The following is a 57,671-nucleotide window of genomic DNA, read 5'->3' as shown; positions in this document are numbered from 1 at the left end:
GGAGGAGGGACCGGACGCGGTGCGCGTCTTTCTCACGCCGATCCAGGCCCGCGAGTTCGCGCTGCGATCCGAACGGGTCATCGCAGCCGGACGTGCACCATGCCCGCTCTGCGGACAGCCCCTGGCACAGGAAGGGCATATCTGCATCAGGACCAACGGGTACCGGCGCGATGCAACTTTCGGTTCGGCGGCCGAACTCGGAGAAGAGCTTTGACCGATGGCCGCCCCCCGTTCGAGGGGCGTCACATCATGGAAACCGGTGAACTCATCGTGGTCGGACGCATCGTGTCCGCGAGCAATACGACACTCGTGTGCGATGCGACCACCCCCAGTGCATCCGACGCCGAGACGGCGCCTGCTCCGGTGCGGTGTGTCTACAAGCCGGTTCGAGGCGAAGTTCCGCTGTGGGACTTTCCGGAGGGGACACTGGCCGGACGGGAAGTCGCGTCGTATGAGATCTCCGACGCCCTGGGATGGGGCGTGGTTCCGACGACAGTCCTGCGTGACGGTCCGCTCGGACCTGGCATGGTGCAACGCTGGATAGACACTCCGGAACGACATGGCGAACACGGCGACCGAGTGGGTCTGATCGACATTTGCCAGCCCGACAGGATCCCGTCGGGCTGGATTCCGATTCTACGGGCGTACGACGGCGACGGGGAAGAAGTCGCGCTGGTGCACGCGGATGACCCCAGGCTCTCGCGCATGGCGGTTCTCGACGTCATCCTCAACAATGCGGACCGCAAGGGCGGACACGCACTGGAAGGGCTCGACGGGTACGTCTACGGAGTCGATCACGGCATCTGCCTACATAGTGAAGACAAGCTGCGCACCGTGCTGTGGGGTTGGGCCGGAACAACCGTCGATGATGCGTTGATGGCCGACATCGTGTCCTTCGTGGACTCGTTCGCCGCCGACGTCGAGCCTCGATTGAGAGGCCACATCACCGAGCAGGAGATCGAAGCGCTGCTCGGCCGAGCCTGTGCGTTGATCGCGATGCCGGTGATGCCCGAGCCTCGATCGAGCCGGCCGATACCGTGGCCTGCGTTCTGAAGTCTCCCTGCTTCGCTGCGAATCCCCTCGGATAGGCTCGTCTGCATGCATTCTTGGTCCGAGACAGCCGTACCGTCCATTCCAGGCCAGGGACCCCCGCTTCGGTTGTACGACACCGCTGATCGACAGGTGCGGCCTGTCACACCGGGCGCCGAGGCGAAGATGTACGTCTGCGGCATCACCCCCTACGACGCCACCCATCTCGGTCACGCTGCCACCTATCTGACTTTCGACCTGGTGAACCGTCTCTGGCGCGACGCTGGGCACGAGGTGCACTACGTGCAGAACGTCACCGATGTCGACGACCCGCTCTTCGAACGCGCGGACCGCGACGGTGAGAACTGGATGGACCTGGGCACCCGCGAGATAGCACTGTTCCGCGAGGACATGGAAGCTCTCCGGGTACTTCCGCCGCGCGACTACATCGGCGCCATCGAATCGATCGGCGAGGTGATCGAGTTGGTGGACAAGCTCGTGGCCTCGGGGGCCGCATACACCGTGGATGACGCCGAGTTCCCGGATATCTACTTCCGAGCCGATGCCAATCCGGAGTTCGGCTACGAATCAGGGTACGACCGCGCGACGATGGACAAGTACTTCGCCGAGCGTGGGGGAGACCCCGACCGGGTCGGAAAGAGGGATCCGCTGGACGCGCTTCTCTGGCGCGCCGAACGGACCGGCGAGCCCTCGTGGCCGTCGCCGTTCGGTCCAGGGCGTCCTGGCTGGCACGTCGAGTGTGCGGCGATCGCGCTCAACCGCATCGGAACCGGATTCGACATCCAGGGTGGCGGCAGCGATCTGATCTTTCCCCATCACGAATTCTCGGCCGCGCACGCCGAAGCTGTCTCCGGTGGAGGACGTTTCGCACGCCACTACGTGCACACCGGCATGATCGGTCTGGACGGTGAAAAGATGTCCAAGAGTCGGGGGAACCTCGTGTTCGTCTCCACGTTGCGCGCCGAGGGCGTCGATCCGGCGGCCGTTCGGCTCGGTCTGATCGCCGGCCACTACCGCCAGGACCGGGCGTGGACCGACGAAGTTCTCGGCCGGGCCCACACTCGCCTGAAGCTCTGGCGTGACGCTGCGGCGCTCGAATCCGCGGTCAGCGCCGACGATGTCGTCATGCGTCTGCGGCAGCATCTCGCCGACGACCTGGACACCGCGAAGGCGCTCGACGCGCTCGATGCGTGGGCGAGCTTCGCGGTCGAACGAGGCGGCTCGGACGTCTCTGCGCCGGGTGCATTCGCCGACGCCGTCGACGCCCTGCTGGGAATACCGCTGCGCTGACAGCTCTTCAGCGTAGGTCGGCCAGCAGGTCGGAAACGAGCCGTTCTTCCATGACGGCCTTCGACGACTCGCGCATCGCGGCCGCGAGCGCAGGATCCCATGCGCTCGCGGTCGGTTTGCCTTTGAGCGGCTCGGAATTACGTACGTCGAGGGCCCGCGAGTACGAGTCGCTGTCCATCCGCCACGGTTGCGCGCCGTAGCGAGAGACCGCACGGGAGGTCATGTTCAGACCGGGCCAGTCGAAGTCGTTTCGCCAGTGCAGCACTGTTTCCGGCGCCAGCCCGGCGAGCAGCTTGTGCACGGCGGCGGACGGTTGCCCGTCGGTGCACACCAGGGGAGCGCACTCGGGGCCGAGGGTCCGTGCCGCCGCCGCCACCACCGCTACGTTCTCGCAGACGAAGACTCGATCGCCGAGATTGGTCAGCGGGCCCCGCGCGATCATGTCGAGGGTGAGCGTGAACGGGATGCCCAGCTGGGCGGCGTCATCGAGCCAGCGCCCGATCACATGGTTCTCGCGGACGCGGTAGTTCAACACGACCACTCGGCTCGACAGTGCGTCCACCGACACTCCGGCGGTTTCCCAGAGCAGGCGGATCCCGACCGGATCGACGGGGAGGGGGACGCCTTCGCGAAGAGAGAGCGCGTCGAGCACCAACTTCGGTGCACCCCCCGAGGACAGTGCCTTGGTATCGCCGCAGGCCAATTCTGCGAGCTCGGTGAGCGAGAGTCCGTCGACGGGCAGTTGCGCGAGAACACGAGCTGCCACTCGAAGAGCGTCGACCGCGACGCGGCCGCCGAGAGTTCCGTCCTGATTGAGAAGCGAGGACAACCAGCGGTCGGCCCAGTCCTCGTTCGATGCGGTGTCGAGAATCCCGCGCGCGTCGGCGAGCGCCGCGGCCTTGACCTCGGCCTTCTGCGCTGCGATGCGCTTCTTGTCGACGAGCGGGGCCTGGGCGGACAGAGTCTCGACCAGTCCGAGACCACCATTGGCGGGGTGCGCAAGCCAGCGGTCAAGTTCCCCCAGGTCCAGGCGACTCGTCTGCGCACGGCTGTGAAGTTTGGTGGTCGACTTGTTTATCGCGCTGAGCAGACGCCATAGTTCGGGAGCCCGCGACAACTGGACGGAGATCTTGCCGTCCGCTGTCAACCAGTTCGACTCCAAGGATTTGCGAGCCGCACTCAGCAGCACCTCGAGCTCGGGACTGCCCCGCCAATCGATACTTCCCCGCCGGTCGGAGCCGGCCGGCACTTCGGATTCTCGGTCATCCGACAAATTCCAGCCCACCCTCCGCATGTGTCGGAATTCGTCTGGTCAACGGTGAACCCAGCGCTGCCGCAAGATCCGTGCCGTCGTGCTCGGCGAACAACTCACCGTTCTCCCATACGAGCAGAGCCGCGCTGACGGTGTTCTCGGCCGTGGAATGCGCGAGATCGTAGTGCGCGCACCCCGGCACGTCGGTGTAGGTGATCCACAGGTCGTACCCGGTCATGAACAAGTCGAGGTCGAACTGCACGCTCAACCCCAACAGTTCGCCTCGACCGTTGTCGTCGACACCCGCAAATGCTTCGTCGAGCGCGAGAAGGCGGGGCGCGTGCGGGTCCGCGGAGGAGAGCATCACGTGGGCGGCGGCGAACAATGGCAGGTGCAGCGAGACGGATTGCTCGCCGCCGGAGAGCGCGCTGTGCCGCGCCACGGTGAGCCGGTCCTCGGTGCCGTCACCGCGAATCAGGGTGAAGGAGAACACCCGCCAACGACGGTAGTCGAGCGTGGTCGCGAGAATCTCGGGGTACGAGCGTTCGGGATGGGCCGCGCGTGCGATGCGGATCTCCGAGGCGAAATGTGCGCGCATCGCAGCCAAGTCGTCGGCCCCCAGCGCCGAGGCGTCCCTGTCCAGCAGCTTCGATACCGCACGTGCACCCTCGTCGAGGTTGTCCGCGAGCACCCAGTGCACCCCGATGGTGTTGCCCGAGGACATTCTTCGCTGCTTCATCTCGGCCGCCATTTGCGCGATCAGCTCGCGAGCGTCGACGGTCCGTTCGTGGATCTGCTGGGCCAGGCCGGTCAACAGGGCATCTTCGAGGATTCGACGCTCGTGCTCGGTCAGCAGGGTCTCCTGGTTGGACCGTGCGTTCTCGATCCGGTCGGCGAACTCACCGACGGAGGAATAGCCCTGTTCGTCCTGGACGCGCACGACGGTCAGCCCGTCGGGGGAATCCCAGTGCAGGCGGTAGTCCTGACCCGAGGACGCGAGTTGGGCGTCGAACTCCTGCAAAGCACCTGTCAGAGCGGTCCGGGTGCTCTTGCGGTAGGAATCGCTTGCCTTCACCGTTTCGGTTGCGGTATCGAGCGCGGCATGCAGCCGGTGCACCACCTGCGGCAGCACTGCGATCTCGGAATCGGGTGAGGATGCGTGCGCGATGCCGTAGAGGATTTGGTCGACGGTGAGCCAGGCGGACTCGCTCGACGGCCACGCGTAGGCCTCTGTCACTCCGAGGATCCCGAGCAAGTCCTTGCGGGCGTAGGGCGCAAGTCGGCCGGCGTCGTCGAGGGTTTCGGTCAGCGCGGCCCGCAGCGCCTCCTGGGCCGTGTTGCAGCCTCCCTCAGCTTTTCCGATAGCCTCACCGGCCTCCTTGTCGGTCTTTCGCGCAGCACGTTGTTCTACCTTGCAGGCCTCGATCTTCTCGCGTGCCCGTTCCAGATCCACGCTGATCTGATCGGCGGTGGAACCGAGTTTCTCGGTCAGGATGTCCAACCGCTGAACCTGCTGCAGATGGTTCTCCTCGGCGATGGCAGCTTCCTCGGCGAGTTCCTCCGCCAGGCCTGTGGCCTCCTCGAGGCGATTGTCGGCCTCCCGGGCCCGCTCGCTCTCTCTGACGTGTTCGCCGCGCCGACGCAATACCAGCTCACCCTGATTTCCGAAATGCCGAATGGCCGCGGCCAGGGAGTCGATGTCCCGCGCAGTGTGCGGAGTGCGGTGTGCAACTGCCGTGCTACGCAGCCGTTTCTCCTTCGCAGAGAGATCGGCGATCGACTGATCGAGCTCGAGGTCGGCGGCCGTCGCCGCTGCTGCCGACGTGCGGAGGGCACCGGCAGCCTCGGTCACCGACTTCTGCGCCCGCACGATCCCGGATACCTTCGGCAGCGCCTTGGCGGCAACGGTGAGGCCGCGCAGCAGTTCCTTCGCGGATCGTTCCTCGCTTCGGGCAGCGTCCAATGCAGCTGCCGCCGAATCGATCGCGGTGTTCAGCTCAGCGATGCGTGCGGCCCGGCGCCGGGCACGCGCCGTGGCTCCGATGTACTCGGCGTCGGATTTCTGGTGACGGCCCTGCTGCACGCCCTGCCAGAACCGGCCGTCGAGACCGATCGAGGTGCTCGCGTTCTCGTCGTGCTCGAGCGAGATCGAGGCCAGCACCGCGCGGATGACCGGTTCGGGGACCTCGGTTCCCGGTTCGGCTTCGAGCACGTCTGCGAGTGTGCGACCGCTGGGCCTCGTCGCCTCCGGCAACGGTACGAGATATTGCTCCGATTCCTCGGAATCCGGCCCATCCGCTGCCGAAATCCAGCCGTCGAGAAGGTTCGCCGCATGCAGAGCCGCTTCGATACCGGCCGCATCGACGGGGTCGATGCCGTCGGAGAATCGCACCAGCCGCCACAGGGGGGCGCCGACTCTGCCCTCCCGCTCGGCCGTCCTCGCAGCGAACGGAGGGGGTGCATCGTCGTGCTCGGCGCCGATGCGGTCCCTCTCCGAGCGCATCGAGGAAAGCTCGTCGGTCAACGCGACCACCGTGTTCGAGGCCTGCATGCGGGATGCGCGGACATTCTCGAGCCCGTCCGCGGACGCGTCGGCGAGCACGGCATCGAGACTGGGCGCATCGTCCTCACCGATCCGGGCAACGGCCGCATCCAGATCCTCGTATGCCGCGACGGTGATGCCAGCGGTGGCGTAGAGCCCCGAGTTCTCCGTCCACCAGGCACGCAGAGCTGAGGCGTACTGGGCCCGTGCCAGCTCGACCGAAGCCTCGGCCTCGGCAACCGCCGCCCGTGCGGACTCGTGCAGCCCACGTGCACGCGCAGCGCTCGTGTCGGCTCGAGTCCGTTCTGCCGCTGCCTTCTCGACGGTGCTCAGCGCCTCGCGGACCGCGCGAACATCGCCGTCGCGCTCCTCGGCGTGACCGCGCAGCGCCGTACTGAACTGGTCGGTGCGCGCCGAGGCGGGCACCGGTGCCCAGACGATACCGGCGTCCTCAGCTGCGATCTGGAGTTCGTCCTCGGCCCGGGTCAATGCGGCAGCGCAGTCGCGCAGTGCTGCGCTCGCACGGGCCGCCTCGGTGGAACGTTGTTCGAGGTCCGACTGCGCTTTGCGAGCACGCTCGGACTGCTGGGCGGCCGACACCTTGAGCTTGGCAGCGGACTCGGCGAGATCGTCGAGTTGTTGCTTGCCCTCGTATGCGCTCGAACGCTGCAACGTCTCACGATCGGCGATAGCTTGGTCCAGTGCCCGTTCGGCCTCGTCGAATCGGTGCTCGGCGGCCACGCGCTCGGCCAATCTGCGTTCTTTCAGCGCCGCAGCGGCGAAGTGCGCCGTGGTTGCGTGAGTGACGGCCTCGAGTCTGCGCGCAACCTGGTCGACATCCGAACGCGCCTGCACTCGCAAATACTTGGAGTAGACGCCGACAAAATTCCTGGCGGCGCGATCTGCCTGGGTCAGGCCTTCCAGGGCGCGACCGACCTCCTCCATGTCGCTGAACGAGCGCGCCGCCTCGAGCACGAGCTGATCGTCCAGCGGGCGCAGACCGTCGGTGAGCGCCTGCGAAAGCCCCTTCGGGTCCAGGTTTTTCGCCAGCTGCGGTCGCCGCAGCGTCAGGATGAGATTGATCAGCTGGTCGTATCGTTGGGCTCCCAATCCGAACATGCGCGCATCGATCGCGGCCCGGTAGTCCACCGGTCGGTCCGTGATGGCGTCGGTGCCCAGCTGCTCGGCGAGTTGCTTCTTCGTCAGCGGCCGGTCATCGGGTCCGAGAAGCGAGAAATCGACTCCCACACGGCCGTCGGCGACGAAGTACCAGCGTGTCACCTTGTCGTTCTGACGGCTCGCGCGCATGCCGATGCCGACGGTGACCGACTCCGGATCGTGGCGTGATCCTCGACCGAACTCCATCCAGACGTACGAGTGCGCGCTCTCCTGACCGCGGTAGAGCAGATTGGACTTCATCGTCCGCTCCTCACCGGCGAACGGATTGAGCCGGCGAGGTTCGATTCGCCCATCCAGGACGAACGGGAACAACACTTCCAGCGCCTTGGTCTTACCGGACCCGTTCGGTCCCCGGAGTACCAGTCGTCCGTCGGCGAACGAGAATTCCTGATCTCGGTAGTCCCACAGGTTGATGATTCCGGCTCGCGTGGGACGGAAGCGGCGGGCGTGTGCCGTCATGCAGTGGCCTCGTTTTCTGTGCTGTCGCCGGTGAACAGGGAGTCCTGGGGTGCCCGATCTCGAATACTGACCATCACGTCGCGGTACCGCGCGATCACCGGAAGCACGATGACTCCTCCGGAAACGATGTGCACGAGGCGAAGTCGATGCAGCATGTCCACCGCGCGTGCACGTAACCCGTCGGGATCGGCCTGCCACTGCGCGGCGAACGTACGACCGAAACGCTCGACCAGGGCGCCGACGGTGTCCACGAGCCAGCTCTGCTCGATGAACGGGTACGTCTGTTCACGCCGGTTGCTTTCGAACGCGGCCGCCGTCGTCGTCGACACTGCGGACTCGGCGAGGTCGTCGAAGACGCCTCCGCCGGGAATGGCGTCGTCGAGGAGTGCAAGCAGGGCGGAGTCGTCGCCGATCGGATGACGGACCAGCGCGGGCGCATCCGGATCGACGACGCGGTCCGATATCTCTCCTGCCAGGAGCAAAGCGACCTGCGCAATCGTGCCGGTACCGGGAAAGCGTATGTCGGACAGTCGTCCCGAGGTGTCGATCAACGCGACGCCCTCGGCGCGACGCTCCGAGACGAGGCCGGTGAGAAGCTCGACCTCCGCAACGGTTCGCGGCGCGGCGAGGGCAGTGCGCCCATCGGGGTCCAGATCGTCGAAGTAGACCACGGGATGCTCGACGAGAGCTCGGCGTACGCGCCGCAGGACCTCTTTCGGGTCCTCCGGACCGCGTGCCTCGTCGTCCGCACCGGCCGGGGCCTCGAACCCCGCGAGCAGACCAGCGGCCGAGCGCAGATGTTGCACGGCGCGCGGGGGCCGGAACAGCGCCAATACGACGGGCCGCTCGATGTCGTAGAGCGCCTCACCTGCGGCAGGATTGTGGGCCCACCCGCCGGCGTCACCGTCGGCGAGGGAGATCGCCCCCCGGGCGGCGAGCCAACCGACTGCATCGACGAACGCGTCGCGATCGGATGCACGATCGGCTTCGAGCTCGACTCCGTCGACCTGGCCGGCCTCGGCTGCGACGTGGTCGGCCAGCTCGGACAGTGTGATCTGATTGCCCGCTCGCCCGAGAGCAGCGAGCGAGAGTGCCAGGTAGGCGTATCGACGCCGGTCGAACACACGGTCCGTGGCAGTGCGCGCGGGCTGGCTGGCATCCAGGCTGTCGAGAACGGGAAACAGGCGGGCGGTGGTTTCGGTGACCTCGAGGCGATAGCCGAACAGCTCGAGAAGATCCTCGCGTAGTTCCGTCGCCCAACGCCGCAGGAGTGGGAGCGCGATCCGATCCGGGTACGACGGCGTGACGAGGTGGTTGGCCAGCGCCACTCTCGCTGCGCGCTGATAGGAATCCAGTGCCAGGGTGGGGATCTCGCGTGCTCTCATCGCGCCACCACCTCCGCGACGTCGAGCTGCAGCCGATCCAGGTGCAGCCGCCCGCGCATGGTCTGCACCACCGTCGAGATCGGGCTTTCGCTCAGGGTCAGTCGGACACCGCTGTCGGAGCCGGTTCCGCTGGCGGTGCGTCCGCTCACTCGCACGCGCGCAGTCAGTGCGGCGTTGAGCAGGCTCAGCAGCACCTCGGTTTCTTCCTCGTTCAGAACGCGCTCGTACACCCCGGTCGCTGCCAGTGATTGTGCCGCGGCGCTGCGGGTCCGCTGTGCCTCGAGTTGCTGCTCGCGGAGCCGCCGGACTCCGCCGTCGTTTCGTTGCAGGCGGCCGGGCATGCCCGGGGTCGGGGTGCGTCCCGTCTCGGCCAACGTCCGTGAGATCTCGACGGGCGGCGCCTCCCACCATGTTCTCGACGAGGGCACGATGTCCGCGTCGGGATGGACCATCGACAGGTGACGCGGACGCCCCAAGCCGAACACGGCATGAAAGAGCGCGTGCGCGCTGTCCTCCGACGAGGTGTTGGCGAACCACCCGGCGAGGTGCCGGAGCTGGCTTTCCCGGCTCACACCGCCCTTGCGTGTCTCGGTCACACGCCGGAGCAGCGACAGTACGGCCGCGATCGCGCTCATCGTGCCCTCGCGCAGGCGATCGGACTCGCTCGTTTCGGCCTCGGCAGCGACGAACCAGTGCGAGAGACCGGACCAGCGGGCCTGCCAGTCGGCACGCCGTTCCTCGACGCTCAGGAACACCCGTTCGTCGCTGACGGCGGCCCGCTCGATCAACTCGGTGATCCCGGTCGACTCGACGAGTGCGATTGCGTCCGCGAGTTTGGGTGCGTACCTGCTGAGATCGGAACTGAACTCGCGCATGTGCGTGAGCAGGGCGTCCTTGTGAACGAGGAACGATTCGGGGGTGATCTCCGTGGTCCGAACCAGATCCCCGAGGACCAGGTAGAAATGTGCGGCGCGGGTCGCCATTTCCGACAAGGTGGAGTCCAGCCGACTGAGCTTGCGGAAGATCCGGTCGCCGTCACCCTGACGGTTCGCCTCGGCCAGCTCGTGCATGTCGGCGAGAAGTTCGGGGAGTACGAGGCGCGAGAGCGAGGCGTCGTCGAGCCGTGCACCGAGGACGTCCTCGACCGCGCGGAACGCCGCGTACCCGGCCTGGCTGAACTGGTAGACGAAATGGCGATTTCGGTACTCGGCAAGGGTGGCGGCCCGCGAGCCGTCGTAGCTGCGTTCGAGGAGATCCCACGAGTGGAGTTGTTCGAGCAGGGGAGCGGTGTCGGCGGCGCTCAACTGCCCTTCGGGAGGTGCGTGGCGGGCTAGGGTGTCCGCGACGTCCGCCGCGTGCAGCAGCACCACGTAGTTGGCACGGGCTACGTCGAAGGCTCGCAGCACCCACAGGTACTCGGTGCGCTTTTCCGCAACGGTGAACGCGAACAGCTTGAGGCGATCTTCCTGCAGGAACACGGCCGCGGGCCCGAGTTGCGGGTCGTCACCTGATTCGCTCACTGGAACAGGGTAGGCGTTGGCGCTGTACGAGCGAAAACGTGCGGCTACAGCTGCACGGTGACTTTCCCGTCGACCACGGCCGCCGGATACGTTCGGACCGACCCGATCCCGCTCGGACAGGAACCGTCGTCGAGAGAGAACGTGTACTGATGCAGCGGACACACCACCACCGAGCCGTCTATCTGCCCGTCGGCCAGGGGCCCGCCCTTGTGCGGACACACGGCATCCATGGCGCGGACTGTGCCGTCTCCCAGTAGGAACACGGCCAGCTGTTTGCCGTCCACGACGTATGTGCGTCCCTCGCCGGGAGTGAGTTCCTCGAGGGCCCCGACTGGGACCGCATCGACCGGGATGCTCATCGGACCGGCACCCGCGGTAGCGGCAGCAACGGCAGCGACGGCGTGAACTGGGCCGGCGACTTCGGTTCCGCTCGGTCCTGCCATGGGTCTCGATATCCGTCCACCGACGTTTGCATGCGCTGCGCCAGTCCTTCGGCAATGCCGTCCGCGTCGTCGATCAATGTCCGTTGCAGCGTTTCCAGGCCCACCCGCGGTACCCAGGCATAGGTGCGTTCGAGCCAGCCTGCGGTTTCGCGGTAGTGCTGGATGAAAAGCCCCGCGACGCGGAGAACTTCCTCGGCGCCGACTACCGTCGCCAGCAGATCGCCCTTGCGCACGTGTGCACCTGCCGCGCCGCCGACGTAGATCTCCCACCGGTCGTCGCCGACGGAGACCACTCCCAGGTCCTTGCACAGGGCCTCGGAACAATTGCGAGGACAACCCGCCACGGCTAGCTTGAGCTTCGCAGGCGTCTCGAGTCCCTGAAAGCGTTCCTCCATGGCAATGCCCAGCGCGGTCGAATCGCCGAGACCGAACCTGCAGAAATCGCTGCCGACACAAGTCTTGACGGTTCTCATGCTCTTGCCGTACGCGAAACCCGAAGGCATATCCAGATCGCCCCACACCTTGGGTAGGTCTTCCTTCTTGATCCCGAGCAGATCGATCCGCTGGCCGCCGGTGACCTTGACCAACGGGACCCCGTATTTATCGGCCACATCGGCGATTCGGCGCAGTTGATCCGGTGTGGTTACCCCGCCCTTCATCTGGGGGACAACCGAGAACGTACCGTCGCGCTGAATGTTCGCGTGCACGCGGTCGTTGATGAACAGTGCGCCCCGCTCGTCCACCCAATCGGGCCCCCACACGGTGCGTAGCAGCGACGCGAGCGGCATCTTCGACGGCGCGTCCTCGCGCCCGTCGGTTGCCAGTTCGGCGAAGACCTGCGAGACCGACCGCAGATCTCGCTCACGGACGACGGCGATGAGCTCTGGTTTGGTCAGCGGGATGCAGGGCACGTACCAGTCGGCGGCCGGATCGGATTCGACGGCGCCCCCGGCTGCGCACGCCAGGATATCGGCGACGAGCCCCTTGCAGGAACCGCAACCCTTGCCGGCACGCGTCGCCGCGGCGATATCGCCCATCGACTTCGCGCCGGCATGCACACACGCCACGATCGCGCCCTTGGTGACACCGTTGCAGTTGCAAACCTGCACGTCATCGGCAAGTTCGGCCGCACTCGTGGCAGCGGAGGGTGTGCCCATGTCGAAGAGCATGCTGATGCGTTCCTCCGGCAGTGGCACCTTCTCGTCGAACGCTTGGGTCAGGAAGTTCGCTTTGCCGATATCGCCGAGCAGTGTCGCCCCGATGAGTTTGCCGTCTCGAACGACAACACTCTTGTACGTGCCGCTGCGAGGTTCGTAGAACTGGACGAACTCGTCGTCCTCGCGTTCGGGGCCCTGGACTCCCATTGCGGCGACGTCGACCCCGGCAACCTTGAGCTTCGTGGTCGACCGCGAACCGTGGTACGCAGCGGCCGGGTTGCTACCGGTCAGATGGTCGGCCAGGACCGCAGCCTGCTCCCAAAGCGGGGCGACGAGCCCGTAGACCTCGCCGCGGTGCTGGCAGCACTCCCCGACAGCGTAGATGGATCCTTCGTCCTCGCAACGCAACTGATCGTCGACGACGATGCCTCGCTCGATCACCAGGCCACCGCCGCGGGCGAACTCGACGTTGGGTCGGATGCCCGCGGTCACAACGATCATGTCGGCGGCGAGCCAGGTGCCGTCGTTGAATTCGACGCCGGCCACACTTCCGGACTCGGTGCGTCGCACGGCGGTCGTCCGTTTCGACGTGTGCACCCCCACCCCGAGCGAGGTGATCTTGTTCCGTAGCAGGCGTCCGCCGCGCTCGTCGAGCTGCTGATTCATCAGGTGTCCGGGGGAGTGGACGACGTCGACTTTCATGCCCTGAGTCCGCAGACCGTAGGCGGCCTCGAGTCCGAGCAGCCCCCCTCCGATGACCACCGCGGCCAGTTCGTCCTGGGCGCCCGCCATCTGCAGCATGCCGTTGGTGTCCGCGATGGTGCGGAAACCGAACACCCCGCGCGCAAGCCGCCCGTCCGGCTCGCGTAGTCCGTCCATGTTGGGAAAGAAGGTGTTGCTGCCGGTCGCGATGACGAGCACGTCGTACTCCACGACGCGCCCACTCTCGCATCGAACGGACTTGGCGAAACGATCGAGGGAGATTGCGCGATCGCCGACGTAGAGGGTGATGCCGTTCTCGCGATACCAGCTCATGGGGTTGAGCAGCAGTTCCTCATCGTCTACGCCGGTCTCGCCAGCAAGGACGTGCGAGAGCATGATCCGGTTGTAGTTACCGTAGGGCTCGTCACCGATCATCGTGATCTCGAAGGTGTCGTCGGCATCTCTGCCGGCACTGCGCGCGAGAATCTCCTCGACCGTGCGGGCGCCGGCCATGCCGTTGCCGACGACGAGCAGCCGCTGCATCAGATCAACACCAGGCCGAAGTCGACGACGACTTCACCGGACGTGCCTTCGGGGGCCGCGATCACCAGTTCGAGCACAGAATCCGGATCGACATCCTCGACGACACGCAGCGGAACGTTGACGCCATCCCTGGCCCCCATCGGGAACATCCGCATCGGCAGACCGTCCCGCAGAAGCGTCACGACGATCAACTCGTCGCTCGAATTGCCGCCGCGAAAGTACAGGGGCTGTGCAATCGACCCCGAGGGGACGACGAAGCTGGTCGAAACATCGATCGCCTCGGGCTTGCTCAACCCGTGTCCGGTGAACGGAAAGACGCCCTGCAGAAAACGCGGTGTGCTGGCCATGAACACAGGTTGGTCTCTGCCGGTGACACCGGCACTGCGTCCGCGTTAAGGCCGCATCAGCAAGTTCTCACCACGACCCAGCCGTGGCTGTGCGTTCGAACAGTCACAGGCCGAAGTTCCCAGGTCCACGGCGTCGCAGGTATCGCTCGAACTCTGCCGCGATGGCGTCGCCGTCGATCTTGGAGATCGCCTCGGAGATGTCCGTCTCGGCATCGCCCCGCTCCTCGAGGGTTCGGACGTAGTCGCTGATCTCGTCGTCCTCTTTCGTCATCTCGGTGACGGCCTCCTCCCATTCCTCGGCTTGGGCGGGCAGTTCGCCGAGCGGTACCTCGATGTCGAGAACCTCCTCCACCCGCTGCAACAGCGCGACCGTCGCCTTCGGGTTCGGTGGCTGCGAGACGTAATGTGGGACCGCCGCCCAGAACGAGACCGCAGGTACGCCGGCTTTGACGCATTCGTCCTGCAAAACGCCGGTGATACCCGTCGGCCCCTCGTACCGGGTCTGTTCGAGGTTGAAGCGTTCGGCTGCTTCGACGCTGTACGCGCTGCCCGTGACCGGCACGGGCCGGGTGTGCGGTGTGTCGGCCAGGAGCGCGCCGAGGATGACAACGGTGTCCACACCCAACTGCTCGATGAACTCGAGGAGATCGTCGCAGAAGCTGCGCCACCGCATGTTCGGTTCGATGCCACGCAGCAACACCACATCGCGCTTGCTCCCGGGGGGAGAGCACACCGACAACCGGGTCGCAGGCCACTGGATCTCACGGGTGACCCCGTCGACCTGCCGGATCGTGGGCCTGTTGACCTGGTAGTCGTAGTAATCCTCCGAGTCCAACTCGGCAAGGGGGCTGGCATCCCACGTCAGCTCGAGGTGCTCGACGGCGCCGCTCGCTGCGTCGCCCGCGTCGTTCCATCCCTCGAACGCGGCCACCAAGATCGGGTCGCGAAGGGAGGGGAACTCCACTTCGTCCTCGGCGAAATCGTCTTCGGGGTCGAACTCGGCATCCGGCGAGATCGGTGTTGCGTTCGACACAGCGGAGGACACCGCGTTGAGCAGTGTTTCCGCAGCGCTGGTGGACTCACCGGGTGCTGTGTCGTCTTTGTCGGCGGAGAAATTGCCGTCTCGGTTTCGGGGACTCACCACGACAGCCTACGACCAGCCCGGCCGCGCGTGGTGACAGCTCGAGTGCCTGTCATGAGCACAGCTCGGTGCCCACTACTCTGTAGGGATGCCTGCGCTACACAAGACCAGTCTGCTGGATGCGATGAAAACGCGCGTCGTCATCGGCGACGGGGCCATGGGCACAATGTTGCAGGATGCGCATCTGACGTTGGAGGACTTCCTCGGACTCGAGGGCTGCAACGAGATCCTCAACGACACCCGCCCCGACGTGCTGCGCGAGATTCACCGCGCGTACTTCGCCGCAGGCGCCGACGCCGTCGAGACGAACACCTTCGGGTGCAACCTGCCCAACCTCGCGGACTACGACATCGCGGACCGCATCCGCGAACTTGCGGAGAAAGGCACGCGCCTCGCCCGCGACACTGCCGATGAAATGGGTCCCGGACGCGACGGCATGGAGCGGTTCGTCCTCGGGTCGATGGGGCCGGGCACGAAACTGCCGACCCTCGGGCATGCTCCGTTCGCGATTCTGCGCGACGCGTACACCGAAGCGGCTCTCGGCATGATCGATGGCGGCGCCGACGCCATCCTCGTCGAGACGTGCCAGGACTTGCTGCAGGTCAAGGCCGCGATCATCGGAAGCCAGCATGCGATGGACCGACTTGGCGTCCGCATTCCGATCATCACCCACGTCACGGTCGAGACGACGGGCGCGATGCTCGTCGGCAGTGAGATCGGCGCGGCGCTGACGGCGCTCGAACCCCTCGGCATCGACATGATCGGGCTCAACTGCGCGACCGGGCCGGCAGAGATGAGCGAGCACCTCCGGCACCTGTCGAAGCACTCGAGGCTGCCGGTTTCCGTGATGCCCAACGCAGGCCTGCCGACTCTCGGGCCGAAAGGCGCCCTCTATCCGCTGACGGCACCCGAGCTGGCTACTGCGCTCGGCACCTTTGTCACCGAATACGGTCTCTCGCTCGTCGGCGGCTGCTGCGGTACCACCCCCGAGCACATCGCGCAGGTCGCCGATCTCGTGCACGGGCTGCAGAAGGCCGAACGGGTCCCGGCTCCCGAGCCCGGGGTGTCGTCGATTTACACCGCCGTCCCGTTCGAGCAGGACGCCAGCATCCTGATGATCGGTGAGCGCACCAACTCCAACGGTTCCAAAGCGTTCCGCGATGCAATGCTGTCCGAGGACTACGAAAAATGCCTCGACATCGCCAAGGACCAGATCCGCGACGGCGCGCACATGCTGGATCTGAACGTGGACTACGTCGGACGTGACGGCGCCGCCGATATGGCAGCGCTGGCATCGCGCTTGGCTACGGCATCGACCCTGCCGATCATGCTCGACTCCACCGAGCCTGCTGTTCTCGAAGCAGGCCTCGAACACCTCGGTGGGCGCAGCGCGGTCAACTCCGTCAACTACGAGGACGGTGACGGCCCGGATTCGCGGTTCCAGAAGATCATGCAGCTCGTGAAAGAGCACGGCGCCGCCGTCGTCGCACTGACCATCGACGAGGAAGGTCAGGCTCGCACCGCAGAGTGGAAAGTCCGTGTCGCCGACAGGTTGATCGAGGACATCACCACGAACTGGGGCCTGCGGCACGAGGACATCATCGTCGACACCCTGACCTTTCCCATCTCGACCGGTCAGGAGGAGGTTCGCCGGGACGGCATCGAGACCATCGAGGCGATCCGGCAGCTCAAGGCCAAGTATCCGAAGGTCCACACCACCCTCGGACTGTCGAACATCTCGTTCGGCCTCAATCCCGCTGCACGCCAGGTGCTGAACTCGGTGTTCCTGCACGAATGCACGCAGGCCGGTCTCGATACCGCCATCGTGCACGCGTCGAAGATCCTGCCGATGAACAAGATTCCCGACGAGCAACGCGAAACGGCACTCGATCTGGTCTACAACCGCCGCAGTGAGGGCTACGACCCGCTGCAGAAGCTGATGCAGCTCTTCGAGGGTGTGTCCGCTGCCTCTGCTCGCGAATCCCGTGCCGAGGAGCTGGGCCGCCTACCGCTGTTCGAGCGCCTCGAACGGCGCATCGTCGATGGTGAACGCAACGGTCTCGACGCAGACCTGGACGCCGCGATGGACGAGAAGCCGCCGCTGGAGATCATCAACGAGACCCTGCTTTCGGGCATGAAGACCGTGGGTGAATTGTTCGGCTCGGGTCAGATGCAGCTGCCGTTCGTGCTGGCCTCGGCTGAGGTGATGAAAGCCGCAGTGGCTCATCTCGAGCCCCACATGGAGGCGACGGACGACGACGGCAAGGGCCGGATCGTGCTGGGCACCGTCAAGGGCGACGTCCACGACATCGGCAAGAACCTGGTCGACATCATCTTGAGCAACAACGGCTACGAGGTTGTCAATCTCGGTATCAAGCAACCGATTTCGACGATCCTCGAGGCCGCACTGGACAAGCGTGCCGACGTCATCGGAATGTCCGGGTTGCTGGTCAAGTCCACGGTCGTCATGAAGGACAACCTGATCGAGCTCAACAACAAGGGAGTGGCGGAACAGTTCCCGGTGTTGCTGGGCGGTGCAGCACTGACGCGCTCGTACGTAGAGAACGATCTGCAGGAGGTCTACCAGGGCGACGTGCACTATGCACGGGATGCTTTCGAGGGTCTGCGTCTGATGGACACGATCATGACCACCAAGCGCGGTGGCGGTCCGGCACCCGACAGCCCCGAGGCACTCGAGGCGAAGGCGAAGGCCGCCGAGCGCAAAGCGCGCCACGAACGGTCACGGCGGATTGCCGAGCAGCGGAAGGCGACTGCGGAACCCGTCGTCGTACCCGAACGATCCGATGTGGCCACCGATATCGAAACTCCCGTTCCGCCGTTCTGGGGTACCCGCATCGTCAAAGGTGTGTCCCTGGCCGAGTATTCGGGCCTGCTCGACGAGCGGGCACTATTCCTCGGGCAGTGGGGACTGCGCGGAGTCCGCAAGGGCGAGGGTGCAACGTACGAGGACCTCGTCGAATCCGAGGGCAAGCCGCGGCTGCGGTATTGGCTCGACCGACTCAGCACCGATGGCATTCTCGCTCACGCCGCACTGGTCTACGGCTACTTCCCCGCAGTATCGGAAGGCGACGACGTGGTGGTCCTCGACCAACCGAATCCCGATGCCGCGGAGAAGTTTCGCTTCACGTTTCCCCGACAGCAGCGTGACCGTTTTCTGTGCATAGCCGATTTCATCCGCTCGCGTGATGCAGCTCGCGAGAGCGGCCAGGTCGACGTACTGCCGATGAACCTGGTGACCATGGGCCAACCGATCGCGGATTTCGCGAACGAGCTGTTCGCGGCGGATTCCTACCGCGACTACCTCGAAGTGCACGGAATCGGTGTGCAGCTCACCGAGGCGCTCGCCGAGTACTGGCACCGGCGGGTACGCGAGGAGCTGAAGCTCTCGGGCGGGCACAGCGTCGCCGAGAACGATCCCAAGGAGGCCGAGGGCTTTTTCAAGCTCGAATATCGCGGCGCGCGTTACTCCTTCGGATACGGAGCCTGCCCGGATCTCGAGGACCGCATCAAACTCGCAGCCCTGCTCGAACCGGAACGGATCGGTGTCAAACTGTCGGAGGAGCTCCAGCTCCACCCAGAGCAGTCGACCGACGCATTCGTGCTCCACCACCCGGAAGCCAAGTACTTCAATGTATGAGAACAACGATTTCCTCGGTGTCCTGTTCGACATGGACGGCACACTGCTCGACTCGGAGAAGATCTGGGACGTGGCAGTCGCCGAGCTCTCGCTGGAACTGGGCCGTGAGCTCACCGCAGAGGTGCGCGAAAGCACACTCGGCAACTCGATGCACGGCGCGCTACGCAAGGTCTTCGCCCACACCGGCACCGACGCCACCGACAGCGCTCTGCAGGACAGCCGTAACTGGTTGACCGAACGCGTTGCGGAGCTTTTCTCGCAAGGCATTCCGTGGCGACCCGGTGCGAAGGACACTCTGGCGCTCGCTCGCGAGATGGGTCTGAAGACCGCGCTTGTGACGAACACCGAACGCGGACTCGTCGAGAATGCGCTCGAGACCATCGGCCGCGAGTACTTCGACTTCACCGTCAGTGGAGACGAGGTCGACGAGGGAAAGCCGCACCCGGCACCGTATCTACGAGGGGCGTCGCTGCTCGGTCTGGATCCGGCCACGTGCTTGGCCATCGAGGATTCGCCGACGGGATCGCTCTCGGCTTACCGGGCCGGATGCTCGGTGTTGCTCGTGCCCTCCGAGGTCGCTGTGAGCCCTGGTCCTGGCTATGTCATTCGCGAGACTCTGCTGGGCGTCACCGCCGGCGACCTCCGATCCGCCTGGTGCGATGCGCAGGTATCGGCGTCCTCATGAAAGAATCACAGACCGTGAAGACCTTCGATTCCCTGTTTGCCGAGCTCACCGACCGCGCCGATTCTCGTCCCGAGGGCTCGGGCACGGTCGCTGCGTTGGACGCCGGCGTGCATTTTCAGGGTAAGAAGATCATCGAGGAGGCGGGTGAGGTGTGGATCGCCGCCGAGCACGAGAGCGACGAGGCTCTCGCGGAGGAGATCTCACAGCTGCTGTACTGGGTCCAGGTGTTGATGGTCGGGCGAGGTCTGACGCCCAAGGATGTTTACCGACATCTGTGAGCATGTCTTCCACCGCACTGCTCTCCACTATGACCGAAGGATCACGCAATGTTGCGCGTAGCTGTTCCCAACAAAGGTGCCCTGTCCGAATCCGCCGCCGAGATTCTCAGCGAAGCGGGCTATCGACGCCGTAGTGACTCCAAGGATCTGACGGTGCTCGATCCGGCCAACGGTGTCGAGTTCTTCTTCCTCCGCCCCAAGGACATTGCGATCTACGTCGGCTCCGGTGAACTCGACCTGGGTATCACCGGCCGAGATCTCGCGCTCGACTCGGGGGCGCCGGTCGACGAGATCCTGTCCCTCGGGTTCGGGCGGTCGACGTTTCGGTACGCTGCGCCCGCCGGTAAGGAGTGGTCACCGGATGATCTCGGTGGCCTGCGCATTGCCACGTCGTACCCGAACCTCGTCAAAGCCGACCTCGCGGCGCGAGGACTCGAGGCGACCGTCATCCGCCTCGATGGCGCAGTCGAGATCTCCATTCAACTCGGTGTCGCCGACGCCATCGCGGATGTGGTCGAATCCGGGCGTTCGCTGCGTCAGAACAATCTGGTCGCCTTCGGCGAATCGCTGTGCGATTCGGAAGGAGTTTTGATCGAACGCGCGGGCGGCAACAGCACCGACAAGACCCGCAAACAACTGATCGCACGGGTACAGGGCGTGGTGTTCGCTCAGCAGTACCTGATGCTCGACTACGACTGCCCGAAATCCATTCTCGACGAGGCCGTCAAGATCACTCCGGGTATCGAATCGCCGACGCTCTCGCCGATGGCGGACGAGAACTGGCTCGCCGTGCGCGCGATGGTCTCTCGCAAGGTCCACAACACTGTGATGGACGAGCTGGCCGAACTCGGAGCCAAGGCCATTCTTGCCTCGGACATCAGGTCGTGCCGAGCGTTCTGAAAGCTGTTCAGGGTCTGGGCCGCACCAGCACCGTCTGAGCGATCCGTCCCACCGGTCCGTGCTCGTCGTGAAGAACGCCTGCAGACATGGCGAATCCGTCGGGCCCGGTGGAGGTCTCAGCCGAGATTCCCACCCATTCGCTCTCCGGAACCCGGAAGATGTGGACAGTGAGATCGGTGTTGAGGAACGTCCATTCGTCGAGGTCGAGCTTCGCGCCGATCCCGTTGGCGATGTCCGCGACGGCGAACAGTCGTTCCAACGGCGTCATGGTCTCGCCGAGAACCAAAGCGGTACTCGCTCGAGCCCAGACCTGTCCAGGTCCGGGGCCGCCGAGTTTTCCAAGGGCGCGTATCTCGACGTTGTCCAGGTAGCCGGATTTCCACGTCCCCTCCCAGACGTGTTGCGAGGCCTCCGACACCGGCGCCAGGGGTGGATCGGCCGCGTAGGCGACCTGCGCGGTGTCGACCGTGGACAGTCGCCAGGCGGTTGCTCGGGCGACCGCCCGGTCAGCTGTGTTCCCGGAGTGCTCCCAGAGTTCGGCGATCACCAGTTCGATGTTCCTACCCGGCCGCTCCACCCAGGATCTGACCTCGATTTCGGCTATCGGTACCGGGCCGAGTAGCTCGACCACGACACGGGAGACACGAACGTCTGCCCGTGCGCCGACTCGTTCGAGCGCGCGCAGCAGCAACGCCGACGGGGGAGCTCCGTGCTGCATGGTCGGCGCCCATAGGCTGACGGTCCGCTCGGTGGTCGCGAACACCTCGTTTCCCGCTGCATTGCGGCCGAGCGGGACGAAGAAGGCGTCATGCTCCGTTTGCCCGGTCACGACGCGGACTCCGAAACGAGCAAATTCGCCGCATCGACGGTTGTGGGCCATCCTGGATACGCTGGGGGAGTGCCACCGAACTCCGGGCACAGTGCCTGGTGATCGCACCAGTTGCAGAGCTTTCCGCGTTTGGGACGAAAATCGCCGGACTCGCCGGCGGCGAGAATCGCCCGCCAGATCGCCGAGAGCATCCGCTCGAAACGAACCAATTCGCCTTCGTCGGGCTTGTAGGTGAGCGACTGCTTGTCCGCCAGGTACATCAGTTTGAGCTGAGCCGGGACGACACCTCGCATCCGCATGACCACCAAGGCATAGAACTTCATCTGGAAGAGCGCCTTCGCCTCGGTGAACTCACGCGGCGACTTGCCGGTCTTGTAGTCGACGACACGCAGCATGCCGTTGGACGCCACGTCGATTCGATCGATGAAACCGCGCAGCGGAGTGCCGTCGGCCAGTTCGATTTCCACCCGCTGCTCGCAGGACTCCGGATCGAATCGGGTCGGATCTTCCATCTCGTAATACCCTGTGACGAGGCTGCGGGCCTGCTCGAGCAGGGTCGCCAGCTCCTTCCCGGAGATCAGCTCGGCCAACTGCGGTGATTCGGTAATAACCTTGTCCCACGCCGGCTCGATCAACTCGACGGCGCTGTCGCAGTCTCGCTTCGAGCTCGGTATCGCGTACAGCGCTTCGAGGGCAGCATGCACCACGGTTCCCTTGACCTGAGCAGTGGTCGACCGTTCCGGAATACGATCGATCGCACGAAATCGATACAGCAACGGGCACTGCTTGAAGTCGTTCGCGCGCGACGGTGACAACGCTGGTCTGCTGCGACGAACAGGTGGATCCGACACATCCGTAATACTCACATCACGCAGACTAAGCCCGTGGTCCGACGAAATCGTTCAGGCCAGTAGTGTGAGCGAATCGAGTCGATCGTCCGCCCTGGACCGACTGCACCGGTTCAGCAAGCGAAAGAGGTAGTCGACTGTGTCCTCGGACAGTGTGTTCTCGGTCAGCGAGACGTCGGACGAAAGTCCCGTCGACAGCACCGGGCCCACACCCGAGATCGCAAGCACCGAACCTGCTCGCAGCGGACCTTTCCGGGTGGGGGACCGCGTACAGCTCACCGACGGCAAAGGCCGGCACTACACCGTCGTACTGGAGGCGGGCAAAGAGTTTCACACCCACCGCGGCGGCATCACCCATGACGCGCTCATCGGTACCGACGAGGGCAGTGTGGTCACTTCGGTCAACGGGACGCCGTACCTGGCGCTTCGGCCGCTGTTGACGGACTACGTATTGTCCATGCCCCGCGGTGCGCAGGTCATCTATCCCAAGGACGCTGCCCAGATCGTGCACGAGGGTGACATCTTTCCTGGCGCCAGGGTTCTCGAGGCAGGAGCCGGCTCCGGTGCACTGACGTGCTCGCTACTTCGGGCCGTGGGTTCGGAAGGTGCGGTGATCTCCTACGAGATCCGTCAGGATCACGCCGACTACGCCGTGAAGAACGTCGAGACCTTCTTCGGCGCGCGACCGGACAACTGGTCTCTCACCGTCGCGGATATCGACGCTTTCGGCAGTGATCGCCCCGGCGAGAGAGTCGATCGGGTCATCCTCGACATGCTGTCCCCCTGGGACGCACTGCCCGCAGTCGCGGATGCTCTGGTGCCCGGCGGCGTTCTCATCGTGTACGTCGCGACGGTCACCCAGCTCTCACGCGTCGTGGAAGCGCTGCGCGCACAGGAGTGCTGGACCGAACCGAGATCCTGGGAATCGATCGTGCGCGGCTGGCACGTCGTCGGACTGGCGGTGCGTCCCGAGCATCGGATGCAGGGCCACACCGCGTTCCTCGTCAGCGCTCGCAAGCTCGCTGCAGGCACGGTCACTCCGAAACCTCAACGCAGATCGGGCAAGGGCTGAACGTCGGCCGTGCGCAGACCGGTCAGACGCAGGGTGCCTGACCCATCGCGAGGAGCTGGCACGTGCTCGCCTCCGACAACTTCCAGTCTCCGTCGATCAGTACCCATGTGTTCGGCGTGGGAGCGGCCGTACCCCGCGGGGTTGCGATCGTCACCGGTGCGCTCACGGTTTCACCCGCGACGGTCGGCCCGGCCACCTCGAACGTGATCTCCCCGTAGTTCGCCAGCGCTGCAGTCATGGTCTCGAAGTTGGCCAGGCGCGCTTGCCCGTTCTCTACAGCGGCGACCTTGGTCGCGGCATCGACATCGGGAGCGACGAGCAGTACCAACGATCGGGTGAGCTCGTCCGTCGTCGGCGCGGCCCTCACCGCTGCTTCGGACGTGGTCACGGCGGCAGAGTCCGAACTGTGATCTGCGTGATCGGATTCATCGCTCGAGCCGCATCCAACAAGGAGGACAGCAGCTGCTGCGGCGGTCGCAAACACTGACGAAATGCGCATACTCACTGGTGAAGCCTCTTTCCTGCAGAGCGCGAAACCACTCGGGTCAGGTGAGGCTAACATGACCGCACGCGGGTTTGGATCCGATGAAGACATGAACACCCGCTCGCCGGTGGACGTGTCCACACGCACTTTTGCCGCTGTGCCGGTAGCGTTGATAGATCGGACTGGGAGGAGTCGCTCATGAGCTCAACAGACAATCCGGAATCGGCTGCGGCCAGGGCGGAACTCGAAGAGTTGCGCACCGAGGCTGCGTCCTTACGGCGCCAACTCGGTCAACTCGGCGAATCGCCGGAGCACATTCGCGAACTGGAATCTCGTATCGACTCGCTGTCGGTGCGTAACTCCAAGTTGATGGACACGCTCAAGGAAGCGCGTCAGCAACTGATCGCGCTTCGCGAAGAAGTCGACCGTCTGGGGCAGCCGCCCAGCGGCTACGGCATCTTGATGTCGATTCATGAGGACGACACGGTGGACGTCTTCACATCTGGGCGCAAGATGCGTCTGACGTGCTCACCCAACGTCGAGGCCGTCGAACTCGCGCCCGGACAGACGGTTCGTCTCAACGAGGCGCTGACCATCGTCGAAGCTGGATCGTTCGAGCAGGTCGGCGAGATCAGCACCCTGCGTGAACTTCTCGGTGACGGCACTCGGGCTCTGGTCGTCGGGCACGCCGACGAGGAGCGCGTCGTCTGGCTCGCCAAGCCACTCTACGAGATGGCCACCGAGGAACCCTCGGACGACCCGGACGAGCCGTCGCGCAGGCTGCGGCCAGGTGACTCGCTGCTGGTCGACACCAAGGCCGGATACGCCTTCGAGCGTGTCCCGAAGGCCGAGGTCGAAGATCTCGTGCTCGAAGAGGTGCCCGATGTGGGGTACGAGGACATCGGTGGTCTCGGACGGCAGATCGAGCAGATTCGCGATGCCGTGGAGTTGCCCTTCCTGCACAAGGACCTCTTCCGCGAATACTCGTTGCGGCCCCCCAAGGGCGTCCTGCTGTACGGCCCTCCTGGCTGCGGCAAGACGTTGATCGCCAAGGCAGTCGCCAACTCGCTCGCGAAGAAGATCGCCGAGGCGCGCGGCCAGGATGCCAAGGAAGCCAAGTCCTTCTTCCTCAATATCAAGGGCCCCGAACTGCTCAACAAGTTCGTCGGCGAGACCGAGCGTCATATCAGGATGATCTTCCAACGCGCCCGGGAGAAGGCGTCGGAAGGCACCCCGGTCATCGTGTTCTTCGACGAGATGGATTCCATCTTCCGCACTCGCGGATCGGGTGTGTCCTCGGACGTGGAGACCACAGTCGTTCCGCAGTTGCTCGCGGAGATCGACGGTGTGGAAGGCCTCGAGAACGTCATCGTGATCGGTGCCTCCAACCGGGAGGACATGATCGACCCGGCCATTCTTCGTCCCGGCCGCTTGGACGTCAAGATCAAGATCGAGCGCCCGGATGCGGAGTCCGCTCAGGACATCTTCTCGAAGTACCTGACGGATTCGTTGCCGGTCAATGCCGACGACCTCGCCGAGTTCGGTGGCGATCGGGCTTCGTGCATTCGGGCCATGATCGAGCGCGTTGTGGACCGCATGTATGCCGAGAGCGAGGACAATCGATTCCTCGAGGTCACCTACGCCAACGGCGACAAGGAAGTGCTGTACTTCAAGGACTTCAACTCGGGTGCGATGATCCAGAACATCGTCGACAGGTCCAAGAAGTACGCGATCAAGTCGGTGCTCGAGTCCGGCACCCCGGGCCTTCGAGTGCAGCATCTGTTCGATTCGATCGTGGACGAGTTCGCAGAGAACGAGGATCTGCCCAACACGACCAACCCCGACGACTGGGCTCGTATCTCCGGCAAGAAGGGTGAGCGCATCGTGTACATCCGAACTCTGGTGACGGGAAAGAACGCCAGCGCGTCCCGCGCCATCGACACCGAGGCGAACACCGGTCAGTACCTCTAGCACGGAGTACCTCTAGGACTGACTGCTCGCGCGAAAGGCTACGCAGCGCTGCGCACCTGCCCCCACGCACACGCCACATTGGGCCGGTGCGCAGCGCTGCGCGTGGTACTTGCTTCTCGCTGCCCTGTCCTCGGTGCGGACCGCATCCTTTCGATCACTTAGGCTCGCGGTATGGAGCGCATCATCGGTATCGAGGTCGAGTACGGAATATCGTCCCCGACCGAACCGTCGGCCAATCCGATCCTCACGTCCACGCAGGCGGTGCTGGCGTACGCCGCTGCCGCCGGTGTGCCTAGGGCCAAGCGCACTCGTTGGGACTACGAGGTCGAGTCGCCGCTGCGCGACGCCCGCGGATTCGACCTGGGGCGCTTCAGCGGTCCAGCGCCGGTGATCGACGCCGACGAGGTCGGCGCGGCCAATATGATTCTCACCAACGGCGCGCGACTCTATGTCGATCATGCCCATCCCGAATACTCCGCGCCCGAGGTGCGGGATCCACTCGACGCTGTGATCTGGGACAAGGCCGGCGAGCGCGTCATGGAGGCCGCGGCGCGCCATGCGTCCAGCGTGCCCGGTGCGCCCCGACTGCAGTTGTACAAGAACAACGTCGACGGCAAGGGGGCCTCGTACGGCACCCACGAGAACTACTTGATGTCCCGCGCGACGCCTTTCTCGGCAGTCATCGCGGGCCTGTCGCCGTTCTTCGCTTCTCGACAAGTGATCACCGGATCAGGCCGTGTCGGTATCGGGCAGTCCGGGGACGAAGCAGGCTTTCAGTTGTCTCAGCGTGCCGACTACATCGAGGTCGAGGTCGGTCTCGAGACGACACTCAAGCGCGGGATCATCAATACACGCGACGAACCCCACGCCGATGCGGACAAGTACCGGCGTTTGCACTGCATCATCGGTGATGCGAATCTTGCGGAGATGGCCACATATCTCAAGGTGGGAACCACCGCATTGGTGCTGGACATCATCGAAGCCGGCGTGGATCTGTCCGACCTGCAGTTGGCTCGTCCGGTGACGGCCGTGCACCAGATCAGCCACGACCCCACGCTCCGGCAGACGGTTGCGCTGACCGACGGCCGCGAGATGACTGCCCTGGCGCTGCAACGGATCTACCATCAGCGCGTCGCGAAGTTCGTCGCCAGCGAAGGCAACGAAGACCCGCGGGTCGCCGATATTCTCGACAAGTGGGCCATGGTGCTCGATCTGCTCGAGCGAGACCCGATGGAGTGCGCGAACATTCTCGACTGGCCGGCGAAACTGCGGTTGCTCGAGGGCTTCCGGCAGCGGGAGGGACTGGGTTGGTCGGCGCCCCGGCTACACCTGGTTGATCTGCAGTACTCGGACGTCAGACTCGACAAGGGCCTGTACAACCGGTTGGTGGCCCGCGGGTCCATGGAACGCCTTGTCACCGAGCAGCAGGTACTCGACGCCGTCGGGACACCTCCGTCGGATACTCGGGCCTACTTCCGCGGCGAAGTGCTTCGCAAGTTCGGGGCCGATATCGCGGCAGCGAGCTGGGATTCGGTGATCTTCGATCTCGGCGGCGATTCGCTCGTACGGATACCGACCCTCGAGCCGTTGCGCGGCAGCAAAGCTCATGTCGGCAAGCTGTTGGAGTCTGCGGAGACAGCCGCGGAACTGGTCGATCAGCTGACCTCCTGAACGATGGTGGTGACTTGTCACCCTTATGGGGGTGCCAATCGGTAGGGTGAAGGTCCGAGTAGGTACTGCGAACACGTAAGGAGGTCGGCGACTATGGCTCGAGAGCAGACACGACGCTCTGGCGGTGGCGACGGCGACGACGAGGTTTCCGGCGAGGCCGGCGGCGGTCAGGAACGGCGCGAGAAGCTGGCGGAAGAGACCGACGACCTCCTCGACGAGATCGACGACGTGCTCGAGGAGAATGCGGAAGACTTCGTGCGTGCCTACGTTCAGAAGGGCGGCCAGTGACGGTAGAGCGCACGCCGAACGCGACGATGGGGGGGCTGTTGCCGACATTCGGGTCGCACCATTCTTCGTTCACCGACCATCTGCGCGACCATGCCCCGCACCTCCTACCTGAGAATCGAATGGCGCAGTCCTCGGCGAACCTGTCCGATGCCGCTCCGCACGGCACCACCATCGTGGCGGTGACGTATGCGGGCGGGGTGCTGATCGCGGGCGATCGTCGTGCCACCCAGGGAAACCTGATCGCCAACCGTGACATGCAGAAGGTGTTCGTCACCGACGAGTACTCCGCTGCTGGTATTGCGGGCACGGCCGGCATCGCGATCGAGCTGGTGCGACTGTTTGCGGTCGAATTGGAGCATTACGAGAAGATCGAAGGCGTGCCGCTGACGTTCAACGGCAAGGCCAACAAGCTCTCGTCGATGGTTCGCAGCAACCTGGGCGCGGCGATGCAGGGCCTCGCTGCGGTACCTCTTCTCGTCGGGTTCGACCTCGATATCGCGGATTCGGAGCGTGGCGGGCGGATCGTCTCCTACGACATCGTCGGCGGTCGCTACGAGGAGCGTTCGGGGTATCACGCCGTGGGCTCGGGGTCTCTGTTCGCGAAGTCGGCGCTCAAGAAGCTGTACCAACCCGGTCTAGGTGAGAGTGCCGCGCTTCGAGCGGTCGTGGAGTCGTTGTACGACGCGGCCGATGACGATTCCGCGACCGGTGGACCCGATGTCACGCGTGGCATCTATCCGACCGCGGTTGCCATCACCGGCGCGGGAGCAGTGGAGGTGGCGGAGAGCAAAATATCGGAAGCCGCTCGCGCCGTGATCGCGGACCGCGCTGCAGCCACTGAGGAAGCACGAGCGGGGGAGACTGCGTCATGACCATGCCGTATTACGCATCGGCCGAGCAGATCATGCGCGACCGGTCGGAGCTGGCGAGGAAGGGCATCGCACGGGGACGCAGTGTCATCGCTCTGTCGTTCGCCGATGGGGTGCTCTTCGTTGCGGAGAACCGCTCGTCTGCTCTGCACAAGGTCAGCGAACTGTACGACCGATTGGGTTTCGCCGCCGTCGGCAAGTACAACGAGTTCGAGAATCTACGCAAAGCCGGAATCCTGCACGCCGACACCAAGGGGTACACCTACGACCGACGTGACGTGACCGGCCGCTCGCTCGCCAAGACGTATGCCCAGGCGTTGGGAACCATCTTCACCGAGCAGCTCAAGCCCTACGAGGTGGAAATCTGTGTGGCCGAGGTGTCACGGTCGGACGAACCGGTTGCGAGCCAGCTGTACCGGATCACCTACGACGGCTCCATCGTCGACGAGCAGGATTTCGTCGTGATGGGCGGAACCACCGAGCCGATTGTGAAGGCGCTACGCGAGTCGTACCGAAGCGGTCTCGACCTCGCTACCGCGGTGCAGGTGGCGGTCAACGCTCTGGCGGCCGGTTCGGCTCCCGCACCCAACGGGGCATCGGAACCGGAAAAGAAGCCGCTCGAGGTGGCCTCCCTCGAGGTGGCCGTGTTGGATCAGCGACGCCCACGCCGCGCTTTTCGGCGCATAAGCGGATCTGCCCTGAGTGACCTGCTGCCGTCGCCGGCTCCCGCCGCCGACACCAGCAGCAATAGCCCCGAGCAGGAGACGACCGAGTAACCGTCGCCCCAGAATTTCCTGGTTGGGGAATTCCTAGTCGGGTACAGCCCACCAGCGCTGTGTCGTCAGTGCGATTCCGGTTCCGAGTGCAGCGCCCACCACGACGTCGACAGGCCAGTGGACTCCGATGTGTACTCGGGAATAGCAAACTGCGGCTGCGACAGGCGCCAGAACTGCACCGGCCCTCGGCGACTCCAGCGCGACACCGGTGACGAAGGCGGCGGCCGAGGCCGAGTGCCCCGACGGAAACGACGAGGACGCGGGTGGCGACAGCAGCCGGCGGGCGAGGGGAGTTCTGTCATATCCGGGCCTTGTTCGCGGAAAGAGCGGCTTGAGGATGCCGTTCACGATTGCGCTGGCGCCCGCCACTGCGAGGAGTCCCCGAACAGCCCCGCGCCGCGGCGCACCCGGGCGACTGCCGAGAACCAGGGCCGAAGCGGCCCACAGCTTGCTGTGGTCGGCGGCCTTGCTCAACGATCGAAGCACCGGGTCGGCGACGGACGCCCCGCTTGCCGCCGCCCGATCGAAGACGCGTGCGTCCCAGCCGTGGATCCGACTGCGAAGGGATACCGGTGTCTCGGTCACCTGATCAGCCTATGCGCCGGTGTGCGCACGCTGGGGACACCGACGCGCGGCGGAATAGTTCGAACGCTCCAGGGGACGGTGTGCGTTGTACTGTCGAAGTGTGCAGCGACGAATTATGGGCATCGAGACCGAATTCGGTGTCACATGTACTTTCCACGGGCATAGGCGACTGAGCCCGGACGAGGTTGCCCGCTACCTCTTTCGCAGAGTCGTGTCCTGGGGACGCAGCTCCAACGTCTTTCTGCGCAACGGCGCACGGTTGTATCTCGACGTCGGATCACATCCCGAATACGCGACGGCCGAATGCGACAGTCTGCTTCAGCTGGTCACTCATGATCGGGCCGGCGAGCGCGTGCTCGAAGACCTGCTCATCGACGCCGAGCAGCGTCTGGCCGAAGAGGGTATCGGCGGTGACATCTACCTGTTCAAGAACAACACCGATTCGGCCGGAAACTCCTACGGTTGTCACGAGAACTATCTCGTCCAACGCGCCGGTGAGTTCTCGCGCATCTCGGACGTGCTCCTGCCCTTCCTGGTGACGCGCCAGCTCATCTGTGGTGCCGGCAAGATTCTGCAGACTCCGAAGGCCGCCACATTCTGCCTGTCGCAGCGGGCGGAACACATCTGGGAAGGCGTGTCCTCGGCGACCACTCGATCGCGGCCGATCATCAACACTCGCGACGAACCGCATGCCGACGCCGAGAAGTATCGTCGCCTCCATGTCATCGTCGGCGACTCGAACATGGCGGAGACCTCCACCATGCTCAAGGTGGGCACTGCCGCTCTCGTCCTGGAGATGATCGAGGCCGGCGTCTCCTTCCGAGATTTCGCGCTGGACAATCCGATTCGCGCGATTCGAGAGGTCAGCCACGACCTGACGGGCCGGAAACCGGTGCGGTTGGCCGGCGGGCGGCAGGCCAGCGCCCTCGAGATCCAGCGTGAGTACTACACGCGGGCAGTCGAGCACCTCCAATCCCGTGAGCCGGACGCTCAGGTCGAGCAAGTAGTGGACCTGTGGGGCCGCACCCTCGATGCTGTCGAGGCACAGGATTTCGCGAAGGTGGACACCGAGATCGACTGGGTGATCAAGCGCAAGCTTCTGCAGCGATACCAGGATCGATACGGGATGGAATTGTCCGATCCGAAGATCGCGCAACTCGACCTGGCGTACCACGACATCAAGCGTGGTCGAGGCGTGTTCGACGTGCTGCAGCGAAAGGGCCTGGCCAAGCGGATCGTCGAGGACGAGCAGATCGACGAGGCAGTCGATCTTCCCCCGCAGACGACCCGAGCCAAACTGCGCGGTGAATTCATCACCGCGGCGCAGGAAGCAGGCAGAGACTTCACCGTCGACTGGGTCCATCTCAAGCTCAACGACCAGGCACAGCGCACGGTCCTGTGCAAGGACCCGTTCCGCTCCGTCGACGAAAGGGTGGAGCGGCTGATCGCGTCGATGTAGTGGATGTGAACTCGACCGATAGGCTTCATGGGTGGCGATCACCAAAGTTGAACGGCTGATGAACCTTGTCATCTGTCTGCTCTCCACGCGTCAGTTCGTGACGGCGGAACGAATCAAGGACAGCGTTGCGGGCTACGGAGACTCAGGCAGCGACGAGGCGTTCAGTCGCATGTTCGAGCGCGACAAGAACGAACTTCGTGATCTCGGTGTCCCTCTCGAGACCGGCGTATCGGCGGGAACGGGCGGCGTCGAGGGCTATCGCATCAACCGGGACGCCTACGAACTCCCCGATATCGACCTTTCGCGCGAGGAGTCGGCCGCCGTCGCTGTTGCGGTTCAACTCTGGGAGTCGCCGGAGCTGACATCCGCCGCACAGAGTGCGCTGCTGAAACTGCGCGCAGCGGGTATCCAGGTCGATCAGGACGATTCCGCGGGGGCGGTGACGGCGGTTCCGGCTCGTACGCGGGGGTCCGAGCCCGCGTTGGGTGCCCTGCTGGCCGCGATCGATGCGGGCAGGTCGGTTCGCTTCGAGCATCGCAGTTCGACGACGGATCCGTTTGTCACGCGCACCGTCGAGCCGTGGGGTGTCGTGACGTTTCGTGGCCGCTGGTATCTGGTCGGTCACGACGTGGATCGCAACGACATCCGGACGTTCCGGTTGTCCCGAATCGGTGACGACGTGTCTACGTTCGGTCGGGCTGGGAGCGTACGCAAGCCTGAGGGCGTCGACCTGCAGTCCATCGTCGAACGTGTCGCCGGAACAGCAGAGGTCAGCGGATCGGCCACGATCTGGGTCGTCGACGACGGCGCTCTCGAAATTCGTCGGATGGGGACGGTGGTGGAAGATCGCGCCATCGGAAACAGGCACGGTTCGGTGGTGCAGGTTCCGGTTCGATCCTGGGAATGGATGACACGTGTGGTCGCAGGCCACGGTTCGGACGCGCTGGTCCTCGATCCGCCCGAGTTGCGCGCGGACGTGATCGCAACGCTCCACGCCGGCGTTGCGGAAGGTGTTCGATGAGCGCACGTTTGTCGGTCAGGCTGGCCCGACTGCTCAACATGGTGCCGTTCTTTCTGGCCAACCCCGGACTGAGTGCAGCAGAGGCGGCCCAGGAACTAGGTGTCTCCACCGCGACGCTCATGACCGACCTGAATCAGTTGTGGATGTGCGGACTACCCGGATACGGCCCTGGCGATTTGATCGACCTGTCGTTCTCCGAGGAGAGCATCGAGGTGACGTTCTCCGCGGGCATCGATCGCCCGCTGCGACTGACCTCGACCGAGGCCACCGCACTGCTGGTGGCGCTCAGGTCGCTGACCTCCATGCCTGGAATGGTGGATCCCACCGCCGCGCAACGAGCGATCGCGAAGATCGAGGATGCTGCAGGTGCAGCCGCTGCCAACGTGCCGAGCTCGTCGGCAGCGGGCTCCGGTGACAGCCCGGAGAACCCCGCCGCCGCCGCGGTGCGGTCGGCGCTCCGGAACCAGCACGCCATCGAGCTGACCTACTACTCGGCATCGAGGGATGCCGTCTCGGAGCGGACCGTCGATCCGATCCGCACGGTGCTCATCGACGGGCACAGCTATCTACAGGCATGGTGTCGACGCGCGGAAGGCGTCCGGCTCTTCCGCTTCGACCGTATCGATCGCGCGGTGGAGTCGGCCGAACCGTCCCGGCCCCCGGAAGATGCCCCTGCCGACGACAGTTTCGAGATCTTCAACGACGACCCATCGCTATCGCAGGCACGCTTGCGGATCGCCCCGGGACACTCGTGGGTGATGGACTACTACCCGATGACGCAGGTTGGCGCAGACGGCGACGGTTCGATCACCGTGACCATGCGGTTCGCCACGCTGAGCTGGATGACGCGACTGACATTAGGGTTCGGCGAGGCGATCGAAGTCCTGGGCCCACCTGAGCTGCAGCGCAGTGTGGACGAGCGTGCTCGTGCTGCACTGGCGGCATACGCCGACCTGAAGTGACAGGCGCATCTCGCACACACTTTCTACTGTTTCGCTGGGGTCCATCCCAGTGAACGCGCAGAAAACGTACGGCTTCCACCAAGCCTCCAGCGCTGCATGTCGGGTAGGCTCACAGCATCTGATCTTGGGAGGTTTACATGGGATTCACAAGCCCGTGGCATTGGGCCATCGTCGCTATCGTGGTCGTCATTCTGTTCGGTTCGAAGAAGCTGCCCGAAGCAGCTCGAGGACTCGGTCGTTCGCTTCGCATCTTCAAGAGCGAGGTGAAGGAAATGCAGAACGACGGCAAGTCCGATACGCAGACCGGACAATCGTCCACGCCGACTGAGCTCGACTCGACCTCGCAGACCGACGTTCGCGCGAGTGACATCCACCTCAGCAACGGGTCGAGCGCACAGCACGACTCCAAATCGGCCTGAGGGCATACGTCTCCACACCGGGGTACGCACGCCGTACCCCGGTTCACTGCTGACTGAAGACGGAAGATGCGAATCCCGTTCGATCCGAGGCGCTCCAAGCGCCGCTTGAATCCCGACGGCACCATGTCGTTGGTCGACCACCTCTACGAGTTCCGTACCCGGTTGATGTGGGCGGTACTCGCGGTGGCGATCACCACTACCCTCGGGTTCTTCTGGTACTCGCAGTCACTGTTCGGCATCGATAGCCTGGGTGACCTGCTGAGGGGTCCCTACTGCTCATTGGATCCGAGCCTGCGCGCCAACCTGAGCAACACCGACGAATGCCGGTTGCTGGCGACCGGTCCGTTCGACCAGTTCCTCCTACGCTTCAAGGTTGCGTTCACTGCCGGTATCGTCATGGCCTGCCCCATCTGGCTGCATCAAATCTGGGCCTTCGTCACCCCCGGCCTCTACAAGCAGGAGCGGCGATACGCCGTCTCCTTCGTGACAGCCGCAGCGACCCTTTTCGTCGCGGGTGCAGTCCTCGCGTACTACATCGTGGCGAAGGGCTTGGAGTTTCTCCTCTCCATCGGTGACAACGTGCAGATCACCGCGCTCAGTGGTGAACAGTATTTCGGCTTCGTCATCAATCTGCTGATCATCTTCGGCGTCAGCTTCGAAATTCCTCTGCTGGTCGTCGCGTTGAATTTTGTCGGTGTACTCACGTACGAACGACTGAAGGCATGGCGCCGCGGACTGATATTCGGCCTCTTCGTGTTCGCCGCCATCGCGACGCCGGGGCAGGACCCGTTCTCCATGCTGGCGCTCGCGATCGCGTTGACGCTTCTGTTCGAGTTCGCGGTGCAGATTGCCCGAATTCACGACAAGCGTAAATTGCGCAAGAGAGCCGATGAATGGGGTGATGTGTCCGATGACGAGGCAACGTCGATCGATTTCGCAAGTTCCGTCGAGTCGCCTGTCTCGGTCAAGCCTCCCGTCCAGACCGATCGGGACTTCACCGACACGATCTGATGTGATCATGTGAGCGTGCATGCCACTCGATTGCAGCAGTTCACCGACACACTCGCATTTCCACTGGACCGCTTCCAGATCGATGCGTGTACCGCGCTCGAGGCCGGTCATGGGGTGCTGGTCTGTGCGCCGACAGGTGCAGGCAAGACCATCATCGGCGAGTTCGCTGTTCACCTTGCCCTGGCAGCGGGAAGAAAGTGTTTCTATACGACGCCGATCAAGGCGCTCAGCAATCAGAAGTTCGCCGAGCTCACCGCCCGCTACGGTCGTGACACCGTCGGCTTGCTTACCGGCGACTCGTCCATCAACCCAAGCGCGCCGATCGTGGTCATGACGACCGAAGTTCTTCGCAACATGCTCTATGCGTCATCCGATGCCCTGCGGGGGTTGTCGCACGTGGTGATGGACGAGGTGCACTATCTGGCCGACCGATTCCGTGGCGCAGTCTGGGAAGAGGTGATCCTGCACCTGTCTCAGGACGTTCGCCTGGTGAGCCTGTCTGCGACCGTCAGCAACGCCGAGGAGTTCGGCGCATGGATGGAGACGGTGCGCGGCGACACCACCGTGGTCGTCGACGAGAACCGCCCAGTTCCCCTCTCACAGCACATCATGGTCGGACGCAGATTGTTCGACCTGTTCGACACGCGTGCACAGTCCGGTGACGGCGCGGCCCGGTTGGTGGTCGACCGAGAACTGGTTCGGCATGTGAAGCAGCGCCAGGCGCTCGACCACGCGGACCGATGGCAGCCCGCGCACGGGCGGGGGCGGGGGCGGAGCAGTGGTCGGACAAGTGCCAACAACCGTCCGCTCCCGCGTCCGGACGTGATCGCAAAGCTCGATCAGGAAGGGTTGTTGCCGGCGATCACCTTCATCTTCAGTCGTGCAGGATGTGACGGCGCGCTGACGCAGTGCCTGCGGTCTCGTCTGGTATTGACCACGCCCGAGCAGGCGGAGGAAATTCGCTACATCGTCGAGCAACACACCTCCGAGCTGCCTCGTGAAGACCTGGAAGTCCTCGGTTTCTGGGAGTGGCGCGAGGCACTCGAGCGTGGTCTCGCGGCGCACCATGCGGGCATGCTCCCCGTGTTCAGGCACACCGTCGAGGAGCTGTTCGTCAAGGGTCTGGTGCGGGCCGTGTTCGCTACGGAGACACTTGCCCTCGGTATCAACATGCCGGCGCGAACCGTGGTGCTCGAAAAGCTTGTCAAATACAACGGTGAGACTCACGCCGAACTGACCCCCGGCGAGTACACGCAGTTGACCGGACGCGCCGGGCGTCGGGGAATCGACGTAGAGGGTCATGCCGTCGTGCTGTGGCAACCGGGGACCGAGCCTACGGAAGTTGCTGGGCTCGCCTCGACACGTACCTTCCCTCTTCGCAGTTCCTTCCGTCCCGGATACAACATGTCGATCAACATGATCGAGCAGTTCGGGGCACCGGAGTCGCGTGCTCTACTCGAGCGATCGTTCGCGCAGTTCCAGGCCGATCGTTCGGTCGTCGGGTTGGTTCGCGGTATCGACCGCAACGACAAGACAATCGCTCAACTCGGCGATCGACTGGGCGGGCCGGAGGGCGAGTACTTCGAGTACGCACGGCTGCGCGAACGGCTGAAGGAGCGCGAGCGGATTCTGGAGCGACAAGGCCGACAGGACCGACGTGATCGAGCCGTCGAGTCACTGCACGGACTCGAGCGCGGCGACGTCGTCTCGGTACCGAGTGGGAAGCGAAGCGGACTCGCCGTTGTTCTCGAGCCTGACGACGATCGCCTCGACCCCCGCCCGCTCGTACTCACCGAGGATGCGTGGGCCGGACGTTTGTCGGCGGCCGATTTCCCTTCGCCCGCCGATACCTTGGGCCGGATGAGACTGCCGCGCTTCGTAGATCATCGGACCGCGCGTACTCGGCGAGATCTGTCCGCAGCGCTCAGATCGACCGGCATCTCGACACCCTCGGACAGGCGGCGTCAGAAGTCCACCGCGGCAGACGATCGAGAGCTGGCTACGCTGCGCCGAAGTATCCGTTCGCACCCTGTCCACTCGCGCCCGGACCGCGACGAACTCGGTCGGGTCGGTGAGCGCTACAGCAAGCTCGTCCGAGACACCGAGGCGATGCGGCGGGAGGTGTCGGCCACGACCAACTCCCTGGCGCGAAGCTTCGATCGGATCCTGGCCCTGCTCGTGGAACGCGACTACATCACCTCGGGCAAGACGCCGGTAGTCACCGAGCACGGTGCCCATCTCGGCCGAATCTATTCCGAGTCGGACCTGTTGGTGGCCGAGTGCCTACGCCAGCATTTGTGGCGGGGACTGGCGCCGGCCGAACTCGCCGCCGTCGTATCGGCGGTCGTGTTCGAGTCCCGGCAGGAGGGTGACGCCACCCCGCATGGCCCAACCGGGCCTATTCGGCACGCACTGGGCGAGACGGTGCGCGTGTGGACCGAGCTGCGAGCAGATGAGGTTCGGCACAAGCTGCCGCCTACCCGTGAACCGGATGTGGGATTCGTCACTGCGGTGTACCGGTGGGCGAGCAACCACTCTCTCGTGGACGCGCTCATCGCTGCGGGCGATAACGGCAAGGCGTTGTCCGGTGGTGACTTTGTCCGCTGGTGCCGCCAGGTCATCGATCTTCTCGATCAGGTACGGCTCGCGTCACCGGATCCCGAGATATCCCAGACCGCCTCGAAAGCTGTGAAAGCGTTGCGTCGAGGAGTAGTTGCCATCGACGCGGCCTGATCATCCGACCGGAGCCGTTGGCGGCGCGATAAGGTGACGGCCGATCGATCCAATCGAGTGGAGGCGAGATGAGCGGCCCGTACGGTCCGAACAATCCGGACGACCAGTGGTCCCGCGGTGCCGGGTCACGCGAACCCGAATCCCGAGATACAGGCTCGGACGGCTGGAACAACCCGCCTCGAGAACCAATCGAAAACGGTCAGCAGGGATGGGCTCCGGATCCCAACGCTCAGCAGCAGTACGGTCAGCCGTACCCGCAACAGCCGTACCCACAACAGCCGTACCCACAACAGCCGTACCCACAACAGCCGTACCCGCAGCAGCCTTATCCCCAGCAGCAGTACGGTCAATACTCACCGCAGGGTCAGTATCCGCAGGGCCAGTACCCACAGCAGGGCCAGTACCCGCCACAGGGTCAATATCCGCAAGGGCAGTACCCACAGCAGGGCCAGTACCCGTCACAGGGACAGTGGAACCCCGGGCAACAGCAGGCAGCACCAAGCAAATCGAAGAAGCCCTTGCTGATCGCCGCCGGGGTCCTCGCGGCGATCGTCGTCGTGGGCGGTCTTGTATTCGCCTTCGGCCGGACGGCTCAACTGGACCGTGCAGCCGCAGAATCCGGTGTCGAGCAAATCGTCATCGGAACATACGGCGCGTCCACGGTGTCCGGTGTGTCTTGCCCCGACGGTATGACGGTCGAGGAGGGTGCCTCATTCGAGTGCACGCTCGAGGTCGATGGCGCGCAGCGAACCGTCACGCTGACGATGACCGACGATCAGGGCACCTACGTGGTATCGCGCCCTCGTTGACCGCGAAGGGTTTCTCAGCCTCCGTTGGCCGCGAGAGCCGAGACGAGCCGGTCCACAGCGTTGACGACTCCCAGCTCGACGGCGAGCTGGTTCAGTCGTTCGCTGTCGGCCGGCGCCGCGGGGATGACGTCCGATCGTGACAGGTGAACGTCGGCGTCGGTCACCACCCGCACCACCGGCAGGGCGGCGTCGAGGTAGTCGCTTGCGGCGTTCAACTTGGCGCGTACACCCTGCGCCATGTCACTGCTCGGGTCCAGGGCGGCTGCACGCAGCTCCGCGACGGACCCGTATCGGAGCATGAGCGTCGATGCTGTCTTCTCGCCCACGCCTTTGACACCCGGTAGTCCATCGGACGAATCGCCACGAAGCAAGGCCAGTTCGGCGTAGGCGTCACCGGCGCGGTGCAACGGCACGCCGTACTTCGCGGCGACCTCCGCCGGCCCGAACATTTCGGCCTTCGCGAGCCCCCGGCCGACGTACAGAACCCGCACCTGCACGGGCTCGTCTGCGGCAACTTGAAGCAGGTCACGGTCGCCGCTCACCACCACCACCGGATCGTTCCTTTCGCGGGCCGCCAGTGTTCCCAACACATCGTCGGCCTCGAGCCCGTCGGCGCCGGCCGTCGCGATGCCCGCGGCCTGGAGAACGTCCATGATCATGTCCACCTGCGGCGTCAACGAGTCTGGAACTTCCTCGCTTTCCTCAGTTCCCGGCGCCGCCTCGGCCACGCGGTGGGCTTTGTAGGACGGGATGGCGTCGACACGGAACTGCGGGCGCCAGTTCAAATCGAGGCAGACGGCGAGGCGGCTCGGTTCGGTTCGCGTCATCAGCGCGGCAACCATGTCGATGAATCCGCGGACAGCATTGACGGGCCGTCCGTCCGGGGCCGTAATCGACTCGGGCAGTGCGTAGTAGGCGCGAAACCACAGGCTGGCTCCGTCGAGAAGGAGCAGAGGCGACTTTCCCGGGTCTGTCATGGCCATCATCTTGCCAAACGCCGATAGCCTGGAGTCATGAGTTCCGATTCCCAACAGTCAGCTGCTCGCTTCCCTTCAGAGATCTACTCCTCTCGGCTTGCCCGCGCAGCCGAGTACGCGGGGCAGGCCGGGCTAGATGCTCTGTTGATTTCACCGGGTCCGGATCTTCGCTATCTCGTGGGCTCTCAGGCCAGCTCCTTCGAGCGTTTGATCTGCCTTGTGGTCCCAGCTGACGGATCCACCCCGACAGTGTTGGTTCCTCGACTCGAACTTGCTGCCCTGCAGCCTTCGGCAGTGACCGAGCTGGGGCTTCGTGTCACCGACTGGGTCGACGGCGTCAGCCCGTACGACATTGTCGCCGACATGTTGCCCAGCGAGGCTGCCACTGCAGTCGACGACGCCATGCCTGCATTGCATTTCGTGCCGCTGGCGGACAAGCTCGGCCGGACCCCCATCCTCGCAACCGAGGTGCTGCGCCGGCTGCGGATGCTCAAGGACGATTCCGAGATCGCTGCACTGCGCCGGGCCGGGCAGGCCATCGACCGGGTTCACGCCAGGATGGGCGAGTTCTTGAAGGTCGGGCGTACCGAGGCGGCCGTCGCCGCCGATATCGGTGACGCGATCGTTGCAGAAGGTCATACCGAGGCCGCATTCATCATCGTCGGATCCGGTCCGCACGGCGCCGACCCCCACCACGAGGTTTCCGATCGGGTGATCGAGGTCGGTGATGTCGTGGTCATCGATATCGGCGGACCCGTCGACCCCGGCTACAACTCCGACTCCACGCGCACATACGTTCTGGGCGAACCCTCATCGGAGATCGCCGCCCAGTACGCGGTGCTCGAGCGAGCTCAGCAGGCCGCCGTCGACGCGGTCGCGCCCGGCGTCACTGCCGAGGCCATCGACGCCGCTGCACGTGACATTCTCGTCGCCGAGGGCCTGGGAGAGGCTTTCCTACACCGGACCGGGCATGGCATCGGGCTGTCGGTGCACGAGGAGCCGTACATCGTTGCCGGGAACGATATCGAGCTGGTCGACGGGATGGCCTTCAGCATCGAACCTGGAATCTACTTCCGTGGTCACTGGGGCGCGCGCATCGAGGACATCGTGATCGTCACCGCGGACGGCTGCGAGTCCGTCAACCAGCGGCCGCACGGTCTCGTCTCGCTTCCCATCGACTGATTTCGGGCCACTGATCAGGGTGTCGGCGTTCGTCCCAACAGCGACCGAGAACCGAGAACACGCTGCACCGAAATGCGTACGACGACGCGCTCAGGGTTCTCCCGCGGCACTCGATAGCGTCGTGCATATCGCTGTTCGGCGTCCACCACGTCATCGTTGTCGGTGAGCACCTTGCTCGGACCTTCGAGGGTCAACCAGCGGGCGCCGTCGACTTGGCTCACCGCGGCATAGCCGCCGCGTGCTGCGTTCAGGGCCTTCTGGGACTCACGGCTGGTGATCACCCGAGCGATCGAGTTCTCCGCATCCCAGGTGAAGCCCACTGCAACGACGTGCGGGGTCCCGTCCTTTCGAAGGGTGGTAAGTGTCGCCAGGTGGCGTTCGGTCAAGAACTCGAGCGCTCCCTCGGTGAGCGAGGACGGATCAGTGGGGGTGGTAGTCATGAAACAAACGGTAATCGGCGACACTGTCAGGCGTGACTGCCACAGGCGTAAACGACACCCTGCTCGTTCTGGGAGGGCACAGCGATATCGGCATGGAGGTAGCTGTTCGGCTGGCACAGGGCCGAAAAGTGGTGCTTGCCGCGCGGCGTAGCGAGGAATTGGACGATCAGGTTGCGCAGGTGACGGCAGCTGGGGCACGGGAGGTGTCCACGTTGTTCTTCGATGCCGACGACGTGGCGTCGCACGGGAGTGTGCTCGATTCTGTCGTCGAAGCCCATGGCGAACTGGGCACCGTCGTGTTGGCGTTCGGCATTCTGGGCGACAACGCTCGCGCACAGACAGACGCCGAGCACGCGGTGGCGATAGTGCACACCGACTACGTTGCGCAGGTGTCCGTCCTGACCCATGCCGCAAACTTGCTGCGAAAGCAGGGTAGTGGCCAACTCGTCGTGTTCTCCTCGGTTGCCGGCGTCCGCGTTCGGAAAGCCAACTACGTCTACGGCTCGGCAAAGGCAGGCCTCGACGGTTTCGCGTGCGGACTGTCCGACGCGCTGCACGGGTCGGGCGTGTCACTGTTGCTGGTCAGGCCAGGTTTCGTCATCGGATCGATGACCCAGGGGATGACGCCCGCGCCGTTTTCCAGCACGCCGGAACAGGTCGCTGACGCAGTGGTTCGGGCTCTCGCCCGCGGCCGAGCGCGCGTGTGGGTACCGGGCATCCTCGCACCGATCTACTTCGGCTTGAACATGCTGCCGGCATGGCTGTGGCGAAAGATGCCGCGCTGATGCACCACCCGATCGAGGTGATCGGAATCGGTGCCGACGGCTGGGACGGCCTGTCCGAGCACACGCGAGCTGTACTCCACGCTGCCGATGTGGTCTTCGGGTCCGCCCGGCAACTATCGACACTGCCGATCGCAGCGTACCGGTTACGTCGCTGGCCGAGCCCGTTGCTTCCAGCACTCCGATCCTCGATCGAGGAGTTCGACGGGCGTTGGGTCTGTGTGCTCGCCAGTGGCGATCCGATGTTTCATGGGATCGGGGTGAGCCTGGCGCGTGAGTTCGGCGCCTCGAGGCTGCACGTCATCCCGGCTGCATCCTCGCTGTCGCTGGCATGCGCCAGGTTGGGCTGGGCCGTACACGCCACCACCACGGTCAACATCGTCAATGCGGCCGTCACCACGATTTCCCCTGCGCTCTTCGATCGCGCCCACGTTCTTGTTCTGTCTCGAGACGAGCACACTCCGGCGCACGTCGTCGAACTGCTTCGCCGTTCCGGGTTCGGCGGTTCCTCCGTCACCGTGCTCGAACAACTCGGTGGTCCCGCAGAACGACTGGTCACGGGAACTGCCGACAAGTGGAGTCACCCCGTCGGCGACGCGTTGAACGTGGTCGCGATCGAGTGTGTGAGCGATCCGACATACCAACGACTCACGCGAGTCCCGGGTCTACCCGATTCTGCATACAGCGGCGACGGGCAGCTGACGAAGTCCGAGGTGCGCAGTCTGACATTGTCAGCACTGGCTCCGGCTCCCGGTGAACACCTCTGGGATGTCGGCGGCGGCTCCGGGTCGATAGCGATCGAGTGGATGCGCACCGACCCGAGTTGCCGTGCAACGGTGTTCGAATCGATTGTCGGCCGCCGCGAACAGATCGAATCGAATGCGTCCGCGCTCGGTGTGCCTGCTCTGCGAGTCCTGGGGCCGGCCCCGGACGAGTTCGGGGGCGACCCGCCCGACGCCGTCTTCATCGGCGGAGGACTGACCCAGGACGGCATGGTCGACGCCTGTTGGGAGCAGCTGGGCCGAGGTGGCAGGCTCACCGCCAACGCCGTGACTGCCGAGTCCGAAGCGCTCTTGTTGGACTGTGTTTCGCGCTTCGGCGGTACTCTCAGGAAGTTTCAAATCTATCGGGGTGAGCCGCTCGGGACGTTCACGAGTTGGCGACCTCAGCTCCCGGTTGCCCAGTGGAGTGCAGTCAAGTCGTGAACGTGCTGATCCTCGGGGGCACGTCCGAGTCTCGACTTCTCGCAGCGCGCTTGTCGCAGGACAGCCGATTCGACACCCTGACCTCGCTGGCGGGAAGAGTGTCCGATCCACAGCTGCCAGAAGGTGATTCGCGAGTCGGCGGCTTCGGTGGCGCCGATGGATTGGCTACCTGGATCCACTCCCATGCGATCGAGGTCGTCGTCGATGCAACGCACCCTTTTGCCGCAACCATGTCCGGCAATGCCGCTATGGCCGCTGCGAGCGCGGGAGTTCCGTTGCTACGGTTGAATCGACCGGAGTGGACAGCCCGCGCCGGTGACGTGTGGTTGGACGCCTCGACTCCCGCCGACGCCGCAAGGATGGTCGAATCGTTCTCGGAACGAGCCTTTCTCACGATCGGACGTCTCGGGGTTTGGGCTTTCGCAGGCAACAGTCGCACCTGGTTTCTGATCCGAAGCATCGATGCACCCGTGGACGAGCTGCCAACGCGGCACGAGCTTGTGCTGGCGCGTGGACCATTCGACATCGACGACGAGATCGCCACGATGCGCGAGCACCGAATCGATGTCGTGGTCAGCAAGAACAGCGGGGGAGCGATGACGGAGGGAAAGCTGGTGGCCGCCCGTCGACTCGGTATCCCAGTGGTGATGATCGCCCGGCCCCCGGCATCACCGAGCGACCATGTGACCGATTCGGTCGACGGCGCCGTGGCCTGGCTACGCTCTCGGCTGTGAATCCGGGTAGCGACGCGAGGTGAATACTCGGGTGCCCGCATCGGATTCGACGGCTTCGGTCTGGGACGAGCCGATGATGAGCAGGCACCGCATGTCGATGTCCTCGGGTTCGAGCTTTTCGAGGGTGACGACGCGCACGGATTCCTCCGCAGTACCCACTGCGCGACCGATGACCACGGGCGTGTCCGCCTCCCTGTGCTCGAGCAGGAGATCGCGCATGGCACCGACCTGCCAGGTCCTCGATTTCGACGCGGGATTGTAGATCGCGATGGCCATGTCCGCGGCGGCCACGGCGGACAGGCGAGCAGCCACGACAGCCCACGGCTTGAGCCGGTCCGAGAGCGAGATCACCGCGTAGTCGTGCCCGAGTGGCGCTCCGACGCGACTGGCAACAGCGTTGGCTGCGGTCATTCCGGGCACCACGCGCACGCGGACATCGCTCCATTGCGGCTCCGCGGCCACCTCGACGACGGCCGCTGCCATCGCGAACACCCCTGGATCGCCGGATGAGACCACGACGACTCGCTTGCCGAGCTTGGCGAGATCCAAGGCGAATGCAGCGCGCTCGGACTCGACCTTGTTGTCGCTGGCGTGGCGTGCCTGTCCGGGGCGTACGCTCACGCGATCGAGATAGGTGACGTAGCCGACGAGGTCCGTCGCGGCGGCGATTTCATCGCGTACCTCGTCGGTGGTCCAGCGATCGGCGCCCGGCCCCAGCCCGACCACGACGACCTCACCTGGCAACGGATCTGCAGCAACGTTGTTGTTGGACGGACTCGGAACGATGGCGATGGAAAAATATGGCACTTCCGACTGGTCGACGTCGCCGATGGCGAGCACCCGCTCACGATCGGTGCTCGCACGTTCGATGTAGCGAGCCTCGGCCAGTCTGCCCGACTGCTCCAGGGCACGAACCACCGTGGGAAATGTGCGGCCCAACTTCATGATTGCTGCGGCGTCGGTGGTGCGAAGGCGGCGGGCCAGCTCGTCGACAGGCAGGGTGCCGGGCAGGACGGTGAATACCTCGTCCCGTTCGACGAGTGGGGTTTCCATCGCGGCGGAGGCCGCACTCACCGATGTGACACCGGGAACGATCTCGACGTCAAACCGATCGGCTAGCCGCTTGTGCATGTGCATGTACGAGCTGTAGAAGAGCGGGTCACCTTCTGCCAGCAGCGCAACCGAACGGCCCGAAACAAGATGTTCGGCAAGGCGTTCGGCCGCCTGCTCGTAGAATTCGTCGATGGCACCCTGATACCCGCCCGGATGATCGGTGGTGCCGGTGGTGACTGGATAGACGAGATGCACTTCGATCTGATCCTCACGCATGTAGCGCGAGGCAACACCGCGAGAGATGCTGCGGCCGTGCTGTGCGCTGTGAAAGGCGACGACATCTGCTTCGCCGATCACACGCGCAGCCTTGACCGTGACCAGTTCCGGGTCGCCCGGTCCGATGCCCACGCCCCACAGCTTTCCTGACTGAATGCTCATTCCGTCTCGCTCGCAATAGCATTGACCGCGGCGACGGTGATAGGACTGCCGCCGCGTCGCCCACGCACCACCAGATATTCGACACCTGAGCCGGATTCGATCAGATCTTCCTTGGACTCGGCTGCCCCGATGAAACCGACCGGCCCGCCGACAATTGCGGCGGGCTTCGGCGCGCCTGCCTCGAGCATCTCCAGCAGGTGGAACAACGCCGTGGGCGCGTTGCCGATGGCAACGACGGCACCGTCGAGTCGATCACCCCACAGTTCGAGAGCAGCGGCCGTTCGGGTGGTCCCCAGCTTTTCGGCCAGCGCCGGAACCGACGGGTGCGAGAGCGTGCAGATCACTTCGTTGTCCGCCGGGAGGCGTCGTCGAGTGATCCCGGCGGCGACCATGTTCGCATCGCAGAGAATCGGGGCGCCGGCCTCGAGAGCGGCGCGTGCATCGACCACGACGTTGGGTGTGGCGGCGACGACCTCGGTGAGATCGACTTCACCGCTCGCGTGGATCATGCGAACGACCACCTGCGCGATATCAGGGGAGAACGCCGAAAGATCCGCCTCGGCCCTGATGGTCGCGAAGGATTGTCGGTAGATCTCCGCGCCGTCGCGGATGTAGTCGTGCATGACGATCACGATAAGCCAGGCCGGTCGGCCGTCAGGACACCCGGTATCCGGTCGGTCCGGCGACCACGTCCAGTACTGCGCCTTTGGGTCGCCCGCAGCGGCGTTCGCATCCGGACCAATGCTGACGCTCTCCTGGCGAGATGTTGCCGGCGTCGACAGCGGCGGTGACATCAGCTCGTACGTCCGCGTGGGACTTGTCGCACCCGGGCGACCCCGTGCACGCGCTGGCGTGGATCCATGGTGAATGCTCGTCGAAGATGAGCCCCATGGGGGCGAGCACGCGCACGACCGATTCGGCGGCGTCCTCGTCGAGATCGCACAGCACGAGGCTTCGCCACGGCGTGATGACCATTGGTTTGTCGACGGCCGCGAGAAACTCGGCCGAACGGGCATCGAGAACGCCGAGTGCGAGCGCGGCCCCCAGGGCCACCCGTCCGTCACGCTGCGGTAGCCATCCGATCGGCGGGAGCGAATCGGATGTCCCGGGAACATCGGTAGACCCCCCCGGCTCGAGGCCCAAGCGGGCCAACACGCGGGCCGGACCGTCGGGCAGCTCGCTCAGCCGCCATTCCTCGCGCCGCAGCTCCACGAAGTGACGCGCCGCCGCGACGAGAACCTCGATGATGTTCTCGGCACTGATCCTGACTCCCGAGTCTGCACCGGCGAGAAGCAGCGCGTACCGGTCCGGCGCCAGCGCGCGTACACCGAAATCCGGGGCAAGTGATGCGACGTCGCCGCGACCGTCGTCCAGCGCGAACAGCACACGACCAGGCAGATCTGCCAACTCGAGCTCCGCGCACACCGCCACATCGAGGCTGCCGATCATCGAACGCACGTCGGAGGTGCCGCCTACGCGGCCACTGAGCGGCGACGCCACGATGTTCCGCACGCGTTCGTGCGAGGGGGACGGGAGCAGCCCGATATCGGCGAGCCTGCGTGCCAGCTTGTCGGTGTCGGTCACCGCACGAAGCTGCATGTTGCCGCGTGAGGTCAGCTCGATCGACCCGTTGCCGAGCTCCGCGGCGCAATGCGCCAGTACCTGTAGCTGCGCCGATGTGAGCAGACCGCCGGGCAGTCGAACCCGTGCAAGCGCCCCGTCCGCAGCCTGGTGCGTGGACAGCGCACCCGGACACCTGTCGGGGGTGGTGCGGGGCGCGGGCGAGCTCACGCATCCAGGTTACTAGCTGGAACTTCGGTAGCATTCCGCTGAAGTAGGCTTCGGCCGAGAGGAAACCGGTGAAATTCCGGTGCGGTCGCGCCACTGTCACAGTCAGACCCTCTCGGTGAGCTACACACTTGAACGAGGGGCGCGAAAACCTCTCAGAAGGGCGTTACCTGTGATCCTGCTGCTGTCCACCTCGGACACCGATCTTCTCAGCGCGCGTGCCAGTGGCGCGGAATACCGGTGGGGCAATCCGTCGCGATTGCTGGCCGAGGATGTACCTGGCTTGGCCGACGGGGCAGATCTGATCGTCCTCCGCATCCTGGGCTCCAAGCGATCCTGGGAGGACGGTGTCGACGCAGTCCTGGCCGCGGGAGTTCCCGTCGTCGTTCTCGGCGGCGAGCAGGCTCCGGACGCCGAGCTGATGGAGCTGTCGACCGTTCCGGCCAATGTCGCGGCTCAGGCCCACAACTACCTGGCGGAGGGTGGCCCGGAGAACCTCGCACAGCTGCACGCATTCCTCTCCGACACCGTGCTGCTGACCGGGCACGGCTTCGCGGCACCGCTCCATACGCCGACATGGGGCCTGCTCGGCCGCACTCCGACCATCGAGGTGGACGGCCCGACCGTCGCGATCCTGTACTACCGGGCGCAGCACCTCGCCGGCAACACCGCCTATATCGACGCCCTCTGCACTGCCATCGAGAAGGCCGGCGGGCGCGCACTGCCGATCTTCTGCGCGTCGCTGCGCACCGCCGAACCCGAACTCCTCAACACGCTGAAGTCTGCGGACGCCATGGTCGTCACCGTGCTTGCGGCCGGTGGTACCAAACCGGCCGGTGCATCGGCCGGCGGCGACGATGAGGCGTGGGATGTGGCCGAACTGGCCGCCCTCGATGTGCCAATCCTGCAGGGACTGTGTTTGACCAGCAGCCGCGCCACCTGGAACGACAACGACGACGGCCTCTCGCCACTCGATGTCGCGACCCAGGTGGCGGTGCCCGAGTTCGACGGTCGACTCATCACCGTTCCGTTTTCCTTCAAGGAGATCGACGGGGACGGCCTCACTACCTACGTTCCCGATCACGAACGTGCGGCGCGGGTCGCCGGAATCGCAGTCCGCCATGCCAAGCTTCGTCACATCCCGGCCGCCGACCGGCGTATCGCCCTGATGTTCTCGGCTTACCCGACGCAGCATGCCCGCATCGGCAACGCCGTCGGACTCGACACCCCGGCCAGTGCCATCGCGTTGATGTCGGAGATGCGCTCCGCCGGTTACGATCTCGGTCCAGAGGATGGGCCCGACGCCATTCCCGGCCTGGCGGCACGCGACGGTGACGCCTTGATTCATGCCCTGATCGCGCGCGGTGGGCAGGACCCCGACTGGCTTACCGCCGAACAGCTCGAGGGCAACCCCATCCGAATCTCCGCCGCCCGCTACCGCTCGTGGTTCGCCGAGCTGCCCGAGGATTTCACCTCCGCGGTGGAGGAGCACTGGGGCCCGGCACCGGGAGATATGTACGTCGACCGTTCGAGCGATCCAGATGGCGAGATAGTCATTGCCGCGATGCAGTTCGGCAACGTCGTGATCATGGTGCAGCCGCCCCGCGGATTCGGTGAGCGGCCGGTCGCGATCTACCACGATCCGGATCTGCCGCCGAGTCATCACTATCTGGCGGCCTACCGCTGGATTCAAGCTGCCCGTGAGGACGGCGGATTCGGCGCCGACGCGATGGTTCACCTCGGCAAGCACGGAAACCTCGAATGGTTGCCGGGTAAGACCCTGGGCATGTCGGCCTCGTGCGGTACCGATGCCGCACTCGGCGACCTACCCCTGATCTATCCGTTCCTGGTCAACGACCCGGGTGAGGGCACGCAGGCCAAGCGACGGGCACATGCAACCCTCGTCGACCACCTCATTCCACCGATGGCGCGGGCGGAAAGCTACGGCGACATCTCACGGCTCGAACAGCTTCTCGACGAGCACGCCAACATCTCGACGTTGGATCCTGCCAAGTTGCCTGCCATCCGACAGCAGATCTGGACATTGATGACTGCCGCGCAGATGCATCAAGACCTCGGGTTGGAGGAGCGTCCGGACGAAGAAGTGTTCGACGACATGCTGCTCCACGTCGACGGCTGGCTGTGCGAGATCAAAGATGTCCAGATACGCGACGGGTTGCACATCCTGGGGCAAGAACCCGTCGGCGACGCCGAGGTCGAACTGGTGCTGGCGATGCTTCGTGCCCGCCAGATGTGGGGCGGCGAGCAGTCCGTCCCGGGGCTTCGCGAAGCTCTCGGGCTCAGTGAGGACGGCGACGAGGCGCGGGTGCGGGTCGACGAGGTCGAAGCCACCGCGCACGGCCTCGTCGCGGCGATGGCTGCCACCGGATGGAACCCGGACGAGGTGGAAAGTGTTGCGGGCGAGCATGGTTCGACTGTCGTCGACATCCTCCGGTTCGCTGCTACCGAGGTGGTACCACGGCTGCGGGGAACCTCGAACGAGATTTCGCAGGTGCTGCATGCCCTCGACGGCGGATTCATCGCCGCCGGTCCGAGCGGCTCCCCGCTGCGCGGACTGATCAATGTGCTTCCGACCGGCCGAAACTTCTACTCGGTCGATCCAAAAGCGGTGCCGTCGAAACTGGCCTGGGAAACCGGCCAGGCAATGGCCGAGTCACTGCTCGCTCGATACCGCAAGGACCACGGCGATTGGCCGAAGTCGGTAGGCCTTTCCGTGTGGGGTACCTCGGCGATGCGTACCTCGGGCGACGACGTTGCGGAGGTCTTCGCGCTGCTGGGTGTTTCTCCGGTATGGGACGAGGCCTCCCGCCGGGTGACGAAACTCGAGGTGATCGACCTCGATGAGCTGGGTAGGCCACGCATCGATGTGACCGTCCGGATAAGCGGCTTCTTCCGGGACGCGTTCCCGCATGTGCTGGCACTGCTCGACGACGCAGTCAGATTGGTCGCCGCCCTCGACGAATCGGCGGAGCATAACTATGTCCGCGCCCACGCCCAGGCCGATCTTGCCGAACACGGCGACGAACGACGCGCGACGACGAGAATCTTCGGCAGTAAGCCCGGTACCTACGGCGCGGGGCTACTCCAGCTGATCGACAGCAAGACCTGGCGCAGCGACGAGGACCTGGCGCAGGTGTACACGACGTGGGGCGGTTTCGCCTACGGTCGCGGCCTCGACGGTGTTCCTGCATCCGACGACATGCGCACCGCGTACCGGCGTATTGCCGTGGCGGCCAAGAACACCGACACGCGCGAGCACGACATCGCCGATTCCGACGACTACTTCCAGTATCACGGCGGCATGGTTGCGACCGTGCGTGCGCTGACCGGTAAGTCACCCGAGGCTTACATCGGCGACAGCACGCGACCGGAATCGGTCCGCACTCGCACACTGTCCGAGGAAACTGCACGGGTGTTCCGTGCGCGTGTGATCAATCCGCGCTGGCTCGATGCGATGCGCAGACATGGCTACAAGGGTGCGTTCGAGATGGCGGCAACTGTCGACTATCTCTTCGGCTACGACGCGACAACGGACGTGGTGGCTGACTGGATGTACGAGAAGCTCGCCGAGACATACGTGTTGGATGAGCAGAACCAGAAGTTCATGCAGCAGTCGAATCCTTGGGCACTTCACGGAATCGCCGAGCGTCTCCTCGAGGCCGCTGAACGGAAGATGTGGGCAGAACCAGATCCGAAGGTGCTCGACGGGTTGCGTCAGGTGTACTTGGAAACAGAGGGAGACCTCGAGGGCGAGTAGCCGTACGCTTGGCGCATGGCTACGTTCCAGGAGATCGCCGACGGAAAGTACGTTTCGCTCACTACGTTCAAGAAGGACGGTACGCCCGTCGCGACACCCCTGTGGGGCGCGCGCGACGGCGACCGACTCCTCGTCTGGACCACGGCCGATTCGTGGAAGGTCAAACGGATCAGGCGCAATGCGAAGGTCACCGTCGCGCCCTGCTCGGCACGCGGAAAGATCGAGGGCGACGCTGTCGACGGCATCGCCGAAGTCCTCGACGCGGCGGGGACCGAGACGGCTCGCGCGGCGATCACGTCGAAGTACGGCATCGTAGGATGGCTGGTGGTCAAGGGCAGTTCACTTCGCCGTGGCAAGGACGGAACAGTCGGGATCGCCGTCGTACCTGGGTGACCTGGAGATCTACGCCACTGAAGTAGAACGGCGTCCTGACGTTCCTGGGCGCGGGGTAATGGGCTGGAACGTGGCGGCGACTGCTCCGAGGGCCGCCAAGGGAACAGCATAGATAAGCAGGTACCAAAAAGAGGGCGCGGCCCATAGCTGAAGCCAGGCGAAAGACAGACCGACGAGCGCCGCAACAGCGACCCAGGAAACCCACTCACGCATGGCCAATGCTGCCACCACGAGGGGTGCCGCGAGCAACAGTACAACCCAGACCAACGGCCATACCCCTAGTACGTCGATGGCACGGTCATCGCATTGGTAGAAAGATCCGCCTTCACCGATCTTGGAACACGACAACGACATATCACCCATCGCCATCGAGGTCCCGTCACTCGCGGTGACGGCCACTGCGACCACAGCCAGGGCCCACCACACTGCTCTCCACACGCCCGCAGCCTATCCCGGCCGGGACTCTGTCTGCTCGAAGGTTATGTGCGCGCTCATAGTTCGGGTGGGTCGAAGTAGTGGTTGCCGTGCGGGTCGGTGGTGTGGATGACGTCATAGGGGAGTTTTTCGGTGGTCCAGAGTTTGCTGGTCTTGAGATTGTGGTGGGTGCGGCAGTAGGGGGCGAGGTTGGCGGCGATGGTCCAGCCGCCGCGGTGGGGGTTGTGATGGTCGAATTCGACGATGTGGTCGAGGTCGCAGCGGTTCGAGGCGATGGTGCAGCCGGGGTGGCGGCAGGTGGGGTATTGGGCGCGGATGTACGTCGCGAGTGCTGTGCCGGGGGTGTAGGTGAGGGCTCCGGGTGGAGGTGTCGGATGACCGCCGTGGCCGTCGGGGTGTTCGGCGTGATCGTGGTGTGGGTCGCCTGCGACGACGGCGCGGTAGTAGTCGGCGAGGCCTGCGGCGGTGGTGGCGGGCGCAGGCGCCCGTGGCGGGTTCGGTGGCGGGTCGGGTAGGTGTCCGGCTGAGAGGGGGCGGGTGCGCCCGAGGATCAGGTCGGGGGTGGTGCTGGCAGGTTCGGGTTCTGCGAGGTCGGCGAGTAGGTCGGTGTCGTAGAGGAATCCGTTGTTGCCGGTGTCGGTGCCTTCGGTCTCGGTGTCGGGGTTCGGGTCGTCTTTGTTGTCGGTGGTGGTGAGGGTTGCTCGGCGTCGGTCGTCAGTGGTTTGTGTGCGGGTGGGTGTGCTCATGCGGGTGGGCAAGTGTGCGGTGTGGCGGTCGTGTTCGGCGGCTGCTGCGGCGAGGAGGTCCGCGAACGGGTCGGGGGTGTGGTGGGGGTCGGTGTGTGGGCGTGGCGGGGTGCCGCAAGTACAGGTGCATTGCGGTGTGTGAACGGTCGATCCCGACGGTGGCGGGTCGGGGTCGGTGAGATCGGTGAGGGTGTCGAGGTATCGGCGGCTGGTGGTGAAGATGATTTGCCAGGTGGCGTCTCGGGCGAGGGCGCGCAGGGTGGTGGGGTCGAGGGGTCCGTAACCGTGGAGGTAGGCGTTGCGATTGTGCAGGCCAAGGATTGTTTCGAGGTCGGCGGTGATGTGGATGAGGGGGCGGCTGGCGGTGACGGTGGCTCCATGGGGGTAACGGGTGGAGTCCGGTACCGAGGAAGTGGGCTGCGGCGGTAGTGCTCGCCCGCATGGGCAGTGTGATCTGCCGCGAGGATTTCGGACAATGGAGATGGCTATTTCAGGCCGCGATCGCGGGCTGCTGGTAACTGTAGTGGACGTCGTTCGGGAATCGGTACCCGAGCGCTGAATGTCGACGACGCGGGTTGTAGAAGCCTTCGATGTACCTGATGATGTCTTCTCGCGCTTTGGTTTTGGTGGAATAGATCGTGCGATAGACACACTCGTTCTTTAGCGCCGCGAAGAAACTTTCGGCCATGCTGTTGTCCCAGCACACCCCGGTCCGTCCCATCGAGGACCGCATGCCCAGAGAGCTCACCAGAGCACGGTAGGCGCGTGAGGTGTAGACACTGCCGCGATCGGAGTGAAAGATCGCTCCCGGCTCGATGAGGGTCGTTGCCGCGGCGTTCGTCAACGCAGCCGCGACGAGCTCGGTGCGCATGTGATCGGCGATCGACCAGCCCACCACTTTGCGAGAGAAGCAGTCGATGACCGTCGCGAGGTAGACGAACCCCTGCCAGGTGTGGATGTAGGTGATGTCGCCGACGAACTTGATCCCCGGCCGGTCCGCGGTGAAGTCCCGCTGCAACAGATCCGGCACCACCGGGTCGCTGTTGGGGTCCGAATCAGTGGTGGTGCGGAACGGACGCGGCTGGCACGGAATCAGGTCGTGCTCGCGCATGATCGACCGAACCAGTTCTGGGGAACATTCGACGCCGGCATCAGCGAGATCTGCATGGATGCGCCGATAACCGTACGTTCCGTGCGATGCACCGAAGAACACTCGAATCTGTTCCGCAAGAACATCTCTGCGGATCGATGTAGCGGACTGCGGTCGGCTGCGCCAGTTGTAGAATCCTGAGGTCGAGACCTCGAGCCAGCGGCATCGGTCGGTGATCGGTGTTGCCGCGGAGTCGTCCGCGACATAGGAATCGATGAACTCGTACTTCGCCACTATCGTGGCTCCCGCGCGAAGTACGATGCTGCTTTTTTCAGGAAGGCTGCCTCGGCCCGCAGTTCCCGGTTCTCGCGTTCGAGCTGCGCCAGACGCGCGCGCTCGGTCAGTGTCAGTTCGCTCTCGGGGCCGCCGCCGTGAGTCTCACGATACTTGCTCAGCCACCGCCGCAGACTGTCGTCGCCCACCCCGTAGGCCTTGGCGACTTCACTGATCGGTTTGGACGAGTCGATCACTTCTCGGCACAGTTCGTCCTTGAACTCTGCCGAGAAAGATCGCCGTGATCTGCTCATGCTGGTCGGACTCATTTCAGTAGATCCCTATCCTAAGCGGGTCCAGTGTCCGAAATTCCTGGGCCGATCAGTCACCCCGACGGCGTCTGCGCGGCGTCAGGACCCCGCGCATTGATCCGGCTTCGAGACGCGAGGAAGACGCAAAGCACTGCTGCACAGCATATTCAGTACTTCACCGGCAACCCTGCATATCAAGACTGGCCGTTTAGGTGGTCCCTACCCACTGGCAATCAGGTGGTCCTATCGCCCTGGCAAGCGACAACATCGCGATGGGTACCCCGATGTTCGCCCTCGCTGTTCTCGTGGCCGTTTGGGCATTCCGACACTCCAGCAAGCAGTTCGTCCGCTGACGTTGACTATGCCCCAACGGCATAGTCAACACTGGACCACGACGAACGGGAGTGAACACAATGGGTTGGAGCACCAAGGAGGTCGCAGATCTCGCAGGCACCACTCTGAAGTCGGTGCGGCACTACCACGAGGTCGGGTTGCTCGACGAGCCCGCACGAAAGGGTAACGGCTACAAGCAGTACGGCGTCGCGCATCTCGTGCGCCTCGTCCAGATCAAGCGCCTGACAGGCCTCGGCTTCTCGCTCGCGCAGATCGCAGCCATGGGAGAGAGCCGCGACCACCAGGAGGAGGCGCTACGGACCCTCGACGCCGAGCTCGCCGCCTCGATCGACCAGCTGCAACGGGCCCGCGTCGAACTCGCGATGATCCTGCGCGATGCGACACCGACAGATCTGCCACCCGAATTGGCGGATGCGGCCGAAGAGTTGTCGACGGCCGACCGAACCTTCGTGTCGTTCGCCAGCACCATCCTCACCCCGACGGCCCTCGACGCCTACGGCGAACTCATCCGAAACGCACCAAGAACACCCGCCGATTCTGAATTCGACAACCTCCCTGCGGACGCCGACGAAGCCACCAGGGCCGACCTCGCAGCGCGCATGGCGCCGCATGTCCGCGAGCTGACCGCGCGCTACCCCGAACCGTTCGACAGCGCCGCTGCCGAAATCGGACCGCAACGAGCCGCACGTGCCTTCCATATCGCACTGACGGAGCTGTACAACCCCGCGCAGCTCGACGTGATGCGTCGAATCTCGCTGAAACTGAAGAAACACAACTGACCGGAGTCGATCACCGATGCCCAGATTCAGACCCGCGGCTGTCTTCGCCGCAGCCACAATCTCACTTCTCGTGCTCGGAGCCTGTAGCGGGACCCAGACAGAGACTCTGGCGCAGCCGCAGCAGGATGAGCAGCCGGACTTCCAGCGCTTCTACGACCAGGACGTGACTTTCGAGCCGTGCGCGGGGTACGGCATGACATCGGCCGACGAAGCAGCGTTCACCAGTGACCCTGCATTCGAGTGCGCCCGTGTGGAAGTGCCGCTGAACTACGAGGACCCGACGGGTCGGACAGCGCAGATCGCACTGCTGAAGGTGCCTGCGAAAGGAGAACCGATCAGGTCGCTCCTGATGAACCCCGGGGGACCGGGCGGCCCTGGAATGAGCATGGCTGCCGCAGGCGCAACCACATTGGCGGACAGTCCGCTGACCGAGAACTTCGATCTGGTCGGATTCGACCCCCGCGGAGTGGGCGCGTCCACACCCGCCATCGACTGCTTCACCGACGAGGACTACGAGGCAGGAACGAGCTACACGACGGTTCTGACCGGGTCGAGAACGCTGTCCGAGGACGGCGCACGCGACCTCGTCGACAAGTGCGCGGAGCGATCGGGAGGTGAGGACGTTCTCGCCCACGTCGGGACCCGCGACGCTGCTCGCGACCTGGATGTCCTCCGGGCAGTGCTCGGCGACGACAAGCTGAGCTACTTGGGCCAAAGCTACGGAACTCGCCTCGCAGCGGTCTACGCCGAGATGTTCCCGCAGAACGTGCGGGCCATGGTTCTCGACGGCGCCATCGACCCGCAACAGCACTCCGCTGAGCGTCGTATCGATCAATTCACGAGTTTTCAGCGATCCTTCGACGAGATGGCCGCGGCGTGTGCCACCGCGGCGGACTGCCCGCTGGGAACGGACCCGAGCAAAGCTGTCGAGAATTTTCAGAATATAGCCCGGCCGCTGATCGACGATCCGATCGTCACCGGAGACGGACGAAAGATGGATTTCGACGCCGCATACGGGGCTGTGTTGGCAGGCCTGTACGACTCCTCGGTGTGGCCGATTATCACCACAGGCATCTCTGAACTGCAGGCAGGCCATGCAGACACGCTCCTGAAGATCAACGACGTCTTCGGTGGACGTGACGCCGACGGGACCTACCCGAATTTCCCCGAGGCGCTGTACGCCATCAACTGCATGGACGAGGAGCGCAACACCCCGGAGCAGGAAGTCGAGCTGAAACGCCGAATCCAGGAAATTGCACCGTTCACCGACGCCGGCCTCGGACCGGAAGGGGCGCGTGACCCGTGCGAATTCTGGCCTGCCGAGCCGACTCTCGGCATGCCGTACGCCACCGACATCGATGGGCTGCCCGACACGTTGACCATCTCGATCACCGGTGATGCGTCCACGCCGTACGAGGGCGGTGTGAGTTTGGCTGACACACTCGGCGGATCCCTGCTGACCGTTGAAGGTGAACAGCACACCGTGGCATTCGGCGGAACGAGCGACTGCGTGGGCGACATCGTCGCGGACTACCTCGTCGACCTTCAATCCCCACCCGAAGATGCTCGCTGCACACTCTGATGTTCACCGAGAGGAGTCTCCACATGTCCACACCCGAACTGCTTTCCCTCGAGGAGTTCTTCGGCCCGCCCGTCCGATCCGGCGCCGCGATCTCCCCGGACGGTGAGAAAATCGCCTTCCTCGCGCCGTGGGAGAACCGTCTGAACGTGTGGGTCCAGGACCTCGCGGCCGACGCGTCCACCGAGACCGAAGCCCGATGCTTGACCGCCGACGACGCCCGCAGCGTCCTGAACTTCCGGTGGACCGACGACCCGCGGTGGCTGCTGTACATGCAGGACTTCGGCGGCGACGAGAACCACCACGTGTACCGCATCGACCTCTCCGACCCCGACGCACCAGCAGTGGACCTGACGCCGTTCCCCGGTGCCCGCGCCATGGGACTCGAACCCGCCCGTGGCCGCAAGGGTGTCTACACAGTGCTGCTGAACGCACGAAGCACCGCCGAGCTCGACCTGTACGAGATCGACATCGCGTCAGGCGACATCACCATGATCGGGAAAAGTCCGGGCCAGGGGCAGAACCTGATGCCCGGCGTGGACGGTGAACTGTTCGTCTTTGCAGTAACGCCGGAAGGCAACTTCGACGTGTCCGTGCGTGGGAAGTCCGGACCGGCGCGACAAATCAAGTTGTTCGACGGCGCCGACTACCCGATGGGGATCAACCCCACCCAAATCACCCCCGACGGCACCGGTATGTGGATGGGATCCACGAGAGACAAAGACCTGACCTACCTCGTTCGTGTCGACCTCGAGACCGGTGAGGAAACCGTCGTCGATTTCCACCCGACGCTCGAACTGGACGGCGCGCGCAGAGCCCTCGAACAGACGTCGTCGCCGCTGATCTGCGACAGCAAGACCGGTGAACTCTTAGCCCGAATGCACCGATCAACTGATGGCGTCGCTGTGAGTTTGGTTGTGCGGCTTCGAGTGGAGTGCGGGCGTGGGTGATCGTCCGACCTCTCGTGCCGGGTTGTTCCACTGGGTCTTTCGCGTC

The 57,671-nt window shown here is 64.6% G+C and carries 50 protein-coding genes (1 of these 50 running past the window's edge); 30 read left to right on the top strand and 20 right to left on the bottom strand.

Going from position 1 to position 57,671, the window contains the following annotated elements; all coding sequences use genetic code 11:
* The 3 genes in view from KVY23_RS10165 to mshC are tightly spaced (at most 45 nt apart) and all read left to right on the top strand, a layout consistent with a single transcriptional unit that may run on beyond the window.
* Positions 1-214 carry the end of a DUF3090 domain-containing protein gene (locus KVY23_RS10165; protein ID WP_230556314.1) on the top strand. 380 nt of this gene lie to the left of the window's left edge, so only the last 214 of its 594 coding nucleotides appear in the window; its start codon lies beyond the left edge, outside the window; it ends in the stop codon at positions 212-214.
* A 35-nt stretch (positions 215-249) separates the two neighbouring features.
* Positions 250-1,053: an SCO1664 family protein gene (locus KVY23_RS10160; protein WP_230556420.1), complete on the top strand. Its 804-nt coding sequence runs from the start codon at positions 250-252 to the stop codon at positions 1,051-1,053.
* Between the two features lie 45 nt (positions 1,054-1,098).
* Positions 1,099-2,340, top strand: coding sequence for a cysteine--1-D-myo-inosityl 2-amino-2-deoxy-alpha-D-glucopyranoside ligase (mshC, locus tag KVY23_RS10155; RefSeq protein WP_230556313.1), 1,242 nt, complete (start codon positions 1,099-1,101; stop codon positions 2,338-2,340).
* A gap of 7 nt (positions 2,341-2,347) precedes the next feature.
* Here the strand turns inward: mshC and KVY23_RS10150 are convergent, their stop codons facing one another.
* From KVY23_RS10150 to KVY23_RS10115, 8 genes are all read right to left on the bottom strand, one after another.
* The gene (locus tag KVY23_RS10150; RefSeq protein ID WP_230556312.1) at positions 2,348-3,589 is read right to left on the bottom strand and encodes a DUF2399 domain-containing protein; all 1,242 of its coding nucleotides are present in this window, start codon (positions 3,587-3,589) and stop codon (positions 2,348-2,350) included.
* Between the two features lie 13 nt (positions 3,590-3,602).
* Complete coding sequence (locus KVY23_RS10145) at positions 3,603-7,772, bottom strand: TIGR02680 family protein (protein WP_230556311.1); 4,170 nt, start codon at positions 7,770-7,772, stop codon at positions 3,603-3,605.
* Positions 7,769-9,157 carry a DUF2398 family protein gene (locus KVY23_RS10140; RefSeq protein WP_230556310.1) on the bottom strand — a complete coding sequence of 463 codons (1,389 nt, stop codon included), beginning with the start codon at positions 9,155-9,157 and terminating at the stop codon, positions 7,769-7,771. The genes KVY23_RS10145 and KVY23_RS10140 overlap by 4 nt, the downstream gene beginning before the upstream one ends.
* Complete coding sequence (locus tag KVY23_RS10135; protein ID WP_308070699.1) at positions 9,154-10,635, bottom strand: TIGR02677 family protein; 1,482 nt, start codon at positions 10,633-10,635, stop codon at positions 9,154-9,156. The genes KVY23_RS10140 and KVY23_RS10135 overlap by 4 nt, the downstream gene beginning before the upstream one ends.
* An 86-nt stretch (positions 10,636-10,721) precedes the next feature.
* Positions 10,722-11,036: a Rieske 2Fe-2S domain-containing protein gene (locus KVY23_RS10130; protein WP_230556308.1), complete on the bottom strand. Its 315-nt coding sequence runs from the start codon at positions 11,034-11,036 to the stop codon at positions 10,722-10,724.
* Entirely contained in the window at positions 11,033-13,522 is a 2,490-nt protein-coding gene (nirB, locus tag KVY23_RS10125) for a nitrite reductase large subunit NirB (RefSeq protein WP_230556307.1), read from the bottom strand. The genes KVY23_RS10130 and nirB overlap by 4 nt, the downstream gene beginning before the upstream one ends.
* Positions 13,522-13,869 (bottom strand): molybdopterin oxidoreductase, encoded by a 348-nt coding sequence (locus KVY23_RS10120; RefSeq protein ID WP_075839771.1) that lies wholly within the window; start codon positions 13,867-13,869, stop codon positions 13,522-13,524. Before KVY23_RS10120 ends, nirB begins: the two co-directional genes overlap by 1 nt.
* Positions 13,870-13,972: 103 nt before the next feature.
* Positions 13,973-14,884 (bottom strand): PAC2 family protein, encoded by a 912-nt coding sequence (locus KVY23_RS10115; RefSeq protein WP_371829767.1) that lies wholly within the window; start codon positions 14,882-14,884, stop codon positions 13,973-13,975.
* A 214-nt stretch (positions 14,885-15,098) separates the two neighbouring features.
* Between KVY23_RS10115 and metH the strand changes: the two genes are divergently transcribed.
* The 4 genes from metH to hisG are packed head-to-tail and all read left to right on the top strand — an operon-like array spanning position 15,099 to position 20,531.
* Positions 15,099-18,668 carry a methionine synthase gene (metH, locus tag KVY23_RS10110; protein ID WP_230556306.1) on the top strand — a complete coding sequence of 1,190 codons (3,570 nt, stop codon included), beginning with the start codon at positions 15,099-15,101 and terminating at the stop codon, positions 18,666-18,668.
* The gene (locus tag KVY23_RS10105) at positions 18,661-19,353 is read left to right on the top strand and encodes an HAD family phosphatase (RefSeq protein ID WP_206510626.1); all 693 of its coding nucleotides are present in this window, start codon (positions 18,661-18,663) and stop codon (positions 19,351-19,353) included. Before metH ends, KVY23_RS10105 begins: the two co-directional genes overlap by 8 nt.
* The gene (locus KVY23_RS10100) at positions 19,350-19,631 is read left to right on the top strand and encodes a phosphoribosyl-ATP diphosphatase (RefSeq protein ID WP_187346772.1); all 282 of its coding nucleotides are present in this window, start codon (positions 19,350-19,352) and stop codon (positions 19,629-19,631) included. Before KVY23_RS10105 ends, KVY23_RS10100 begins: the two co-directional genes overlap by 4 nt.
* Positions 19,632-19,679: 48 nt before the next feature.
* Positions 19,680-20,531, top strand: a complete 852-nt coding sequence (gene hisG / locus KVY23_RS10095) for an ATP phosphoribosyltransferase (RefSeq protein WP_230556305.1) — start codon at positions 19,680-19,682, stop codon at positions 20,529-20,531.
* A gap of 7 nt (positions 20,532-20,538) precedes the next feature.
* Here hisG and KVY23_RS10090 read toward each other — a convergent pair whose 3' ends face one another.
* Both KVY23_RS10090 and KVY23_RS10085 read right to left on the bottom strand, forming a co-directional pair.
* Positions 20,539-21,360 carry a thioesterase family protein gene (locus tag KVY23_RS10090; RefSeq protein ID WP_075839742.1) on the bottom strand — a complete coding sequence of 274 codons (822 nt, stop codon included), beginning with the start codon at positions 21,358-21,360 and terminating at the stop codon, positions 20,539-20,541.
* On the bottom strand, positions 21,357-22,226 hold the full coding sequence (locus tag KVY23_RS10085; RefSeq protein ID WP_230556304.1) for a RecB family exonuclease: 870 nt from the start codon (positions 22,224-22,226) through the stop codon (positions 21,357-21,359). The genes KVY23_RS10090 and KVY23_RS10085 overlap by 4 nt, the downstream gene beginning before the upstream one ends.
* Before the next feature lie 199 nt (positions 22,227-22,425).
* On the opposite strand from KVY23_RS10085, the gene KVY23_RS10080 reads away from it, so the two are divergent.
* Positions 22,426-23,280 carry a tRNA (adenine-N1)-methyltransferase gene (locus tag KVY23_RS10080; protein ID WP_206511072.1) on the top strand — a complete coding sequence of 285 codons (855 nt, stop codon included), beginning with the start codon at positions 22,426-22,428 and terminating at the stop codon, positions 23,278-23,280.
* A gap of 22 nt (positions 23,281-23,302) precedes the next feature.
* Here KVY23_RS10080 and KVY23_RS10075 read toward each other — a convergent pair whose 3' ends face one another.
* Complete coding sequence (locus KVY23_RS10075; RefSeq protein ID WP_230556303.1) at positions 23,303-23,668, bottom strand: hypothetical protein; 366 nt, start codon at positions 23,666-23,668, stop codon at positions 23,303-23,305.
* Between the two features lie 294 nt (positions 23,669-23,962).
* On the opposite strand from KVY23_RS10075, the gene arc reads away from it, so the two are divergent.
* From arc to prcA, 5 genes are all read left to right on the top strand, one after another.
* Entirely contained in the window at positions 23,963-25,735 is a 1,773-nt protein-coding gene (gene arc, locus KVY23_RS10070; protein WP_230556302.1) for a proteasome ATPase, read from the top strand.
* Between the two features lie 171 nt (positions 25,736-25,906).
* Complete coding sequence (gene dop / locus KVY23_RS10065; RefSeq protein WP_075839745.1) at positions 25,907-27,406, top strand: depupylase/deamidase Dop; 1,500 nt, start codon at positions 25,907-25,909, stop codon at positions 27,404-27,406.
* A 93-nt stretch (positions 27,407-27,499) separates the two neighbouring features.
* Entirely contained in the window at positions 27,500-27,694 is a 195-nt protein-coding gene (locus tag KVY23_RS10060; protein WP_075839746.1) for a ubiquitin-like protein Pup, read from the top strand.
* Positions 27,691-28,566: a proteasome subunit beta gene (gene prcB, locus KVY23_RS10055; RefSeq protein ID WP_230556301.1), complete on the top strand. Its 876-nt coding sequence runs from the start codon at positions 27,691-27,693 to the stop codon at positions 28,564-28,566. Before KVY23_RS10060 ends, prcB begins: the two co-directional genes overlap by 4 nt.
* Positions 28,563-29,339: a proteasome subunit alpha gene (gene prcA, locus KVY23_RS10050; protein ID WP_075839748.1), complete on the top strand. Its 777-nt coding sequence runs from the start codon at positions 28,563-28,565 to the stop codon at positions 29,337-29,339. The genes prcB and prcA overlap by 4 nt, the downstream gene beginning before the upstream one ends.
* A 33-nt stretch (positions 29,340-29,372) precedes the next feature.
* Here prcA and KVY23_RS10045 read toward each other — a convergent pair whose 3' ends face one another.
* Positions 29,373-29,924: a phosphatase PAP2 family protein gene (locus tag KVY23_RS10045; protein ID WP_374108711.1), complete on the bottom strand. Its 552-nt coding sequence runs from the start codon at positions 29,922-29,924 to the stop codon at positions 29,373-29,375.
* Between the two features lie 100 nt (positions 29,925-30,024).
* On the opposite strand from KVY23_RS10045, the gene pafA reads away from it, so the two are divergent.
* The 7 genes from pafA to KVY23_RS10010 all read left to right on the top strand — a co-directional run bounded on the left by pafA (position 30,025) and on the right by KVY23_RS10010 (position 38,338).
* The gene (gene pafA / locus KVY23_RS10040; RefSeq protein ID WP_206510624.1) at positions 30,025-31,383 is read left to right on the top strand and encodes a Pup--protein ligase; all 1,359 of its coding nucleotides are present in this window, start codon (positions 30,025-30,027) and stop codon (positions 31,381-31,383) included.
* A 31-nt stretch (positions 31,384-31,414) separates the two neighbouring features.
* Positions 31,415-32,404, top strand: coding sequence for a YafY family protein (locus KVY23_RS10035; RefSeq protein WP_075839750.1), 990 nt, complete (start codon positions 31,415-31,417; stop codon positions 32,402-32,404).
* Positions 32,401-33,366 carry a YafY family protein gene (locus KVY23_RS10030; RefSeq protein WP_230556300.1) on the top strand — a complete coding sequence of 322 codons (966 nt, stop codon included), beginning with the start codon at positions 32,401-32,403 and terminating at the stop codon, positions 33,364-33,366. The genes KVY23_RS10035 and KVY23_RS10030 overlap by 4 nt, the downstream gene beginning before the upstream one ends.
* Positions 33,367-33,503: 137 nt before the next feature.
* Entirely contained in the window at positions 33,504-33,785 is a 282-nt protein-coding gene (gene tatA, locus KVY23_RS10025) for a Sec-independent protein translocase subunit TatA (protein ID WP_075839751.1), read from the top strand.
* Between the two features lie 66 nt (positions 33,786-33,851).
* On the top strand, positions 33,852-34,796 hold the full coding sequence (gene tatC, locus KVY23_RS10020; protein ID WP_230556299.1) for a twin-arginine translocase subunit TatC: 945 nt from the start codon (positions 33,852-33,854) through the stop codon (positions 34,794-34,796).
* Between the two features lie 15 nt (positions 34,797-34,811).
* Positions 34,812-37,529 (top strand): RNA helicase, encoded by a 2,718-nt coding sequence (locus KVY23_RS10015; RefSeq protein WP_230556298.1) that lies wholly within the window; start codon positions 34,812-34,814, stop codon positions 37,527-37,529.
* A gap of 68 nt (positions 37,530-37,597) precedes the next feature.
* Positions 37,598-38,338, top strand: coding sequence for a DUF4333 domain-containing protein (locus KVY23_RS10010; RefSeq protein WP_230556297.1), 741 nt, complete (start codon positions 37,598-37,600; stop codon positions 38,336-38,338).
* Positions 38,339-38,352: 14 nt separating this feature from the next.
* Here KVY23_RS10010 and KVY23_RS10005 read toward each other — a convergent pair whose 3' ends face one another.
* Positions 38,353-39,324, bottom strand: a complete 972-nt coding sequence (locus KVY23_RS10005) for a 5'-3' exonuclease (protein WP_230556296.1) — start codon at positions 39,322-39,324, stop codon at positions 38,353-38,355.
* A gap of 27 nt (positions 39,325-39,351) precedes the next feature.
* On the opposite strand from KVY23_RS10005, the gene KVY23_RS10000 reads away from it, so the two are divergent.
* Positions 39,352-40,497 carry a Xaa-Pro peptidase family protein gene (locus tag KVY23_RS10000; RefSeq protein ID WP_230556295.1) on the top strand — a complete coding sequence of 382 codons (1,146 nt, stop codon included), beginning with the start codon at positions 39,352-39,354 and terminating at the stop codon, positions 40,495-40,497.
* A 14-nt stretch (positions 40,498-40,511) separates the two neighbouring features.
* Here the strand turns inward: KVY23_RS10000 and KVY23_RS09995 are convergent, their stop codons facing one another.
* Positions 40,512-40,937 (bottom strand): PPOX class F420-dependent oxidoreductase, encoded by a 426-nt coding sequence (locus tag KVY23_RS09995; RefSeq protein ID WP_230556294.1) that lies wholly within the window; start codon positions 40,935-40,937, stop codon positions 40,512-40,514.
* 32 nt (positions 40,938-40,969) lie between these two features.
* Between KVY23_RS09995 and KVY23_RS09990 the strand changes: the two genes are divergently transcribed.
* Genes KVY23_RS09990 through KVY23_RS09980 form a run of 3 tightly spaced genes read left to right on the top strand, consistent with a single transcriptional unit; the run spans position 40,970 to position 43,658 of the window.
* A complete protein-coding gene (locus tag KVY23_RS09990; protein WP_294636951.1) occupies positions 40,970-41,722 on the top strand; it encodes an SDR family NAD(P)-dependent oxidoreductase in 753 nt (250 codons plus the stop codon).
* Positions 41,722-42,924: a precorrin-6y C5,15-methyltransferase (decarboxylating) subunit CbiE gene (gene cbiE, locus KVY23_RS09985; protein WP_230556417.1), complete on the top strand. Its 1,203-nt coding sequence runs from the start codon at positions 41,722-41,724 to the stop codon at positions 42,922-42,924. The genes KVY23_RS09990 and cbiE overlap by 1 nt, the downstream gene beginning before the upstream one ends.
* A complete protein-coding gene (locus KVY23_RS09980) occupies positions 42,921-43,658 on the top strand; it encodes a cobalt-precorrin-6A reductase (RefSeq protein ID WP_230556293.1) in 738 nt (245 codons plus the stop codon). Before cbiE ends, KVY23_RS09980 begins: the two co-directional genes overlap by 4 nt.
* Here the strand turns inward: KVY23_RS09980 and cobJ are convergent.
* From cobJ to cobG, 3 genes are read right to left on the bottom strand one after another with little or no spacing between them, the layout of a single operon-like run.
* On the bottom strand, positions 43,641-45,149 hold the full coding sequence (cobJ, locus tag KVY23_RS09975; protein WP_230556292.1) for a precorrin-3B C(17)-methyltransferase: 1,509 nt from the start codon (positions 45,147-45,149) through the stop codon (positions 43,641-43,643). The genes KVY23_RS09980 and cobJ overlap by 18 nt on opposite strands.
* Entirely contained in the window at positions 45,146-45,772 is a 627-nt protein-coding gene (locus tag KVY23_RS09970; RefSeq protein WP_075839774.1) for a precorrin-8X methylmutase, read from the bottom strand. The genes cobJ and KVY23_RS09970 overlap by 4 nt, the downstream gene beginning before the upstream one ends.
* Positions 45,773-45,803: 31 nt before the next feature.
* Entirely contained in the window at positions 45,804-46,940 is a 1,137-nt protein-coding gene (gene cobG, locus KVY23_RS09965) for a precorrin-3B synthase (RefSeq protein ID WP_230556291.1), read from the bottom strand.
* A 169-nt stretch (positions 46,941-47,109) separates the two neighbouring features.
* Here cobG and cobN point away from each other — a divergent pair, with 169 nt between their 5' ends.
* Both cobN and KVY23_RS09955 read left to right on the top strand, forming a co-directional pair.
* Positions 47,110-50,715, top strand: coding sequence for a cobaltochelatase subunit CobN (cobN, locus tag KVY23_RS09960; RefSeq protein WP_230556290.1), 3,606 nt, complete (start codon positions 47,110-47,112; stop codon positions 50,713-50,715).
* A 15-nt stretch (positions 50,716-50,730) separates the two neighbouring features.
* Positions 50,731-51,108 (top strand): PPOX class F420-dependent oxidoreductase, encoded by a 378-nt coding sequence (locus tag KVY23_RS09955; protein WP_230556289.1) that lies wholly within the window; start codon positions 50,731-50,733, stop codon positions 51,106-51,108.
* Between the two features lie 9 nt (positions 51,109-51,117).
* Here the strand turns inward: KVY23_RS09955 and KVY23_RS09950 are convergent, their stop codons facing one another.
* A complete protein-coding gene (locus KVY23_RS09950; RefSeq protein ID WP_230556288.1) occupies positions 51,118-51,546 on the bottom strand; it encodes an ABC transporter permease in 429 nt (142 codons plus the stop codon).
* Positions 51,547-51,599: 53 nt separating this feature from the next.
* Positions 51,600-52,289, bottom strand: coding sequence for an HNH endonuclease signature motif containing protein (locus KVY23_RS09945; protein WP_230556287.1), 690 nt, complete (start codon positions 52,287-52,289; stop codon positions 51,600-51,602).
* A gap of 138 nt (positions 52,290-52,427) precedes the next feature.
* Here KVY23_RS09945 and KVY23_RS09940 point away from each other — a divergent pair, with 138 nt between their 5' ends.
* Entirely contained in the window at positions 52,428-52,718 is a 291-nt protein-coding gene (locus KVY23_RS09940; RefSeq protein WP_230556286.1) for a hypothetical protein, read from the top strand.
* Between the two features lie 61 nt (positions 52,719-52,779).
* Here KVY23_RS09940 and KVY23_RS09935 read toward each other — a convergent pair.
* Positions 52,780-53,966, bottom strand: a protein-coding gene (locus tag KVY23_RS09935; RefSeq protein WP_230556285.1) for an IS3 family transposase whose coding sequence is annotated in 2 segments (ribosomal slippage) — positions 52,780-53,699 and positions 53,699-53,966 — 1,188 coding nt in all. Because the reading frame shifts where the segments join, the coding sequence is not laid out codon by codon here.
* Between the two features lie 410 nt (positions 53,967-54,376).
* Here KVY23_RS09935 and KVY23_RS09930 point away from each other — a divergent pair.
* Genes KVY23_RS09930 through KVY23_RS09920 form a run of 3 tightly spaced genes read left to right on the top strand, consistent with a single transcriptional unit; the run spans position 54,377 to position 57,625 of the window.
* The gene (locus tag KVY23_RS09930) at positions 54,377-55,096 is read left to right on the top strand and encodes a MerR family transcriptional regulator (protein ID WP_230556284.1); all 720 of its coding nucleotides are present in this window, start codon (positions 54,377-54,379) and stop codon (positions 55,094-55,096) included.
* Positions 55,097-55,112: 16 nt separating this feature from the next.
* On the top strand, positions 55,113-56,678 hold the full coding sequence (locus KVY23_RS09925) for an alpha/beta fold hydrolase (protein ID WP_230556283.1): 1,566 nt from the start codon (positions 55,113-55,115) through the stop codon (positions 56,676-56,678).
* Between the two features lie 23 nt (positions 56,679-56,701).
* A complete protein-coding gene (locus KVY23_RS09920) occupies positions 56,702-57,625 on the top strand; it encodes a hypothetical protein (RefSeq protein WP_230556282.1) in 924 nt (307 codons plus the stop codon).
* The last annotated feature ends 46 nt before the right edge of the window (positions 57,626-57,671 follow it).

It is taken from the genome of Rhodococcus sp. I2R (assembly GCF_020889545.1).
GTDB lineage: Bacteria > Actinomycetota > Actinomycetes > Mycobacteriales > Mycobacteriaceae > Rhodococcoides.
Note: the sequence above shows the minus strand (reverse complement) of the source record. Positions and strands in the feature narration are given on the sequence as shown.

Excerpts from the sequence above, each read along its gene's own strand:
- KVY23_RS10160 (WP_230556420.1), top strand. The coding sequence starts at position 250 with ATGGAAACCGGTGAACTCATCGTGGTCGGACGCATCGTGTCCGCGAGC.
- mshC (WP_230556313.1), top strand. The coding sequence starts at position 1,099 with ATGCATTCTTGGTCCGAGACAGCCGTACCGTCCATTCCAGGCCAGGGA.
- KVY23_RS10145 (WP_230556311.1), bottom strand. The coding sequence starts at position 7,772 with ATGACGGCACACGCCCGCCGCTTCCGTCCCACGCGAGCCGGAATCATC.
- KVY23_RS10140 (WP_230556310.1), bottom strand. The coding sequence starts at position 9,157 with ATGAGAGCACGCGAGATCCCCACCCTGGCACTGGATTCCTATCAGCGC.
- KVY23_RS10130 (WP_230556308.1), bottom strand. The coding sequence starts at position 11,036 with ATGAGCATCCCGGTCGATGCGGTCCCAGTCGGGGCCCTCGAGGAACTC.
- nirB (WP_230556307.1), bottom strand. The coding sequence starts at position 13,522 with ATGCAGCGGCTGCTCGTCGTCGGCAACGGCATGGCCGGCGCCCGCACG.
- KVY23_RS10120 (WP_075839771.1), bottom strand. The coding sequence starts at position 13,869 with ATGGCCAGCACACCGCGTTTTCTGCAGGGCGTCTTTCCGTTCACCGGA.
- metH (WP_230556306.1), top strand. The coding sequence starts at position 15,099 with ATGCCTGCGCTACACAAGACCAGTCTGCTGGATGCGATGAAAACGCGC.
- KVY23_RS10105 (WP_206510626.1), top strand. The coding sequence starts at position 18,661 with ATGTATGAGAACAACGATTTCCTCGGTGTCCTGTTCGACATGGACGGC.
- KVY23_RS10100 (WP_187346772.1), top strand. The coding sequence starts at position 19,350 with ATGAAAGAATCACAGACCGTGAAGACCTTCGATTCCCTGTTTGCCGAG.
- hisG (WP_230556305.1), top strand. The coding sequence starts at position 19,680 with ATGTTGCGCGTAGCTGTTCCCAACAAAGGTGCCCTGTCCGAATCCGCC.
- arc (WP_230556302.1), top strand. The coding sequence starts at position 23,963 with ATGAGCTCAACAGACAATCCGGAATCGGCTGCGGCCAGGGCGGAACTC.
- dop (WP_075839745.1), top strand. The coding sequence starts at position 25,907 with ATGGAGCGCATCATCGGTATCGAGGTCGAGTACGGAATATCGTCCCCG.
- KVY23_RS10060 (WP_075839746.1), top strand. The coding sequence starts at position 27,500 with ATGGCTCGAGAGCAGACACGACGCTCTGGCGGTGGCGACGGCGACGAC.
- prcA (WP_075839748.1), top strand. The coding sequence starts at position 28,563 with ATGACCATGCCGTATTACGCATCGGCCGAGCAGATCATGCGCGACCGG.
- KVY23_RS10030 (WP_230556300.1), top strand. The coding sequence starts at position 32,401 with ATGAGCGCACGTTTGTCGGTCAGGCTGGCCCGACTGCTCAACATGGTG.
- tatA (WP_075839751.1), top strand. The coding sequence starts at position 33,504 with ATGGGATTCACAAGCCCGTGGCATTGGGCCATCGTCGCTATCGTGGTC.
- tatC (WP_230556299.1), top strand. The coding sequence starts at position 33,852 with ATGCGAATCCCGTTCGATCCGAGGCGCTCCAAGCGCCGCTTGAATCCC.
- KVY23_RS10010 (WP_230556297.1), top strand. The coding sequence starts at position 37,598 with ATGAGCGGCCCGTACGGTCCGAACAATCCGGACGACCAGTGGTCCCGC.
- KVY23_RS10005 (WP_230556296.1), bottom strand. The coding sequence starts at position 39,324 with ATGATGGCCATGACAGACCCGGGAAAGTCGCCTCTGCTCCTTCTCGAC.
- KVY23_RS10000 (WP_230556295.1), top strand. The coding sequence starts at position 39,352 with ATGAGTTCCGATTCCCAACAGTCAGCTGCTCGCTTCCCTTCAGAGATC.
- KVY23_RS09995 (WP_230556294.1), bottom strand. The coding sequence starts at position 40,937 with ATGACTACCACCCCCACTGATCCGTCCTCGCTCACCGAGGGAGCGCTC.
- cbiE (WP_230556417.1), top strand. The coding sequence starts at position 41,722 with ATGCACCACCCGATCGAGGTGATCGGAATCGGTGCCGACGGCTGGGAC.
- cobJ (WP_230556292.1), bottom strand. The coding sequence starts at position 45,149 with ATGAGCATTCAGTCAGGAAAGCTGTGGGGCGTGGGCATCGGACCGGGC.
- KVY23_RS09970 (WP_075839774.1), bottom strand. The coding sequence starts at position 45,772 with ATGCACGACTACATCCGCGACGGCGCGGAGATCTACCGACAATCCTTC.
- KVY23_RS09955 (WP_230556289.1), top strand. The coding sequence starts at position 50,731 with ATGGCTACGTTCCAGGAGATCGCCGACGGAAAGTACGTTTCGCTCACT.
- KVY23_RS09945 (WP_230556287.1), bottom strand. The coding sequence starts at position 52,289 with ATGAGCACACCCACCCGCACACAAACCACTGACGACCGACGCCGAGCA.
- KVY23_RS09930 (WP_230556284.1), top strand. The coding sequence starts at position 54,377 with ATGGGTTGGAGCACCAAGGAGGTCGCAGATCTCGCAGGCACCACTCTG.
- KVY23_RS09925 (WP_230556283.1), top strand. The coding sequence starts at position 55,113 with ATGCCCAGATTCAGACCCGCGGCTGTCTTCGCCGCAGCCACAATCTCA.
- KVY23_RS09920 (WP_230556282.1), top strand. The coding sequence starts at position 56,702 with ATGTCCACACCCGAACTGCTTTCCCTCGAGGAGTTCTTCGGCCCGCCC.